Raw genomic sequence first — 42,478 nt, forward strand, 5'->3', positions numbered from 1 at the left:
TGCTGACCAATCTCGAGATCAACCGCTGACGGACGATCAAGACAGAAGACTCTCGCCCACGACCAGCACGAGCACCCCGGAGAACCGTCACGCCAGCCCCTCCGACCAGCACGTTCGAAGATGGCGAAGGCTCCATGTCCGTCGTCGCTCCGCACCACCCCTGTGCGGCACCATCGCAGCTCGCAGTCCAGGACAAGGATCTTCTGGGGGCCGAGGTCGCTCCGCACCATCCCGGTGCGGCGCCATCGCAGCAGGATGGCCTGCTTGGCGGGGACTTGCCGGGGACCACGCGTTGCTCACCATTGCCTCTGAGGTGCCTTTTGGTGAACGAACAGCGCGGGTTGTCTACCGTCTGACGTGCAGCGATGGCTATGGCCGGGCGACTGGGGGTCAAGTGGGTTCTGGGACACCAGTTGTGGGGTCTCCGGGAGTGGTCGACGGTCCTCTGGTGTTCCGGTACGGCGTCGATAACATGAGGACTCCTCACATAGTTGTCAGGAGGCTGCCATGCCAAACCGCTTCGACCTGCCGGCGGGATTCCGCTGGGGTGCCGCCACCGCCGCCTACCAGATCGAGGGGGCGGCCGATCAGGACGGCCGCGGCCCGTCCGTCTGGGACACCTTCGCCGCCCGTCCCGGCGCCGTCCGCGACGGCCACACGGGCGCCGTCGCCTGCGACCACTACCACCGGTACCCCGAGGACATCGCCCTGATGAAGGGCCTCGGGCTGGACGGCTACCGCTTCTCCATCTCCTGGCCCCGCGTGGTGCCCACCGGGGCGGGCGCCGTAAACGCCGCCGGCCTCGCCTTCTACGACCGGCTCGTGGACGCCCTGCTGGAGGCCGGCATCACCCCGCTGCCCACCCTCTTCCACTGGGACCTCCCGCAGGCCCTCGAAGACCACGGCGGCTGGCTGAACCGCGACACCGCGTACCGCTTCGCCGAGTACGCCACCGTCATGGCCGACCGCCTCGGCGACCGCGTCCCCGCCTGGATCAGCCTCAACGAGCCCTTCGTCCACACCGTCTTCGGCTACGCCCTCGGCACCCACGCCCCCGGCCGCACCCTGATGTTCGAAGCCCTCCCGGCCGCCCACCACCAGCTCCTCGCCCACGGCCTGGCCGCCACCGTCCTCCATGACCGCGGCCTGGAGGCGATGCTCTCCAACAACCTCACCCCCGTCGAGCCGGCCACCGACTCCGCCGCCGACGCGGCCGCTGCCCAGGCCTACGACGCCCTCCACAACCGTCTGTTCACCGACCCCGTCCTCCTCGGCCGATACCCCGACCTCACCGCCCTCGGCGTCCCCGACGACATCTACGGCGCCGTCCACCCCGGCGACCTCGACCTCATCCACACACCCGGCCTCGACGGCCTCGGCCTCAACTTCTACAACCCCACCCGCGTCGCCGCCCCCACCGAACCCGGCCTCCCCTTCGACCTCGTCGACATCCCCGACGTCCCCCACACCGCCTTCGGCTGGCCCGTCGTCCCCGACGCCCTCACCCGCCTCCTCCTCAACCTCCGCGACACCTACGGCAAGGCCCTCCCGCCCCTCACCATCACCGAGAACGGCTGCTCCGTCGAGGAGTCCGTCGAACCCGACCAGCCCCGCATCGACTTCATGGCCGCCCACCTCGACGCCCTCGCCCGGGCCGCCGCCGAGGGCATCGACATCCGCGGCTACTACACCTGGTCCCTCCTCGACAACTTCGAATGGGCTGAGGGGCTGTTCCGTCAGAGGTTTGGCCTCGTTCACGTCGACTTCGCCACGCAGCGGCGCACCCCGAAGGCCTCGTACGCCTGGTATCGAGACCTCATTGCTGCCCACCGGGTGCGGAAAGCGAAGTAGGCGTCGGTAACTTCAGTGCAAGAGTGCAGAGTTGAGAAAGGTCGTGAAAGGTAGTTGTGGTCTCCCTATAATGACAGCCTGTCCGACGGGCTGAGGGCTACCACCAGCGCTTCGGCCTCGTCCATGTGGACTTCGCGACGCAGCGGCGCACCCCGAAGGCCTCGTACGCGTGGTACCGCGATCTGATTGCCACTCATCGTGCCCTCCGCTTAGTGTAATTGGCAGCCGGTCGCTGCGGACGGAATGGCCGTTCGGCAACAGTCGAGAGACCGTCCGGACGGCTCGGTTCGCACCAGCTGGGCCTCGGACTCAGGTAGAAGACAGGGTGTTCGATAGGTCCGTTGCCAATCCCCAGTGGTTCAGCTGCGGGCCGGTTGCGCAGGGTAGGGCGGCCTTGCGACTTCAGGACTTTCACCTCGCGCGTCCAAAGCGGAAGGACCTCGGCGCAAGGAGGCTTTTTGTCGTAGCCCGACGCGGCCACCCGGGTCCGTTCTGCCTTGAGGAGGCGAGATCCACCTGTGCACTCCCAGAAGCCCGGCGCGGAGGGGCGCCTGGCGGTGGTGCCGCGCGGTACGGCAAGGTGGGGTTCATGGCAAGTGTGGCGAATCCTGCGGCCTGGCGCTCTATCCGCGAGGCGGCCTTCTCGCAGGTGTCCCAGGAGAGCGAAGGGATCACGCTCTCGGTCCTGGGTGTCCGCGCCCTCCTGCTTTACCGGATTGATGAACGTGAACATCGCAGGCGGGAAGCGGTTGGTGCTGAGCAGTTGGACCGCATCGCTGTGTTGGAGTGCCTGCTCGGCCTTCCGGTCGACCTTCCCGTTCCGGTGGGCTCGCTCCCGCAGCAGGTAGAGGTTCGTCATCTGCCTCATGGAGCGGTCGAGTCGGACACGGAGCTGGTGACACGTCGAGCGGTCCGGCCGCTTGCGGTTGACCTCGCGGTTGTGTCGGCTACCGACTGGCGGCAGGGTCTTGAGCGTGCAGGCCGATTCGCGCCGTTCTGCCGCCGAGCCGTCCTGCTCCGCCGGCCCCCGTGCGCAGGGCTGGACGAGATCTTGACGGAGGCCGCCTTCTACGGCATCGGCGTCTTCGTCCATGAGCAGGACGGTATCCGGATGGCCCTGCAACCCGAGGCGTACAGGCCGCTGCGGCACACCGCAGCGGCCTGGCACTTCGTCGAGGAGTTGTATGGACGGCTTGGTTGAACCGCCGGCCTCTCAGTCCGCTCCTGCGCCTGTCGATGTCGAAGGTGCAGCGGCATTGAGGAGGGACCACCGCAGCAGTTGCGGTTGGACCCTGAAACCGGTCGGCTGCTGGATGGCGGCGTTGACGAGCGGATAGCGGTTCACGGCGGCACGGCAGTGTCCCTGCCACCACTGTTGGCGGTCGGGCCCGGGCGGCAGAGTCCGCAACGTCTGTTGCCAGGAGAGCAACACGGATGTGTTGTGTTGGGCTGCTGCTTTGGCGTCACGATTGCTCGGGAAGCTGTCCAGCGGCCGTTGTCCGCAGGCCTTGCACTCACAAACGGGTGCGTGCGTTGCGGCGAAGCGGCGTGCGAGGGTCTTTCCGAGGAACAGGGCCATCAACTCGGGGAACAGAACGGACGGGGAATCGGCGAACCCCGAGCTCTTCGTCGGCTCGCCGGGCGGTACCACGTGTCGGAGGCGCCCCGAAAGTCCGTAGCCGGCGAATGCCGCGCCCCCGGCGAGCGCACCGAACGCCGCGAGATCGGCCCGCAACAGGGCGGTGCCCGGTACCTGAGCCAGAACCCGGACCAGTCCGGTGAGAGCGCCGGGGAAGCTCGCCAGCGGATCCAACTGGCCGCCGAGCATGATGGCCTTGGATCCCGGTGCTGTGCTCAGTTCATCGATGAGACTGTCGACCAGATCGATCTGCAGCCAGCCGACGTCGATCGGTAGCGCGAGCACGATTCGAGGATCCTGGCGCACGACCACCTCGCGCACAGCAGCTCGCACAGCGGCCGTGTCCCCGGCTCGGAGGTACCCGGTTGGCGTGAGCGCTGCCGTCGCGCCGACGGCGAGCTGCTCCTGGACTGCCTGGCCGAGCGGGTCGGTAGCGGGGAACTCACCGGTCCGCTGCAGGTAGGGCAGTTCGGCCGTCGCGATGCCGGCCTCGTAGAACGCCGGGTCGGCGAGGAGCACGTCCTTATAGCCCTCCTCTCGCAGGTCCAGTGCCTTCCTGAGGGCCTTCGGCCCACCGATCACGAGCCCGCTCCGGCCAGTGTTGAGCTGGTCTCGCACCCACCCCACTCGTGTGGCGTCCACATGGATGAGCAGCCGTTCGGCAAGCAACTCCGGTTGGGTGAAACGAGCTTGATCGAGAGAGCGGGACCTCCGGTGTCGGGAGGATCCGTGGGGACGGGAGCGCGGGATGGAGGAGTCGGACATTGCCTCGCCTTCGAATCGGCGGAACACTCGACGACGTACTCGTGGCTCTATTGTACGGAGCGGAGCGAAACTCCGCGGTTCGCAGCGATACCAGCCGCAGGAGAGAACACAAGAGTTGGTTGAAGGTCAGGTGACTGCGGCCAGGGCGACGTCATGTGTTGAGGAGCAGGGGGCGTCGTGCGGCCGAAACGGCGACCCGGTTGAGATATGCCGGGTAGTAGTCATTGCAGGCTCAGCTCGAGATCGTTGAGAACGGCTAGGACCGGGCCCCAACACATCATGACGGTGTCGTGGTCGGGGTCGATCCCGCGTTCCCGCTGCTGACGAAGGTGGACGAAGTTGCGGTACTCGCGGACGATTTTCATGAAGTCGTGAGCGTCGACCTGAATCCAGCCGCGGGACCGTGCAGTGTCGAGCAGCAGCGCCAGGCTGGCCTTTGCCGCAGGCACCGGCCTTCCTCCGTTGGGATTCGGGAATCCCTGTGCAAGGCTCGGTTCGCGTTTGATCAGCACGTCGAGCAATAGACCTTCGGTGAAGCTGCCGATGCCGATGAGGGCGAAGACGTGCGCACCATTGTCCGCGCAGATACGGGTTTCGATTACCCGCTGCATGAGTTGACGAGTGATCACATCGCTGCTGGCCAGTCGTCGGACACGCGCCTCCAGGTCGTCGGGTGGACTGAAGGTGGTCGATCGGCCGTCCTCGCCGAGCGCGCCCAGCATCGGGCGGCCGCCCACGTAAGTGATCGACAGTTGCTCTGCGGCGAGGATCTGGTTGAGTCCTTGCCGGAGGAGGTCGGCGGACGCCATGCCGTCCTCGTACTCCAGCGGATCGCAGATGCGGCAGAGGAGGCGGCTGACGGCGGCTTCGTCATGGGCCGACTCCGTGATCGCCTCGCTGAGCCAGGGGACCCTCGCCGTGCCGTCGTACTCAACTGGTACGGGCCAGGCCGCTCGTTTCAGAAGCTCAGTCAGCTGGTAGCCGGGGCGTTCGAAAGGGCCGTCCGTGTCCACGACGAGTCGCGCGATGCGCTGGATGGTCATGGGATCGAGCTGGGGCATCAGATGTGCTCCTTGTCCGCGAACTGCTGTGAGTGATCGAATGCCTGGTTGAGACGTTCGACGATGACCCGTCCTCGCTTCCGGAAGCCGAGTTCGGTCATGGCCTGACTGATCCGGGTATCACGGTCGAGCTGGTAGCCGTCGCTGAGAATCCAGCCGGCGAGCGCGCGGAGGTCCATATCGGAGTAGGTGCCGATGCTGCCACCGAGCCTCAACGACGGTTTAGGTCCTCGCCGATTCGACGGCTCTTCTGCCCGACGTGGAGCGGGGACCGGGTCCTGAATCACCCTGCCGCTCGGCGGTTCATCGGCCGCCCGGACGACGTCTTGCCAGACGTCGACGAGTCGGTCCGTCTCGGCCTGGGGGTCAGCGAACCAGTCCGCGGCCCAGATTCGATGGAATCGCCATCCGAGTCGTTCCAGGTGTGCCTGGCGGAGCCGGTCACGATCTCGTGCGCTCACTGTGCGGTGGTAGCGGTCGCCATCCGTCTCCACAGCGAGCAGCATCTGACCGGGTCGCTCCGGATGGGCCAGTGCGAAGTCGATACGGTAGCCGGAAACGCCCCATTGCGGGACGGCGGGTACGCCTGCGGACCGCATGGCGTCCAGGACCTCCCGCTCGAACGGGTTCAGCTCGTACGTCTCCTGGCGGCCGCCAGACCGGGAGAGGTCACCCTGGACAGCGCAGTATTCGAGGAACAGGCGCAGCAGTTCAGGGCCGCGGTTCTTCGTCTCGGCACGAGGGCCGTAGTCGTGATGGGAGAACGAACTGACGACCGTCATGCGCTTGCGGGCGCGCGTGATGGCGACGTTGAGCCGACGCTCTCCCCCTTCGTTGTTGAGAGGCCCGAAACGTTGGGCAAGCCGGCCGTTGGCGGCCTTGGCATATCCGATGCTGAGGATGATCGCGTCGCGTTCGTCGCCCTGCACGCGTTCGAGGTTCTTGATGAAGAAGCGTCGGCCGGGGCCGGCCTCGGGGCTGAAGAATTCCTGTAGGTCCGGCTGCTCCTCGAGGGCTCTGCGCAAGGCGAGATCGATGCGATCGGCGTGCCGTTGGCCCATGGTGATGATGCCGAGACTCAGGTCGGCGGTATGGGTGGCGTGGTCGAGCGCCAGCTCCACCACTCGTTCGACCTCCTGAGGTGCGGATCCGTCTTGGCCGGGCAGCGTATGGCCGTCGACCACCTCCAGATGGATCGGACTCTCGATGGCGGTCCCTGGAAAGGTGACGAGCCGGTCGCCGTAGATCTCCCGGTTGGAGAAGGCGATCAGTCTCTCGTCACTGCTCCGGTAGTGCCAGCGGAGGGTGTGGACGTTGGGCAGTCGACTACTGAGCAAGTCCAGGAGCGATTCGAAGACGCCGGGATCGTTCCCCTCCTCCTCATCAGCGTTCTCCTGGCTGTCGGTGCCGCTTAGCACTCGACTGAAGAATGATGTGGGCGGCAGCTGGTTCCGGTCACCCGCGACGACGACCTGGCGACCCCGCATGATCGATGTCATGGCGTCGTGCGGCAGGATCTGGCTGGCTTCATCGAAGACCACCACGTCGAACAGCCGGGTGGCCGGTAGCACTCGGCTGACCACGAGCGGCGACATGGCCCAGCAGGGTTTGGCTGCCAGCAGCACGTCCGGGGCTTTGGCGACCAGCTTACGCAGGGGGAGGTGTCGAGTCTTGCGCGCGGCCTGGTCACGGACCACGGCATTCTGGTCGCGGTGGCCATCGCGGGCCTTTCGCAGCCTGGCCGCCACGGAGTAACGCACGCGGCTGGCGTTGACGGCCATGTGGTCGCTGTCAGTGCGGCGGAACTGTGTGACGGCGTGATCGTGTTCCCGTCCGATGAAGGTGCGAACGTGCTGGGAATGCATCTTGATCTCGTCAAGAACGGATGACCACCAGGCGTACCGGAACCGGGCGACCGCTGCCTCGGGCGTGGAGAGGCTCTGGGCCAGCTCGTCGAGCAGCGGGCCAAGACCGGCGGCCTCCAAGCGGTCGGTCAGCTGATTGAGCTCGGGCATCTGGTACAGCATCGCCCGGTGGGCGTCGAGTTCCCGCACGATCTCGGCGACCTCGTCGGCGGGTTTCTTCGCCCAGTCGTCGACACCGGCAAAGAGGGCCACTGCGGCGAGCCGGTCGCGAAGTTCGGTGAAGTTCTTCAGAGCAGCGCCGAGCTCAGGGACGGCGGACGGCGGTGCGCCGTCCAGCGACACGCTCTGCCAGCGGGTTCGCTGCTCGTGGGCCTGGACCAGCCGGGTGTGGAGAATCCGGCGGTCGCGCAGTCCGTCGCGATGGACTGCCCTGGCTTCACGGACCAAGGAGCGCCGCTGCCACCAGCCGACGGGTTGCCCGTGCTGCTTGCGCCAAGCTCGGTCGGCGGTGGCAGCGACGAACTGGTCGAGCTGCGGTCCGAAGACCTCTGCAGTGAATTCCTCGAAGGTGCCGGACACGGCTTGGAGAAGGTCCAGCAGGTGCTGCCAACCGTGGATGTCCTGTGCCTGGCACAGTCCCGCTGTGGTGATGAGCGCCTCAATCTCCTGGCGGGTGTCCACGAAGGCCGTGCCCGCCAGGTGGTCGAGTCGTTCGAGGACGGGACGGAGTTCCGTGGCGTCCCGTACGCGGGTGCGCGCCCAGGGAGATTGGCCGCGCCGAATCTGCAGCCCCTTCCGGCTGACGAACTTGTGCAGATCCTGCTCTACGTGTTGCCGGGCAGTCCGGTCCAGCTGCCGCAGGACATCCCCGCGCAGGCGCCAGCGGGTCTGTTGCTCGGACGGAACTCCCGACAGTTCCGTCAGCGCCTGGTAGGCGCTGACCCCCCACGGGGACCTGGGCTGGTGGAACTCGGAGACGTGCCGTCCGATCTGACCGCGGAAGTGCTCGAGCGAGGCGTGCAATTGATCAGGGTGCGGCGGCGGCTCCTGGCCCGACCGGTCGAGGGTCTCAAGAAGCTGTTGGGCGAGCTGCCGGCGGTTCAGCTTGTTCCCGTGGAGATCGAGAACGAGTCCGTCGAGGTCGACTTGGGCGAGTCGGTTGGTGACCGCCTCGATCGCGGCGCGCTTCTCCGCGACAAAGAGGACGCGGCGTCCCTCAGCGGCCAGTGCGGCGATGAGGTTGGCGATGGTCTGGCTCTTGCCCGTTCCGGGAGGGCCCTCAATGACCACGTGTCGGCCGGCCAGTACGGCGCGGATCGCATGCTGCTGAGAGGCATCGGCGTCGTGGACGAGGAACTCCTGCTGCGGCGGGATCTCGCCTTCCATAGGAAGGCCTTCCGTGTCCTCCAGTAGCGAGCGGGCCGCAGTGCTGTCACCGGCGATTGCGGCGATGACGGGGTGCTCGGCAAGCAATGAGGTCGAGTTCTTCAGGTCGTTGACCATGGGTAGCCGGTCAAAGCTGAAGGCCCCGACTACTAAACGTTCCTCGAACGACGCGGACAGCCCGCTCCGGTGGAGGGCCTTGGCGAGGAGGTCGTATACAGCGCGTACTCGGGTGCCTGGATCCGATTGATCCTCAAGCACGGCTGATGCTTGGTCGGTCAGTTGGTCGAGGTCGGCGTCCAGGCCGTACTGGCGGCTCAACGCGTAGAACAGGACCGGATTGATCTCCGGCTCGCCGTCGACCTGGAGGACGAAGTCGTTCTCGGTGGCTGTGCGCGGCTGGATCGTCAGGGGCAGCAGCACGAGGGGAGCGCGCAGCGGGAGGACGGTGGTTGTGCCACGTGTCCTCGGCGGGTCCACGTTGAGCAGTCCGCAGGATAGGCGGCCGGCCTCGATACCCTGCTCCTCGTCCAGTTCCATGATCCGGCGCCGCAGGTAGCGTGCGCGGAGGCAAGCGGATTTGTGATCGGACGGATCGGATACGAGACTCGCGAGCCGGACCTTCCGGCCAGTCAGCAGCGCGTGCTGTGCCTCGATCGAGACGGTGGTCAGGTCGAGGCTGCCAGTCTTGGTGTCCTTGAAGTGCAGCAGTGTGTTGCGCGGTCCGAAATCAATGAGTTCGTCGGCCCATCGCTGAGCCTGGGAGGCCACGGCCTCCTCCCTCGCGCGGCTGGCGGTGCCGTCCACTTGCTGACCCTCCGGTCCGTCGTCCTGAGCTCACCTGGTCGGTAGGCGAACGCACCAGAGTACGGCTCGGGTTGAGAGGACGAGTATGAATTCGGCGCTTGGTCGGAGATTGGGGGGAGCGCATAGGAGTGCCACTGCCTGAAGTCTTGCGCCCCGAGCGCCGGGCAGGGGCCGGGCATCTCTCAAAGGCTCACTCAGTGACAGACTGAAGTGTGGGATCCGCGGCAACCATCCGTAGACAACGAGGTTTGATGGTCGACCGGTAGAATGACAGCCTGTTCGATGGGCCGAGGGTTAGCCACCAGCGCTTCGGCATTGTCCACGTCGACTTCGCGACGCAGCAGTGCACCCCGAAGGCCTCGTACGCCTGGTACCGCGACCTCATCGCCGCCCACCGGACTTCCCGGATGCGGTAGTCGGCATCCACGGCCGGGTTCATGGCACCGCCCCTGACAGCCCGCGCGGCGCGAGGGCGCCGAGACCGGGAGCCGGCCGTACCCGACACCTCGGGTGCGGCCGACCGGCGGACGAGGGGCTTACCGGCAGCAGTGTTGCGACTGGGCGCCGTGCTCCTGGTTCTGCGATGCGTTCTACTGGGTGGCCAAGTGGGTCTGCCTCGGCTGGTACTGGGTGGCCAACCTGGTCTGCCAGGCCTGGTACTGGCTGGCGAAGTGGGTCTGCCGCGCGTTCGCCTGGTTCCTCACGGTGGTGGCCTACGTCGTGTGGCTGGTCCTGTGGATCCCCTGCCGCGTCCTCGGTCCCACCCTGTCGGAGGGGCGGATCAGGCACGTCCTCGTGCTCGTGCTGGAGAACCGCTCGTTCGACCACATGCTCGGTGTCTCCACCGGCACGGTCGATGCCGAGCTCGGTTTCCGGCCGGGGATCGGGGTGGATGCGGTGAGCGGCGCGCCGACCACCGTCAAAGGGCCCTCGGCGAGTCGGACGAACACGCACAACGGCCAGGTCTTCGCGGTGCGTGCCGGCGCGCCGTTCGTCATGCCGACCGACCCGCCGCACGAGTTCCGCGACGTCCGGCTCCAGCTGGCCTCGGAGCCGATCACCGGCACTCCGAAGGACAATGCGCGCCACTACGGCGGCAGTTACCTCCCTGCTCACCATGCAAGGGTTCGTGGACAACTACGCCAACCAGGCCGTGGCCGACAACAACGCGTCGGCGCTGGCGGATCTCGGGGCGGTGATGGCGTGTTTCACCCCTGCCCAGGTACCGGTGATCAGCACGCTCGCCCGCGAGTTCGCGGTGTGCGACAACTGGTTCTGTGCCCTGCCGGGGCCGAGCTGGCCGAACCGGTTCTTCCTGCGCGCGGCGACCTCGGGCGGGTTGGACCGCAGTCCGGACCCGGTGGAACTGGCCGCCTCACAGGTCGACGGCTACCAGTTCGAGAACGGCACGATCTACGACGCGCTGGACAGCGAGGAGTACGACTGGCAGGTCTACCACGGCGACGCCCTTCCGAAGATCGGCGCGCTGGCGGGTATGGACCTGCCCACCATGCTGGAGCGTTTCCACGGCCTGGACGAGCTCGCCGGGGATCTGCAGCAGCAGGACTTCGCCGCCTCGTACGTCTTCATCGACCCCAGCTATGGTCACGTCCTCACCGACGGCGGCGATTTCCAGTGCGGCAACAGCCAGCACCCGATCGACGACGTGACCCGGGGCGAGGCCCTGATCAAGTACGTCTACGAGTCGATTCGGCAGTCGCCGCACTGGGAGTCGAGCCTGCTGGTGATCACCTACGACGAGCACGGGGGCTTCTGCGACCATGTCGTGCCGCAGGTCGCCGTCCCGCCCGGTGACGTAACCGACCCGGCCAACAACAGCCACGGCTTCCTGTTCGACCAACTCGGTGTTCGCGTCCCCGCTGTGATCGTCTCGCCGTGGGTCCCCGTCGTCCGGCCGAGCGGAGTCGAGGGCCAGAACTGCAACCTGATCGACCACACCGCCTATGACCACGGATCGCTGCTGGCATCGGTCGAACGCCTCTACCACGTGCCGATCATCACCCTGCGTGATGCCAGAGCCAATGACTTCAACCACCTGCTGTCCGCGGCCGAGCCGCGCGGCGATGCTCCATTGACCCTCCCCGCTCCGGCCGACTCCGGGTTCACCTGCGGCGACGAGGTGCCGGTCGAACTGCAGGCCGCCGCCGACCGGTCGATCAGTTTCACCTTGCAGGGCTTCGTCCAGGTCGCGGCGCTCCACGACGCCCGGCTCCACCCCGCCGAACACGAGCGCATCGTCGAACAGGTCCGCTCGATCCACACGGTCAGGGACGCCCGCACCTACGCGCCGCCCCGAAGGTCTACTCTGTCGTCGTCGCCGATGCCGGCCGGAACGGCCGGGAGGTGACCCCGTGGGCAACGGTCGGCCGGGATCCGGGGTGTCGGGACGACGGCGTGGTTCAGGCGGGCGACCGACGCGTCAGCCATGCTCCGGCGATGGCGAACAGGGCGGTCCCGCCCAGGACCAGGAACGCGGTGTGCCCCAGGGCGCGCCCGGCGAGCCAGCCGGCCGCCGCTCCCGTCGCCAGCAGCGAGGCTGCTTCCAGGACACTGCCGACCCGTCCGCCGACGCCGCCTCGCCACCGGCGCACCACCAGCAGGGGCAGGCCGAGTCCGAGCGATCCGAGCAGGGCGATCAGCGGGGCGTGCAGACGGTCGGGAACCGGCAGTTTGTACGCCAGGGTCTGAACGGCGGTGAGAGTCATCAGAAGGGCGCCGATGACGGAGGTCTGGAGCAGGGTGAGGTACTGCTGGTGGCTCTGCAGGCGCCCCGCTGCCATCTCGGAGGCGATGCGCGAGGTTTCGGCGACCTGGTCCCGGACGATGTCCAGGTAGGCCACGTGGTCGTCGAGGAGCGGGGCGAGGAGCGCGTGGCACTGCGCGTCGTCCTCCAACGTCTTCGGTGTGCCGTCCGCCGCCGTGCCCAGGACGCGCATGCCGGCGGCCGAGATCTCGAGGGTGCGCATCATCGCGCGGAGGTTGTCGGTGGCCGTGTTCGCCAGCCTTTCCTCCGCCAGGAGGGACTGCGCCCGTACGACGATGCGCTCGCAGCGCGCCAGGTCGCGGCGGCCGGCACGGGCGCCCGCCGTCTGGCTCGCGAGGACCTGCTGCCACTCCCGGGTCAGTTCCTCGCCCTGCCGCCGCAGCCTGCGCAGCCGGGCGTCGAGGTGCGCCGTGCCGTCGGCGTGGACCCGGTACTGGTCCCGGACGGCGGCAGCGTGGGCCAGGTAGCGGGTGAGGGGGACGAGACGGTCGTCGACCGCGGCCCACGTCCAGTCGTCGAGTCGGCGCTCCTGCTCGTCGGTGGCGGCGCCAGCGGTGAGCAGCGTGCGGTCGGCCGGAAAGGCCGCGCCCGCGCTGGAGAACTCCCACATGGCCAGCCCGTCGGCCAGGTCGACCGGCCGGGAGAGTAGGGACTGCGGTGCCAGTTCCGCGCGGAGTTCGTGGGCCGCCGCGGCGAGGTCCGCCGCGGCGAGGCCGCCGGGGGCGGCCCCGTCGGGAAGCACCAGGGAACGGTGGAGGCGGACCGAACCGATGAGTGTCCCGTCCTCGGGGTCGGCGGCCGTCGCGGCGGCCCGCGCGCAGGCCGTGTCCCAGTCGTCCGCGAGGGCGCGCAGCCGGGCGGCGCTCTGCGCTCCGGTCCGGCCAGGGCCGTCGTCGGCCGCCAGCATGACGGCGAGGCCGACCACGCCGCTCAGGCGGTAGAGCACGGCCTGGCGGGTCGCCGTGGCGTCCGTCCGCTGCCGCAGCAGCCGGCCGGCGAGGGCCTGGCCCGGATCGGCGGGCAGGGAGAGGTCGCCGCCCGGCGACGGGGTGCGGTCCATTCCGGCCTGGGCGCACGCCTCCCACAGGAGCGCGAGGCGGCCGGCCCCCTGCAGTGTGTCCGCCCTGAAGAAGTAGTGGACGAGCAGTGCCTCTCGTGCGTACCTCCGCTCACTGCCCATGCCCACCCGGTTCCCCGGCTCCGCCCGTCGCGCCTGCCGAGCCCTGACCCGGGGCGCTCGGGCCCGGAGCGCCGTGAGCGGGGGCCGCCTCCGGTGGGCCGAGTCTCTCCACGAGTAGGGCGGTCCGCTCCAGCACCGGCTCCGTGGCGCCGGACGCGCCGGTCAGCGCGCGGGGGGCCCGGTCCAGCGGGACCAGGTCCTCGAGGCGGTACAGCTCGCGGCGGAAGGCGGCCTGGTCGCCCCGGTCGAGGGCTTCGGCGAGCGCCGCGAGCAGCGCATCGGCCTCCTGCCAGTCGCCCGGGACGAGCCGCGCCCGCGTGACGTCCTCCAAGATCTCCCGCGCCTCGGCCATGATCCCGCTCAACTCGTCCCGCACACAAGCTCCTTGATAGTCTCTCGCCTCCGGCCACACAGTAGGGCATCCGACGTGCCGGGCACCGGGGGATGAGGGATGGACCGAGGGCGCGGGCTCAGCAGCGGGCAGCGCGTCATGGGGCTTCTGCTGGGTCTCGGAAAGGACCGGCTCGACGGGACCGACCTGGGCCGGCGTGCCCACGAGGCGCTGCGCGTGTGGGAGAGGAACCCGGAGGACGTCCAGGCGCTCCGGCGCGCGACGGCCATGTACGGGGAGGCGCTGCGGAGCATCCCGGCCGATCACCCGCAACGGGTCGGTCTGATCGAGCAGTTGGCCGCCTGCCACCGCGACCTGTGGATCGCCGGAGGCGGCCCGGACGACCTGCGGGTCGGCCTGGAGCTCGCGGCCGACTGCGCGCGCCTGACCCCCGCGCGCGACCGCGAGGAGTGGGCCGGGCGCCGCTGGGCGACGATGGTGCTCCACGCGCTGAGCTACGGCGCGACGAGGAGCTCCGAAGACCTCGGCCGACTCGAGGATTGGCGGCGGGAGATGGCACCGCTGCTGTCGGGGCGGTGCCGCCATCCCTGGGAAAGCGGCCTGCGGGCCGCCGTGTGCCTGACGGACGCCCAGCTCGCCGCCGTGCGGGGCGACGACGCGGCGTGCGCGGAGCTTGCCGGACGGGCCCGGCAGATCTTGGGCGGTCCGGTCCTGCCCGCCGGGGGATGGGCCGTCGAGACCTGGGGGATCCTCCTGCGCCGCCGCGCACTCTTCCAGCTGAGCGCCTTCGAGGAGACCTACGACGAGTCGGCCTACGCGGAGGCGCTCGCCCTGACGTGCTGCGGCATCGAGGCCTTCGGAGCGGCCCCGGGCCCGCCGGCGGTCCTGCTCAGGTTCCGCGGCCGGCTCCACGCCGCGCGCTACCGGCTGCACCGGCGCCGCGAGGACGCCCGCCTCGCGCGCCGCGACTTCGAAGCCTCCCTCGGCCTCGCCGAGCCCTCCCCGACGGAACCCCGCGCCCGAACCCAGTGGCGGCTTGCCCAACTGCTCTTGCTCCAGCTCCACCACGGGGCGCTCGGCGCTGCGGACACGGCAACGCTCCACGAGACGGCCGCCGCCGCACTCGCGGGCACCGCCCCGGGTACCGTCGCGCACGCCGACTGCCTGCGTCTCGAAGCCGAGCTGCGCTGGGTGACGGCCGCCGACGGCTCCCCGGAACACCTGAGCGAAGCCGTACGGATGTACGAGCAGGTGCTTCCCGCCCTGCGGGACACCGGCACCGGGTGGGAGGTGCACAACCGGCTCAGCCTCGTCCTGCGGGACCTCTACCGGGCGACGGGCGACCCGCGGCACCTGGACGCCGGAATCGGGCACGCGGAAAGGTCGCTGGCGTTGTGCCCGGACCCCGAGGCCCGACACACCGCCCCGCTCCTGCACACCACCCTCGGGGACCTCCACCGTCTGCGGTACGAGGGGTCCGCACACGGCGACGACCACGACCGGGCGCTCCAGCACACCGGGCGGGCGGTCGAGCTGTCCCCGCACCCCGGCGCCGCGCCCCAGTGGGCTCTGCGCGTCTCGAACCACGCGGTCGTCATCGCCCTCGCCGGCGGGGCCGCAAGCCTCCAGCGGGCGGAGGACCTGCTGCGGGACGCGCTGCGCCGCGAGGACCCGCCGCCGTCCGAGCGGATGACGCTGCACCACAACCTCGGCACGGTCCTGCGCGAGGCCGCCGAGGTCGCCCGGGACCGGGACCTGCTGCGGGAGGCGGTCCTCCACCTGCGCCTGGCCGACGCCGCGGCCGAGGAGGACGGGGCACTGCCGGAGGCCCGGCACAACCTGGGCCTCGCCCTACTCGCCCAGTGGCAGCTCGACCGGCAGGCGGGGCCGCTCGACGAGTCCCACGACCTGCTCGAGTCCGCGCTCGCGCGCAGTGCGGCGGGGTCCTGGCTGCGCCCGCTCGTCCTGTCCGACCTCGGTGCCGTCCTCATCGCCCGCGCCGCGCACCGGGTCGGCGCGGCTGCGCCGGGCGCGGCGGCAGGGGAGGGGTCCGGCGCGACGGCGGCCTCGTCCGTCCCGGACCCGAGCGCGGTGGCTCGCGCCCGGGACGACCTGGAGCGGGCCGTGGACCTGCTGGCGGAGGCGCTCGACGAGCCCGCGGCGGGCGCCGCGGCACGGGCGCTGTTCGCCACCCAGTACGGTGAGGCCCTCGCGGGCCTGGGCTGGCTCACCGGCCGTCCAGGGCTCGTCGAGGAGTCGCTCACACCGCAGCGGGAGGCCGTGCGGGCCCTCGACGAGACCGGACCGCACTGGTTCGCGCCGGCGCTCTTCCTGGCCGACTCGCTCGTGCGCCAGCGGAACCCCTCGGCCGAGGACCGGCGGGAGGCCGCGGACCTGTACCGGAGGGTCGCCGGGCACCCGGTGGCGGCGCCCACCACCCGGTGGCGGGCCGCGGTCGCCCGCGCCCGGCTGCTCACCCGGGTGCGGGACTGGACGGGAGCGCTCGACGCGTACACGACGGCCATCGGGGCCCTCCCCCAACTGGCCTGGGGCGGACTCGACTTCGACGACCGGCTCGACACGCTGAGCGACACCTCGCAGACCGTCTCCGACGCCGCCGCCGTCGCCCTCCAAGCGGGAGCGCCACAACGCGCACTGGAGCTCCTCGAACACGGCCGCGGACTGCTGCTCGCGTACGCCCTCGACCTGCGCACCGACCTGGAGGCGGTCCGCGCCCGGGCCCCGCGGCTCGCGGCCGAGCTGGCCCTCCTGCGCGACGAACGCCCCCCACTGCGCGGGCACACCTCCGACTCCGCGGGAGTCCACCGCCGCAGGCGCCAGCGCACCTGGGACCGCCTGGTGGAACAGGTGCGCCGGGTACGGGGCCTCGAAGGCTTCCTGCTGCCCCTGCCGTACCAGCGACTGCTCGAGACCGCCCAGGACGGGCCCGTCGTCGTCCTCAACTCGAGCACGCTGCGCTCCGACGCCCTCGTCCTCCACGAGGGCCGGCTCACCGTCGTCCCCCTGCCCCGGTTCCGGCACGGGAAAGCGGTCCTGCGAGCCGAGGCGCTGGCCACCCTGGTGCACACGGCCGGCACCGAGGAGGGCACGGCGGCGCAGGTCCGGGAACGCCGCGCCTACCTGACGGACCTGCTCGACTGGCTGTGGGCCACGGTGGCCGAACCCCTCCTGCCCGTACTCGCACCGGCCGCTCGGCACATCACCCAGCCGCGCCTGTGGTGGTGCCCCACCGGCGTCTTCAACCGGCTGCCCGTGCACGCCGCGACACGCCTGCCAGACCCGCACGACCCGCACGACCGAGGCTCCGCCAGCCTCGCGGACCGGTTCGTCGCCAGCCACGCACCCACACTGCGCGCCCTGGCGGCCGCGCGCGGGGAAGCCGGACGGGCCGCATCCCGCACGGCTTCCCCGGTACTGCTGATCGGCGTCGGCAAGACGCCCCCCGGCACGGACCTCCCCCCTCTGCGCCACGTCGCTCTGGAGATCGACGAACTGGGCCGGCTGCTCCCCGCCGCCCGGAAGTTGCAGGACGAGCACGCCCACCGGGACGCCGTCGTACGCCGGCTCGCGGCGGGCGGCTGGCTCCACTTCGCGGGCCACGCGGAGCAGGACGCCGTGGACCCGGACGGCGTCCTGTACCTGTGGGAGCGCGACAGGAGCCGTTTGCTGCGGATCCGGGACATCGCCGGACTCCGTCTCGAACAGGCGGACCTGGCCTACCTGTCGGCCTGCCAGACGCACCGCGCGCCACCGGCCCACTCCGACGAAGCGGTGAGCCTCGCCGGAGCGCTGCAACTCGCCGGCTACCGGCACGTGGTCGCCTCGCTGTGGCAGCTGAACAGCCGGCGCGCCCACGAGGTCTCCACGGACTTCTACACCACTCTGCTACGCACGCCCGACGGCCGCACCGCAGTACCGACACCGGAGGCGGCCGCGGGTTGCGCCCACGCCCTGCACGCCGCCGTGACACGCCTGCGGGCCAAGCGCCCCGAGGCCGTGGACATGTGGGCCGCCTACGTGCACATCGGGCCGTGACCCCGACAGCCGAGCCGCGCGCGGTGCCGCTCCACGGTCAGCCGGCCGGCTCCGGCGAACCCCAGGGGGACGGCGGATCATCCCGGCCACCGTGCCGACGGCTCCGATGGCGGAACGCCCTGTCGGGCCCGGCACCGTGCCACCGCTCGCCTCACTGTCCGAACCGAGACGAAAGCAGTAGAAGCGCATGCTCCGATTCCTGTGGGACCTCGTGATCTGGCTGGTGCAGATGGTGGGGATGTGGGTGCTCGCCGGGACCGGTGTCCTCGTGATCCTCAGCCGTACCTCCTTTCCGAAAGCCGCCCTCGTCCGTTCCCTCGTCACCGCCGTGGTGGTGCTCGGCATGGTCATGCGGTACGGGTTCACCACGGATGGTCTGTCGGTGGTCGACAGCGTGATCCGCAAGTATCTCGTCCTGGGCTGTGTGGCCGCCGCCGTCCTGGCGGTCCTGAGCACGGTCTACGTCCTGGTCGGCCGGCCGGCCGTACGAGGAACCCGCCTGAGGCGGCTCTTCCTGGTGCGGCACGACGGCTCCCGGATTCCCGGCCCCCTCTCCACGATGGCTTTCCTCGCCGTCGCCATCGGCTTCGTGGCCTGGGTCATGACCGACATCGAGGACACCGGGAACTCGCTGGTCGACATCCTGAGCCTGTGCATCGTGATCCTGCCGGCCCTCGCGCTCCTGTTGCTCGTCCCGTTCAGCGTCGCCGGCACGGTGTTCAACGCGGGCAACGCCCATCCGGCCCTGCAGCCGCTCGCCGCGCCCTTCATCGCCGCGGCCACGGTCTTCGTCGACGGTGTCATCGCCACTCCCGAGGACCTCAAGGACCCACTCGCCGTCACCGGCCTGGCCGTGGTCGTCATCCTCAGCGGCATTGAGCTCCACCTGCTGCAGCAGAAGGGGCACGGCCTCACCCACGACCCGGCCGACCACGACGGTGACGACGCGGCCGCAGCCACGTGACACCACGGCGAGCGGCGGGACGGCTTTGGCGTCCGCGCTGTGCATCGAGGCCAGCAGGATGCCGTTCCAGCAGTCGATGCGCTCTGCCGCTTCCAGTGGCCGAGCCCGAAGCAGTCCTCGAGAAGCAGGTAGAGCAGGAGCCTACAGAATGCGGTCCGGAGTCGTCGGAGACAGATGGTGCTGCAGGCGAATTCGAGCAGGCCCTTGCGGAGGTCAGCGCGTCGACGCCGCTGCGCCGAACGGTAATTCCTTGTCTCTCCAGTCCGGCGCTGGGATACTCGGTGTCCATTAAAGTTCGCTGTCGACCGATACGTGCCGGTGGCGGGCTCCGCATGAGTGGTTCGGCCGCGACGGGGTTCCGGTCGGGCATCGGGGGAGTGGGTTCGGGATGGCGAATGGTGCCGTGTGGGGGGCGTTGGAGGCGTACTGGCCGGCCGAGGAGTTGATGCGCAACCGGCTGGCGTTGGTCGAGAAGATCGAGCAGTGCTACCGGGAGGCCCACCCCGAGGGGAAGGACCCGTCGACGGGCGATGTGACGTCGTGGCGGGAGAGCCTGTACGAGGTGGCGGCCGTCCTGACCGGCCTCGGGCGAGGTCAGGTGTGGATGTTCGTCGAGTACCGCGTCGACCCCGCCATGAACCCGATCGACGTCGTGCTCGCCGGCTGCCACCCGTCGGGAGGATTGAGCTTCGCCGCCATCGAACTCAAGCAGTGGAACACCGTCGAGCGTCCCCGGGCTGACAAGCCCAAGGGTCTGTGCGCGTCGTGCAGGTCCGGCGGCGGGAACGGCCTGTGCGCCCAGTGCGCGGTCGACCGTGTCTTCGTGCCGGATTACGACAAGCACAAGAAGCACCCGGCCGTCCAGGTGCAGGACAACGTGGTCGCTCTCAGGAAGCACCACAGCATGTTCGACAGCCGCTACGTCAGCCTCACCGGCGCCTCCTACCTGCACAACCTCAAGCGCCCGGACGCGCAGTGGATCGGCAACGTCGCGCCGTGCCCCGGAATCCCGACGTTCACGGCCCGCCGGCCGGCCGACCTGCAGAAGTTCCTCGAGGCCAGCTTCGCCCCGGTGTCGGGTGCCGAGGCGGCCCAGGCGCTCCTCGACCGGCGGCGCTCGGAGACGCTCCTCACCGACGAGATCGGCGCGATCATTGACGGCCACACCCGATTCAGCCTGGTGGAGAACCAGCTGCGCGCGGTGAACGACGTGATGGAGACCGTTCGCGCCACGTCCGCCCCCGGCACCAAGAAGGTCTACGTGGTGAGCGGCCGGGCGGGCAGTGGCAAGTCGCTCGTCGCGCTGACCCTGCTGGGAGACGCGCTGTCCGAGGGCTACCAGGCTTCCTTCGTGTCCGGGGGCGTCGCTTCGCGCGACACCTTCCGGCGCGCGGCACCGGGCCGGCGCGCCGCTTTCACGACGCTGAACAAGGTCGCCGACGACCGGGCGGCGGACGAACTCGACCTCGTCCTGTGCGACGAGGCGCACCGGTTGTCGGAGCGCCCGATGAAGGGCTCCTTCCATATGAGGCCCGGCGAGTCCTCGGTCGAGGTGATCGTTTCCCGGGCACGGGTGCCCGTGTTCTTCATCGACGGTGACCAGCGGCTGTTCGCCGAGGAGGTGTGGTCTCCGGAAGCACTCGTCGAGGAGATCCAGCGCCTCGGGGCGGAGGTCGTCCCGATCACCTTGGACCGGGTGCTTCGTGCCGTCGGCAGTGCGACGTACGACGCCTGGGTCCAGCCGCTCGTGGCCGGTGCCCCGATCATGTGGAACCCCGACGACGGTCCGGACCCGGAGCCGTTCCAGCTCTACTACGCCGAGAGCGCGGGCGAGATGGAGGGGTTCCTGCGTGCCCGGCAGGAGGCGGGTGCCAGCGCTCGGATGAGTGCGGGCATGTGCTGGCCGTGGACCGATTCGAGCGGCACGGTGCCGGAGGTCGCCCCGGAGGAGGGGTGGGCTCGCCCGTGGAACGCCGGTGACGACCACAAGACCCCCGGTGTTCCGAAGCGCAAGTACTGGGCGACGGATCCCGGAGGTCTCGGGCAGATCGGCTGCGTCCACACCGCGCAGGGGCTGGAGTACGAGTGGGGCGGTGTGATCATGGGGCCGGACCTCACGTGGGAGGACGGCGCGTGGGTCGTGCACCGCGAGCACGTGCTCAGCAAAGCCGACCGGATACGGTCCGACGAGGAGCTCACCCGGGCGATCCGCAACGCCTACGGCGTCCTCATGACGCGTTCCATCCGCGGCACGGTGCTGTACTCGGTCGACCCGGCGACCAGACGGCTCTTCGCCGAGCTCGGTCTCCAGAAGATATGAGCTCGGTGACCGACGGCGGTCGCCAGGCCGCCCCCGCACGGCCCACGAGGGGAAGCGAGAGCCGGTTGCCAGTGAAAGCCCCGCCGCTGCCGCCCGGGTGGTCCCGCCGCCGGGTGGGCGAGATCGCCACGGTCCAGCGCGGCCCGGGAGCCTCCCGTTCACAGGCTCCCGGCCCGCTCACGCGGCGCCAGCTGAGGTGCTCGAACCTCGGCTGGGGAGTCCTGGACCTCACGAAGGTCGCAACCACGGAGCTGACCCGGGAACAGGCCGGCCGATACGGCCTGCTCCCGGGCGACATCCTCCTGGCCGAGGCCTCCGGGAGCGTCGAGCGCATCGGCCGCCCGGCGCTGTGGAACGGCGAGATCGAGGACTGTACCTTCCACAGCGGCCTCATCCGTGTTCGGCCGGTTCCCGGGTTGGACCCCCGCTACCTCTACCACGCCCTGTCCTTCGACGCCCTGCGCGGCGAGTTCGGCCGACGTGCCAGGGGCGTCACCGGTCTCAAGCACCTGGGGTCCGCCCCGGTCCGGGACTGGTGCGTCCCGGTGCCGCCGCCGGCCGAACAACGGCGCATCGCCGACGCCCTGGACGAGCTGCTGGGCCGTCTCGACGCCGGCGAAGCGGCCCACAACGCCGCGCGGCAGGGGCTTCCCCGGCTGTGGGACAGCGTCCTGAACGCCGTGGTCAGCGGGTGCCTCACCGACGTGGACGCCGGCGGCGGCCCGGCCGAAGCTCCCGCCACAGGGCCGTTGCTGCCGATCGCGGAGGTTGCCGAGGTCACCGCGGGGCTGCGCACGCCCACAGCCACGGACAAGGGATCCCTGCATCCGTACCTCGGCGTTGCGAACGTCGCGCGCGAGACCATGACACTCGGCGACGTCCGCCAGGTCACCATCCCCGTCCCCGCGCTCGACGCCGACTCCGTGCGCCGCCGTCTCCTCGACGTCGGCGACCTCCTGGTCGTCCGGCAGAACGGCAGCCTCGAACGCATCGGCCAGGCCGCCACCTGGCACGGCGAGCTGCCCGGAGCCCTGTACCAGAACCACCTCGTTCGCATCAGGCCGGACCGGCGGCTCCTGCACCGGTTCCTCGAACTGGTCTGGAACGCCCCCGTTACCCGCCACCGCCTCCAGGCTCAGGTCAAGGGCACGACCGGCAGCCTCTCCGTCCGCCTCGAGGACATCAGGGCAATCACCATCCCCGTTCCCGCCCTCCCCGTCCAGGACCGGCTCGTACGGGCGGCGGAGATCTGGAAGGAGCGCGTCAGCGCGACCGGCACGCACGTGGAGGAGGCCCGCCGGTCCGGCGCCGGGCTGCGACTGTCGATCCTTGCCGAGGCCTTGTCCGGCCGGCTCACCGGCTCTGTGGCAACCGACGGTGCCACCCGGCCCGGCGATCAGACCGGGTTCCCCGAGACCGGTTACCAGCAGCAGGAGTTCGACTTCCGATGAGCAACAGCCGCCCCAACGAGCCGTTCCTACCCTTCGATCGGCAGGAGCGTCCGACAACCTTGGCGGACCGGTTGTGGAGCCGGTACGAGCGGCTGCGCGAGGACGGCGTCCCGGACTGGACGTTCCTGGAGACGGTGTCCCACCTTCTGTTGTTCAAACGGGCCGACCGACGGGCCGCACGCCGTCCCGGACACCCGGCCCGTCCAGAACTCGCCACCGCATCCGAGGCCTGGCGCACGCTCCGCGCCACTTCGGACATCGACCTGCCCGAGGTGTACGAGCGGATCCTGAAGGACCTCGGCAGCCGGACCGAAACCGCACTCGGGCGCGCGCTCGCCGACGCCCGCGGGGCCGTCACCGATCCGCTCCTGCTCCGGGAACTGATCGACGACCTGGAGGAGGGGATCACCCCGGGGCCTGACGAGGGCGAGGACGAGGGCGACGTCCTGGACGCCCTGTTCGAACTCGCCGTCCAGGACACCCGGAGAAGCGGCCTGCACCATATCCCGCGCCTCCTCGTCGACACCCTCGTACGCCTCGTGGGACCGGGACCAGCCGACAGCATCGCCGACCCCGCGTGCGGAACAGGCGGCTTCCTCGTCGCCGCGCTGCGCCACATCCGCGAGCGGCACCCCGGCGCCGCGTTGTCACCGTCGATCGAACCCCGCGTCGAGGGCAACGAGCCCTCCCCCGCGTACCGCCTGGCCGGCGCCAACCTGCTCCTTCAGGACACCAGCTGGTACGGCGGCCCGGTACACGTCACCAATACCAACCCGCTCCACGCGCGTGCCTTCAACCGGGCCGACATTGTCCTCGCCAACCCGCCGTTCGGAATGCTGGACACCTCGCCGGACCGCACCGACTTCGCCGTCCGTACACGCGACAGGGCCCTCAACCACCTCCAGCACACCATGTCGGTCCTCGCCCCCGGTGGCAGGGCAGCGGTGGTACTGCCGGACGGCGTCCTGTTCGGAAAGGGGTCTACCGAGGCGGTGCGGCGGCTACTGCTGCACGACTTCGACCTCCACACGCTCGTCAGACTGCCCACGGGCATCTTCCACGGCGCGCCGGGGGTTCGCACCAACGTCCTCCACTTCGCCAAGCCGCACACGACCTCGGACACGCCCGCCACCACCCACCTGTGGGTCTACGACCTGCGCACCGGCCACTCGTTCCACCCGACACGGCACCCCCTGCGTGCGGAGGATCTGGCCGGCGTCCTCAAGGCCCTGCGCCCCGGCGACCGCGCCTCCCGAACGGAGACCCCGGACGGACGCTTCAAGCGCTTCACCTACGAAGATCTGATCAACCGGGACGACGCCAACCTCGACCTGATCTGCCCCATCGCACATCCGACCCCGCAGGACGACAACCCGCCCGAGGCCATCGCAGCCGAGATCGCACAGAACCTGCGGGCCGCGCTCGCCGAGTTCGAGGCCATCACCCAGGCGCTCGCCCAGGCACCGTCGCAGTTCCCGCTCCCGGCCTCGGCTGAACCTGCTGGTCCCGCCTCCGACGGGTGAGTTCGGGCGCGCGAGACATCGCCGTTCAAGACCGTTCTCCGCGTCCCCCCACTTGCCGGAGATCGTCCGATAGTTGCCCGGTCCTCCACTGGACCTGGGGGAACCAACGCGACCGGCAACCCGGCTGCGCGGCAGCGATCGGCGGCCGGCCACAGGGACGGATGATCGCGGAAAGGGCCGCCAAGGGCCCGGGTCCGGCTCCTCAAGGCGTACCAGCGCCGCCCCCAGGGTCAGGTCCCCGCTGGTCACGCGCCGAGCCCTGACGTCGCACTGCCGGTTGGCCGACGGGCCATCACGTCGCCTATGGCCCAGCGGAGTCGGGACTCAGCCTAGGCGGGGCGGTGCTCGTAGTCGCGTGCCAGCCGCCGGTGCAGCATCAAGATCCCGTTCGTCCGCTCCACTCGCCAGCGGATCGGCTGCGGGGCGAACCCGGTCTCGGCCGGGTTGCGCTCGACGACTTCGACGTCGATGCCCACCTGCTGACCGTGGTCCACGACGGTCTTCTTGAACCCCTGGTCCACCAGAGCCTTCGTCACGGTGCCGCCACTGCCTGCTGCGACCTTGTCGAGCAGAGCGGCGCCGAAGGCGCTGTCGTGGACGGAGGCGGTCAGCGCGACCACGGCGATCACCAGGCCAAGCACGTCCATGGCGAGTCCCCGCTTGCGGTCGGGCACCTTCTTCGCCGCGTCGCGCCCCGTTGTCTCGGCCGGCACCCGGGCCGCCGCGTGCAGGCTCTGGGTGTCGAGCACCGCCAGGCTGGGGTCGGTCAATCGGCCCCTCTTCTCGCGGACCTGCCAACGCAGCAGGTCGTGAATGAGCCTGGTCGGCGCCGTCATTGCGCCATGTGTAGAAGTAGTACTTCACCGCGTCGGCGGGTGGCAGGTCGTGCGGGAGGTAGTCCCACTGGCAGCTGGGTGCGGGACTGGTAGAGCAAGGCGTTGACGATCTCCCGCATCTCGTAGCGGCCGTCGTGGCAGCTGACCGAGGGATGCTGGATCTTCCACGAGGCGGTCACCGGCTCGATCAGCGCCCAGCGTTCGTTGGATAAGTCGCTCTCTTGTAGGGCTTGCGGTCACTCGCGCAGTCACCTCAGCACCGCGCCAGTTCCGCGACCTGCCGGAGACGGCAAGGTCATACGTTCAGGCGACGACAGAACGAATTTAATCTCTCATACCGCCCTCTGCGCTCTTCGGGCAAGGCTGTGGAGTCGCTCGCCTGCTATGGACAGCTATCCGTTGGTTCTCGGTCCTGAATGGCTACTCGCGACACGGCCTCAGAACGCCGGACCGCCTTGTGGTCTTGGGATTGGGCGGCCAGTAGGATGACAGCCTGTTCGATGGGCCGAGGGGTTTGGTCAGAGATTCGGCCTAGTTCACGTCGACTTCGAGACGCAGCGGCGCACCCCGAAGGCCTCCTACGTCTGGTACCGCGACCTGATCGCCGCCCACCGGGCGCGGCGCGGTTGACAGTTGGGCTGCGGGTCGGTCGTGGCACTCGTCAGGATCGAGCAGGTTCGGCGGGGCTTCGTGAAAGGCAAACCCGTGGCTGCGCACCGCACTCGGGGAGCGATGACAGGGTGTTCGACAGGTCGGGCGGCCCCCGCCAGTGGTTCAGCCGGCGGCCCGATCAGACACGGTTGGTTTGACCTGACCGAACTTTCCGTACGTCATTTCCCGGAGTGGGAGTTCTCCGTGAAGGAGGGTGCCCGGTTGGCGCAGGTGGGGCACTGGTGGGTCGCGCGTGGTCCGGTCCGGTGCGGACCCGTCCTGCCGTGAGGCTCAGACGGGGTGCGGGGTCCCGGACGCCGGTCGTGACGTCTCCGGCCGGGCGAGCCTGGATGACGTGACATGGCAGACCACGACCGCCACGATCACCAGCGGCATGGCGGTGACGCCGTCGGACCCCAGCAGCAGGGTCGCCAGTAGGACGGAGGTCATCGGCAGCCTGAGCATGACGACCGACATCGCGCCCATGCCCATGGCGGCGGCGGAGATGACGGGCAGCCCGGGCAGGTGGGAGAGCGCGATCCCCGCCGTGGCACCCAGGAACAGCGCTGGGAAGATCGGTCCTCCCCGGAACGCCGCCAATGACACACCGTAGGCGAGCCACTTGCACACGAGCAGCAGTGTCAGTGCTCCCACCGAGTAACTCGTAGTGTGGAGCAGCAGTTGGGGCAGCGCGGACTGACCCGAGAACAGGACGTCGGATGGCGGCTTCCCCACGCCCTCGGCGTACGCGATGGCTAGCCCTGCCACGGCGAGGCCGGCCACCGGCGTGAGCAGCAACCGTCTGTGGTTGACGCGCGGCTGGAGGAAGAGCGCGAGGCGCCGGACTCCCGTGCCGGCGAACGCCGCCGCCACCCCGATGGCGAGAGCCCAGCCGAACTGGGCGATGTTCGGGTGGCTCACTGCGGGAAGGCTGGGAATCGTCAGCGTGCCCGCCCCGACCCCGGTCCAGGCGCCGAGCCCGATGAAGACGAGATACCCGACTCCGGAGGCCAGCAGGCCGGGCAGCAGTACGATCCCCAGCATCGGGCCGCCGAGTCCTGACGCCTCCATCAGCAGGAACGCTCCGAGCAGGGGCGAGCCCAGCAGGGCGCTGATGGCCGCGAAGCTTCCCACGGCGCCGACCACGGCCTGGGTCCTGGCATCGACGCCCGGCTTGAGCAGCCGGACGATGTACACGGCCAGGCCTCCGCCGAGCGCGATCAGGGGCGCCTCGGGCCCGATCACCGCGCCGAAACCGAGCGACACCAGCGCTGCGAGAAGGATCCCGGGCAGTTCGGCGGCCGCAGCGGCGCCTGTGGTCTTGAGCCCCTCGGCCGGCTGGTGGCCGCCGTTGCCGGGCAGGTACTGGACCGTCAGTGCCACCAGAAGTCCTGCCAGCCCCATCAGGGGAAGCGGCCACCAGGGCGGTGCCCCGTGGAATCCCAGTCCGTTCGGGAGATCGGTGTAGAGCGCTTTCTGGAGCTGGTCGACCGCCTGGAGGAAGCCGTACGCGCCCGCCGACAGGAGCACGCCGAGGACGGCCGAGATGACCAGGAGCGCCAGGTAGCCCTTGGTCCGCAGGGGGCCGAATGGGTCGGCGGGCGGCGCCGCCGAGGGATCGCCCGTGGGCTCGTCCGGTGACATCAAGTCGCTTTCCCGGCACTGCCTACTGTGCCGACTCTCGGTCGATGCTGACAGCAGAAGGTCCGATTCCTCCGCGCTTTGCCGAGGTCGGGACCGTCAAGGGTCATTCGAGCCGACATCTCCGGATCGTGCGGCGCTTTCTAGCCCGATTGCGTGGCGCCCACTACCGGACGGGTGAGCACTGCGCGGCGCTTCGGGCTTGTCGTGCCTGATGGTGCTTGTCTCGCCGAGAGGTGTGGAGCCTGGAAGAGCACGGGCACCGGGGGCGGGCAGTCCGCCACCGCCCGCCGGGCCGCCCACAGATCCGAAGGAGAACTCGTGGCAGGCAGTGTCGGTGAGAATCGCGGGGTGATCCACTCGCAGCTCCTGGCTGGGCAGAAGGCCCTGGTGACCGGTGCCAACTCCGGCATCGGCAAGGCGACGGCGATTGCTCTCGGCCGGGCCGGCGCGGACGTCGTCGTCAACTACGTCGTCGGCGCGGACGAGGCCGAGAAGGTGGTCGCGGAGATCGAGGCCTTCGGGGTCCGTGCCTACGCGCACGAGGCCGACGTGTCCGACGAGGAGCAGGTCGTCCAGATGGTCTCGCGCATGGTCGACGAGTTCGGCACCATCGACATCATGGTCGCCAACGCGGGCCTGCAGCGGGACGCTCCCGTCACGGAGATGACACTGGCCCAGTGGCACAAGGTCATCGACGTCAACCTCACCGGCCAGTTCCTCTGCGCCCGGGAGGCGGCCAAGGAGTTCCTGCGGCGTGGCGTCGTTCCGGAGGTGTCCCGCGCCGCCGGAAAGATTATCTGCATGAGCTCGGTCCACCAGATCATCCCCTGGTCGGGGCACGTGAACTACGCCTCCTCCAAGGGCGGCGTCGGCATGATGATGCAGACGCTCGCCCAAGAACTGGCGCCCAGGAAGATCCGGGTGAACGCGGTCGCCCCCGGTGCCATCCGCACCCCCATCAACAGGGACGCCTGGGACACCCCCGAGGCCGAGGCCGACCTCCTTCGGCTGATCCCCTACCGCCGCGTCGGTGACCCCGACGACATCGCCAACGCCGTCGTGGCAGTGGCCTCCGACCTGCTCGACTACGTGGTGGGCACGACGCTCTACGTGGACGGCGGAATGACGCTCTTCCCCGGCTTCGCCACCGGCGGCTGACACCGCGATGGAGGACCACATCACGCCCCGTCGGGTGGTGATCCTCGGCGGGGGATTCGCCGGGTTGTTCGCCGCCCGGGCGCTGCGCCGGTCACCCGTCGCCGTGACCCTCGTCGACCGCTGCGCCCACCACCTCTTCCAGCCGCTGCTGTACCAGTGCGCCTCGGGAATCCTCTCCGAGGGGCAGATCGCCCAGCCGCTGCGCGCCGTCCTGCGCCGTCACCACAACGTCCGCTGCCTGCTGGCCGAGGCCACGGACGTCGACGTGGACGATCGTCTGGTTCACGCGCGGCGGCCGGACGGTGCGGTGATCAGCCTCCCCTACGACGACCTGATCGTGGCGGCGGGTGTGCGCCAGTCCTACTTCGGCCATGACGAGTTCGCCGAGCACGCCCCGGGGATGAAGACCCTGGACGACGCGCTGGACATCCGCCGGCGGCTCTTTCGCGCGTTCGAGATGGCCGAGTCGGCCACGGACGCCCGGGAGCGGCAGGAGTGGCTCACCTTCGCGCTCGTCGGGGCCGGGCCGACCGGAGTCGAACTCGCCGGGCAGATCCGCGAGATCGCCGGCCACACGCTCGAAAGGCAGTTCCGCACGATCGAGCCCGGGCAGGCGCGGGTGCTGCTCCTTGAGGGGGCCGACTCCGTGCTGGCCGCGTTCGGGCCGACCCTGGCCCGCCGCGCGGCCCGGACGCTGAAGGGTCTCGGTGTCGAGCTCCACATGGGAGCGATGGTCATCGGCGTGGACGAGCGCGGCCTGACGGCGCGTGACCGTGCCGGCCGGATCACCCGGATCGACGCGCGCACCGTGCTGTGGACGGCCGGCGTGGAGGCGCCACCGCTCGCCGGGGTGCTGGCCCGGGCGACCGACGCCCAGCAGGACCGGGCCGGCCGGATCCTCGTCGAGCCCGACCTCACGATCGCCGGCCATCCGGAGATCCGCGTGGTGGGCGACCTGATGAGTCTGAACAGGCTGCCGGGCCTGGCCGAGGTCGCGATGCAGTCGGGCGCCTACACGGGCCGCGCGATCCGCCACGCCGTGGAAGGCCGGACCAAACAGCCGAAACCCTTCAGATACCTGGACCTCGGCAGCGCCGCCTACATCTCCCGGGGCCGGGCGGTCGTCAAGGTCGGACGGCTGAACGTGTCAGGGGTCACGGGCTGGCTGGCCTGGTTGTTCATCCACATCGCCTTCCTCACCGGCTTCCGCAGCAGGCTCGGAGCGCTGCTCACCTGGTTGATCGTGTTCGCCTCCGGGTCCCGCCGCGAGCGCGCATTCACCTCCGCCGGAACCCGCGCTCCGACCGACCCGGCCCCGCCAGCTCACTGACCCAGCGCCACACGGATCGAGCCATCGAGGCACACATGCACAGCACCACACTTCTTCTCGCGAACACCCCACCCCAGACGTTGCCCGCGCGCGAGCTGATGGCCTTCACCCTGGGCTCCCACATCCTCCTGGTCCCGTTCGGTGTCGCGCTGCCTTTCATCACGCTCCTGATGCACTATCGCGGGCTGCGCAAGGGCGACGCCGTGGCCCTGAAGCTGGCCCGGCGCTGGTCGGCGGTGATGGCCGTGCAGTTCGCCATCGGGATCGTCACCGGCACGGTCCTCTCCTTCGAGTTCGGACTGCTGTGGCCGAGGATGATGGGCCGCTGGGGGGACGTGTTCGGCCTCGGATTCGGCGTCGAGGCCTGGGCGTTCTTCCTTGAAGCCGTCCTCATCGCGATCTACCTGTACGGCTGGCGCAGGCTCAGGCCCTGGACGCACTTCTGGCTCGGCGCGCCGCTGCCGCTGGCCGCGCTGCTGGGAGCCTTCGGCATCATCGCGGCGAACTCCTGGATGAACACCCCGCAGGGCTTCACCCTCGACGCCCAGGGCAACCCGGTCGACGTCACCGTGCGGCAGGCGATCTTCACACCGATCTTCGGCCCGGAGTACTGGCACTTCGCGGTGGCGATGTTCCTGACCGCCGGCTACGTGGTCGCCGGGGTCTACGCGGTCGGCTGGCTGCGCGGGCGCCGCGACCGGTACCACAAGCTCGGCTTCACCGTGCCGTTCACCGTCGCCGCGATCCTCACCCCGGTCCAGTTCTTCCTGGGCGACAATCTCGCCCGGCAGGTCTTCCACAAACAGCCGGTCAAGTTCGCCGCCGCCGAGATCGTCTGGAACACCGACACCCACGTGCCGGAGTACCTGTTCGGGCGCCTCAACGAGGACGGAACGATCTCCGGCGGCATCAAGATCCCCCAGCTCGACTCCATCCTGGCCGGATTCAGGCCCAGCACCCAGGTCACCGGCCTGACCTCGGTGGCCGCCGACGACCGCCCCACCGCCACCCAGGCGACCATCGTCCACTGGGCCTTCGACATCATGGCGACCATCGGCAGCCTGCTGATCCTGCTCGCCCTCTGGTACGCGTGGTGCTGGTGGCGCCGCCGTGATCTCCCCCGGTCCCGGTGGTTCTTCCGCTGCGCCGCCGTCGCCGGGGCCGCCAGTCTGCTGACCGTGGAGTGCGGCTGGATCACCACCGAGGTCGGCCGCCAACCCTGGATCGTCTACTTCAACATGCGGGTCTCCGAAGCGGTCACCGCCACCCGCGTGAGTTCACTGTGGACGATGTTCGGCATCGTGGCGGCCGTGTATGTGCTCATTTTCGGCGCCTTCCTCGCCGTGCTGCTGAAGATGCGCACCCGCTGGCGGATCGCCGACGAGAGCCCGGCCGGGCAGGCCGGCGCGCTCGGTCCGGAGGCCGGCACTCCGTACGGCCCGAGGGAAACGACCACAGCAGCCACCGGAGCCGCGCCGGATCCCGGTACGCCGCGTTCACCTGGTGGTGCGTCATGATGGCCGACGCGATTTCCTGGGTCCTGGTGCTGGCAGTCGCCGCCTACGCCTGCGCCGGGGGCACCGACTACGGCGCCGGGTTCTGGGACCTGCTGGCCGGGGGAGCCGAGCGCGGCGAGCGCCCCCGCTGGCTGATCGACCATGCCATGGCACCCGTCTGGGAGGCCAACAACGTCTGGCTGATCTTCGTCTTCATCATCATGTGGACCGGCTTCCCCACGATGTTCCAAGCCGTGTTCGGCGCCATGTGGCTGCCGCTGGCCCTGGCCGCCATCGGCCTGGTCCTGCGCGGCGCAGGCTTCGCCCTGCGCAAGCCGACCCGGCGCCTGGCCGGACGGCGGATCTACGGCGCGGTCTTCGCGGTCTCCTCACTGCTCACCCCCTTCTTCTTCGGCGTGGTCATCGGCGGCATCGCCTCCGGCCGGGTCGCGCCCGGGACCACGGCCTCCTCCGACGCCTGGGCCAATCCCACCTCCATCGTCACCGGGCTGCTCACCGTCGCGGCCACCGCGTACCTCGGCGCCGTCTTCCTCACCGCGGACGCGCGCCGCTTCGGAGCCGACGACCTGGTCCGGTACTTCCGGCTCCGAGCGCTCTGCAGCCTCGGAGCCATCGTGGTGCTGGCGGTCATCGGCATCCTCGTCACCCATCACGACGCCGAGTACGTCTGGCACGGCCTCACCCATGGAGCCGGGTTGGCGCTCGTGATCCTCGCCGCCCTGGCCGCCGCCCTCACCGCACTGCTGCTCGCTCGGCGGGAGTACCGCTGGTGCCGCTACACCTCGGTGGCCGGCGTCGCCCTGACCGTGGCCGCCTGGGGCCTCGCCCAGCGCCCGTACCTGCTGCCCACCTCGTTGACGGTGGCACAGGCCGCGGGAGCCGCCCACACGTTGCGCTGGTTGGCGATCGTCACGGTGATCGCGGTCGTGGTGGTCGGGCCGGCCCTCGTCCTGCTCTACCGTCTCGACACGCTCGGCGACCTGGAGCCCCTCACCGACTCCGATACGCGAGGGGCTCGGGCGCCGGGTGACAACCTCTAGCCCGACCGGGAACCCCTCCGGTCCGGCCGTTGTCCGGTGCGGACCGGAGGGCGTTCAGCGCAGCCGGTCGATCAGGTGGTCGCCGACCCGCAGGGCGTTGGCGATGGCGGTCAGCGACGGGTTCACCGCGCCGATGCTCGGGAAGAAGGAGGTGTCGACGACGTAGAGGTTGTCCAGGTCGTGGGCTTTGCAGTTGACGTCCAGGGCCGAGCTCTTCGGGTCGTCGCCGAACCTCACGGTGCCGGCCTGGTGGGCGGTGGCCCCGATCGGCATTCCCTTGTGCAGGTAGATGCTGTGGTCGAGCAGGCGGTGCTCGTGCATACCCAGCTGCCCTAGCATGCCCTGCAGCTTGTGCCGCAGCTTCTTCAGCCCGGTCGTGTTGTTCTTCTCGTCGATCGACAGGTGGATGTTCCCGTCGCCGTCGAGGGTGACGCGGCTGTCGGGCAGCGGCAGGTCCTCACCGCACAGCCAGAAGTCGACCGCGTGGTGCGCGAGCACCTCGAACGGCATGTCCGGCGCGAACTTGCCGGCCCACCGCGGTGCCTCACCGTGGATCTGCTCGGCGTCCGACTTGCCGAGCATCTGGATCCCGCCGAGCGGGTAGTCGAAGTCGTCCGAGCCGAGGTACCAGTCGTTGAGCGCCAGGGTCTTCTGGAACTGGGTGGGGTTGGGTTCCTTCGAGACCGCCATCAGGGCCAGGTTGTTGTGCCGCATGTAGTGGCGTCCCACCACGTCCGAGCTGTTGGCCAGCCCGTTCGGGTGCCGGTCGTTGGCCGAACGCAGGAGCAGGGCGGCGGAGTTCACTGCTCCGCAGGCGACGACCACGATGTCGGCGCTGAACCCCGCCGCCGAGCCGTCCGCGAGTTCCACGACCACGCCGGTGACGGTGCGTCCGGTCGGATCGGTCTCCAGGCGGCGCACGTCGGCGCCCGTGATCATGGAGACGTTGTCGTGCTTCAGCGCTGGATCGACGCAGATCACCTGGGCATCGGCCTTGCCGTTCACCAGGCAGGGGAAGCCGTCGACCCGGTTGCAGCGGATGCAGACGCTGTCATGGGTCGCCCGCCCGTTCTCCTTCTGCGTGAGGTTCACGCCGATGGGCAGATGGAAGGGATGCAGCCCCTGCTTCTCCAGGTCGTCGCTGAGCTGCTGGATGCGCGGCTCGTGCTCCACCGGAGGGTAGGCGTACGGCGCGCCGGCCGGACCCTCTGTGGGGTCCTCGCCGTGCTTGCCGTGCACCAGGTAGAGGTGCTCGGCCTGGGTGTAGTAGGGCTCCAGGTCCTCGTAGCGGATGGGCCAGGCGGGCGAGATGCCGTCGTGGTGGTGCAGTTCGCCGAAGTCCTGGGGGCGCAGCCGGAAGAGCGCGGCGCCGTAGAACTTGGTGTTGCCACCGACGTAGTAGTTGACCTCCGGGGTGAACTCGTGGCCGTGCCGGTCGTACCAGGTCTCCTGCGCCAGGTACTTGCCCTGCACGAACACCTTGGTGGAGTTCCAGTTGTCGATCTCGCGAGGCAGGTAGTCCCCGCGCTCCAGGATCAGCACCCGCTTGCCGGAGGGCGCCAGCCGGTGGGCGAGCGTGCCGCCACCCGCGCCGGTGCCGATGATGATGACGTCGTAGTGCTGGGTGTCGGCCACGATGGGCTCCCGTTCTCGAAGTGTTCGCACGTCACAGGATCGCGACGGGATTGACGGGTGATCCGGTGGCGCCGGGAAGCCGGAGCGGGGCGATCACGCAGAGGAACGACCAGCGGTCCTGCTCCTCGCAGATCGGTACCAGATCCTCGAACTGCAGGTAGTCCAGCAGGTGCAGTCCCATGGCGTGAATGCCGAGAACGTGCACCGGGAAGGCCACACCCTCCGTGGTGCTGGGAGCGGTGTCGTTGTTGCCGTCGCTGCCGAGCACCGCGACCTGCCGGTCCGCCAGGAACTCCATCGCGGTGGGGTGGAGCCCGGCGCGAGCCTCGGTCGCGTTCCACGGCCCGAGTTCGCGGTGCCGGCGACGATGGCCGACACGCACGAAGAGCAGGTCCCCCCGAGCGACCCGCAGATGCTGCGCGGCCTCGGCGGCGGCCAGTTCCTCTCCGGTCACGTGGTCGCCGGGTTCGAGCCACGGCACGCCGCGCAGACGGGGGATGTCGAGCAGCACGCCGCGGCCGACGATTCCGTCCCGCGCCACGTCGATGGACAGCTTCGTCGCCCCGGTCACGGTCAGGCTGCTCGCGGCCACGTCGTTGTGCAGTGTGCCGTCGTAGACGACGTGGCACAGGGCGTCGATGTGGCTGTCGGCGTCGCCGTGCACGTTCATGGCGAAGCGGTCCGTCGCGAACTGCAGACCGTCCGCCTCGATGTCTCCGTCGACGACGCCGGTCATCTGGTGCTCGCACGGCTCGGGGTTGCCGGGGCGCGCCCGGGTTTCCATGACGGCGGCGAGCGAGACGGTGCGACCTGATCGGACCTCACCGGCGGCTGCCAGCACCTGCGTCGGTGTGACGGCTTCCAGTGCGCCGCGGTCGGCGGTGCCCTGCACGGCCTCGCGTCGCACGCGCCGGTAGAGCGCGTGGAACTCGGCCGAACTCAGCGGTGGTGGGCCGGCGGATCCTGTGTGTGTCGCCATGGATGCTCAGCGGGTCTGTTCGCGGTCGAGTGCTTCGTCGAGGGTGGTGGCGGCCATGATCAGCGAGAGGTGGGTGAACGCCTGGGGGAAGTTGCCCAGTTGCTCCCCGCTCGGCCCGATCTCCTCGGCGAAGAGTCCGACGTGGTTGGCGTAGGTCTGCATCTTCTCGAAGGCGTAGCGCCCCTGCTCGGTCCGGCCGGCCCGGGCCATCGCATCGACGTAGAGGAAGGTGCAGAGGCTGAACGTGCCCTCGGAGCCTCGCAGACCGTCGGGTGAGGCGGCCGGGTCGTAGCGGTAGACGAGGCTGTCGGAGACGAGTTTGCGGTCGATGGCGTCCAGCGTGGACAGCCAGCCCTGGCCCTTGGGAGCGAGGAAGCGGACCCGGGGGATGAGCAGCAAGGACGCGTCCAGGACGTCCCCGTCGTAGTGCTGGACGAGAGCCTGCTCCTTGTCGCTCCACCCGCGGGTCATCACCTGTTCGAGGATGGTGTCGCGGGCGGTGGTCCAGCGCGCGAGGTCGGCGGGCCTGCTGAACTCGGTGGCCAGGCGCAGCCCGGCGTCGAACGCGGCCCAGCACATCACCCGGCTGTAGGTGAAGTCCTTGCGTCCGCCACGGGTCTCCCAGATGCCCTCGTCGGGGCGGTCCCAGGAGTCGGCGAGCCAGTCCAGGGCGGCGGCGAGCGCCTTCCACCCGTGATAGCCCGTCTGTTGGCCCACCGTGCCGCCCTCGGCCAGGGCGTAGAGCGCCTCGCCGTAGATGTCGAGCTGCAGCTGGTCCATGGCGGCGTTGCCGGCCCGGACCGGGGCCGAGCCGCGGTAGCCCTCGAAGTGGTCGAGGATCACTTCGGGGATGTCGGGATCGCCGTCGACCCGGTACATGATCTGCAGACGCTCGCCGTCGGAGTTCGCTCGTTCGGCCAGGCGATCGCGCAGCCAGTGGGTGAACCGGGTTGCCTCCTCGACGAATCCGAGGTCGAGCAGTGCTCGGACGGACAGTGAGCCGTCACGGACCCAGGTGTAGCGGTAGTCCCAGTTGCGCTCGCCGCCGACCTGCTCGGGAAGGCCCATGGTCGCGGCGGCGACCGGGGCGCCCGTGGGGTGGTAGGTGAGCAGTTTGAGCGTGATGGCGGAGCGGTTCACCATGTTCGGCCATCGGCCGCGGTAGGTGGAGGTGCGCAGCCAGTCCTGCCAGAAGTTGCCGATGTCGAAGAGCTGGTCGTTGAGCTGCTCCAGGGTGATCGGCGCGGGCGGGGGCCCGTCCGGGGCACAGACGGTGAAGGCGGCACCCTCCAACTGCCCGGCTTTCAGCGTGACTTCTCCGCGCACGTCGTCCCCGTTGCGTTCCACGGGGAAGGTGCTCTGCAGGTATCCGGCAAGTTCCGGGGAGCGGAACACCGCGGTCTCGCCCTGGAGATCGAGTTCGTGAGTGGCGCGGCCGTAGTCGAACCGCGGTCGGCAGTCCAGGACGAACCGCACGGTGCCCCGCACCGCGCGCACGACGCGGATCAGCGTGTGCCGGTCGGTGGGCTTGCCCGTCCGGTCGGGCGGCATGCAGTCGATGACCTCGCCGACCCCGTCGGGGGACATGAACCGGGTCACCAGGACGGCCGTGTCGGGGTAGTAGAGCTGCTTGTACGTGACCTCCGCTTCTTCCGGGGCGAAGAGGAAGTAGCCGCCCCGGTCGTGGTCGAGCAGGGCGGCGAAGATGCTGGGTGAGTCGAAGCGAGGAGCTGCGAACCAGTCGACGACCCCTTGGGACGAGACCAGTGCGGCGGTCTGCAGGTCTCCCACCAGGCCGTGGTCGGCGATAGGCGGGTAGCGGTCCATGGTGTCTCCGCAATCTCGGGAGGATCCCCTGCGTTCCACTATCCGACCAGCCGCGCGCACGCGCTCCACGTCAGGTGCCGATGACTCCCGGAGTCCGCTGTGACCAGGAAGGACGCGCCTGCCCGCCTGGTACTCCAGATGGAGCAGTCACGCGCCTGCCTGGCGTCGGCAGGCGGGACCGGGACGCGCCGCGGCCCAGACCGCCCGGAAGCGGTACCAGCCGAGCCGCTCGACTTGCCGACGATCGTCCCCCCGGCGCTACTGGCCTCGGGCGGTACGCACGCGCCGCCACTGCACGTCCCCGGCTGTGGAGGGGCTACATGGAGATGGTCCATCTCCGGCTGGTGACTCCGCCGGACGTCACCGACGAGACGGTCGCCATGCTGACCGGCGACCGCTACGTCTTCAACCTGGTCGTGCTCGCGGGTACGGCACGTCACCCGGACGGCGACGCCATCGAGTGCGACCTGCTGGCAGGTGCGGCGAACGAGGTCCTGCGCAACCTCCGTGAGCTGGAGGTCGACCGGCGTGGCTCGGTCGTGATCGAGTCGGTCGACATGGCGTTCTCCGGACTCGCGGAGGAGGCGGAGACACAGCAGCTCGGGGCGCTCGCGCATGCACCGGTGTGGGAGGCGGTCGAGGCGCGTATCCGGGCCGAGGGGACCTACCTGCCGAGCTTCTACGTCTATCTGATCATCGCTGGACTCATCGGCTCGGTGGGAATCATCACCAACTCCCAGATCCTGATCGTCGCGGCAATGGTCGTGGGACCCGAGTACGGCGCCATCACCAGCGTGGCGCTGGGCATCGACCGGAGGAACGGGCCGCGGATCCGGCAAGGGCTGTTTGCGCTGCTCGTCGGCTTCTCGCTGGCCGTGGTCTTCACGCTCCTGTTCTCGTTGCTGGTCCGGGGCCTGGGAATTCAGCCGACGGCGTTCACGCTGGGCGTCAGGCCGGTCTCCGGCCTGATCAACACGCCGAACTTCTTCTCCTTGGCCGTCGCAGTGCTCGCCGGCATGGTCGGGATCATGTCGCTGACCCAGGCCAGGACGAGTGCCCTGCTCGGCGTGTTCATCTCGGTCACCACGGTCCCGGCGGCCGCTGACATCGGCGTGTCCTGTGCCTTCGCGAGCTGGAGCGAGGCGCGGGGCTCACTGCTGCAGCTTCTGCTCAACATCGTCGTGCTGATCGCGGTGGGCGTCCTCACGCTCAGGTTCCAACGAGCGATCTGGCGGCGGATCAGCCTTCGAAACAGCCGCTGACACCCGCGGCGGCACTGCGGGAGGCGACAGCCCGCTCGTGGTCCGAGGATCGTGGCATGGCAACGAAGCGCGCGGAACCAACGCGCCGGACGACGATCCTCGTGGTTCTGGGCGTTTCCGGGTCAGGCAAGAGCACGGTGGGGGCCATGCTGGCCGAACGGCTCGGGCTGTCCTTCCTGGACGCGGACGACCTCCACAGGCCACAGGACCGGGCCAAGATGGCCGCCGGTCATCCGCTCACCGATGCGGACCGGTGGCCTTGGCTCGCCCGGATCGCACGGTGGATGGACGAACAGATCGCAAGCGGCGCGTCGGCCGTAGTGGCCGGCTCGGCGCTGAAGCGATCGTACCGGGACCATCTGCGGGACGGACGGCCGGAGGTTCGGCTGCTGTACCTGCGGGGGAGCCGGGATCTCATCGCGTCGCGGCTGGCTGCGCGGCGGGGCCACTTCTTCCCGGCCGAGCTGCTGTCGAGTCAGTTCGACGACTTCGAGGAGCCGGCGGCGGACGAGCACCCGTACGTGGTGCCGCTCGCGGGTTCCCCGGAGCAGACCGTTGCCCGGGCGCTGGAGCTGCTCGGCGCCGACGGGCTCGGAGCTTCACCGGACGGCTGACGAGGACGCCCACCGCGCCGGGAATCGTCTCAAAGAGCGAACCCACCGAGCTCTTCCGGAGGTGGGATCGTGTCTCGCTTGATTCGGACCCTGCGCGCCCGCACCCTGCCGATCGAGGGGCCTGCACTCGTCGGGCCGCCACGGCGCCCGGGTTCGTGGGTTGTGCCCACCCTCAGGCAGTGCGAGGAGGCCGCGTGCGCGAGAGCCGGACCGGACGGCAGCTGACGCTGCGTCATGGGGGCCAGTCCGTGGTCGTCGTCGAACTGGGCGGCGCCCTTCGGCACTACGCGATCGGCGGACGTCCGGTGCTCGACGGCTTCGCTGCCGACGACCGGATCACGGGAGGACGCGGCCAGCTCCTGGTGCCGTGGCCGAACCGGGTCGGGGGCGGCCGCTACCGATGGCACGGGCAGGACCTGCAACTGCCGCTGACCGAGCCGGTGAACGGCAACGCGATCCACGGTCTGCTCCGCTGGACCTCGTGGCAGGTGCTGGAGGAGGCGGACAGCCGAGCGGTGCTGGAAGTCACGCTGTGGCCGCAGCCGGGCTATCCCTTCCACCTGCGGGTCCGAGCCGAGTACGTCCTCGGCGACGAGGGCTTGGAGGTGGCCGTGACCGCGCTGAACCAGGGCGCGAGCGTCGCACCGTACGGCGTGGGCCAGCATCCCTACCTCACCGTCGGCACGGCCACGGTCGACGACGCGGTGCTGACCGTTCCGGCGCGGAGTCGGGTCCGTACCGATGACCTGGGCCTGCCCGTGGCCGCCGAACCGGTCGCGGGCACCCCGTACGACTTCCGCACGCCGAGGGCGATCGGCGCCCAGCGCCTGGACACCCCGTTCAGCGATCTCGACCGGGACGCCCGTGGTCGCGCCGTGGTACGCCTGGCCCACCCGTCGGGGGAACACGGTACGGATGTCTGGCTCGGCGAGGGGGCGGACTACCTGCAGGTGTACACCGGCGACACCCTGCCGGAGGGGGAGCGCCGTCGCGCGGTCGCCATTGAGCCGATGTCCTGTCCGCCGGACGCCTTCCGCAGCGGTGCGTCAATCGTCGCCCTCGGACCGGACGAGCGGCACACCGTCAGATGGGGCATCTCGCCATGGGAGAAGTGACCGCGGCCACGGGTCCTCGGCCTCGTCCTCATCGGCCTGGCGATCACTCTGGAACCGGTGCCGATCGCCGCGTGCATCCTGATCCTCCCGGCGCGGAACGGCGTACGCAACGGTCCTTCCGTCCTGCTCGCGTGGCTCGCACGCCTGGCCGTGGTACTCGGAGCTGTCCTCCTGTCCACCCGAGGCACGCCGCCCCGCTCGTGACGGAGCTTCGGACGGCGTTCGCGTCCGCTCCGGCGGGAGCCGGACTCGCGCTACTGCGCACCCGGTCGGCGGTACACGAGGACCAGGCGATCGTCACTCTGTCACCGCTGCCGGGCCGCTGGCCGGCCGGCAAGATCCGCTACCAGCTCGTCCGGTGAACGGAACTGCCGGAGCGGTGACATGACGACGGGCCAGATCCTCATCGGGACGGCCCTGATCCTGGTGCTCGCCGTCGGCTCGCAGATCCTGGCGAGCCGACTGCGCATCCCCGCCCTGATCGTCCTGCTGCCCGTCGGCTTCACCGCGGGTGGGCTGACCAGCGACGTCGATCCCCAGCGACTGCTCGGCGCAGCCTTCTCGCCTCTGGTGTCGCTCGCCGTGGCGGTGATCCTCTACGACGCCGGTCTCGGGCTCGACCTGGCGAAGTTGAAGGGGCACATGCGCCGCGTCGTCATCCGGCTGATCTGGATCGGCGTGCTTCTCACCTGGGCGATCGGCACGCTCGTGTCGAAACCGCTGCTCGGCCTGGACTACGGAGCGGCCGTGATGCTCGGGGCCATCCTGGTGGTCTCGGGGCCGACTGTCGTGGGACCACTGCTCAGCTTCGTCCGCCCGACGGACCGGCTGCGGCACCTCCTGGTCTGGGAGGGCTCGCTGATCGATCCGGTGGGTGCGATCCTGGGCGCGCTCGTCTTCCACGCGGTCGACGCCAGTACCAGGGGTCGGTTCGGGAGCGGGGCGGCACACTTCCTGGAGAGTGTGGGCGTCGGCCTGGCCGGCGGGGCCGTCGGAGCGGTCCTGCTGTGGGCGCTGGTGCAGGGACTGCGACTGGGCGAGGTGCTCGGGACCACCGCGCAGCTCGCCGTGGTGATCGGCGTGGCGGCGGTCTGCGACGTGCTCCGCGAAGACACCGGGCTGATCGCCGCGGTCGTGATGGGCCTGGCTGTCACCAACCTGCGACGCTTCGACTTCCCAGCGCGTCGGCCGTTCTTCGAGACACTGGTCACCCTGATCCTCGGGGTGCTCTTCGTCTCCATCTCGGCCACCGTGACACCGCAGTCGCTGCGGCACGTACTGCTCCCCGCGCTGGGACTGTCGGCCGTCCTGGTCGTCGTCGCCAGGCCGCTGGTGGCCCTGGTGTCCACGTTCGGCACCGACATTCCCCGTAGGGAGCGCGCCTTCCTCGGCTGGATGGCGCCGCGCGGCATCATCGCGGCATCGACCGCCTCGACCTTCTCGGCCGGCCTGGTCGGCAAGGGGATCGTCGGCGCCTCGAAGATCCTCCCGGCCACCTTCGTGGTCATCGTCGCCACGGTGACGCTCTACGGGCTGACCGCGACGCTCGTCGCCCGACGCCTGGGGGTCGTGCGCTCGGGCCGTTCCCGGCCGCTGCTGGTGGGCGGTGAGCCCTGGGTGGTCGACCTGGGCCTGGCCCTGAAGGCCGCTGGTCTTCAGGTGCTGCTGTGGGCCGGTCTCGAAGAACAGCGTGAGCGCATCGAACAAGCCGGACTCGAGCTGGCACCCGGAGAACTGCTGGCGGCAGCCACCGGGGAAGGCGCCGAGCTGGAGGGCATCACCGTGGTACTGCTCCTCACGGCCGAGGACGACTTCAACGCACTGGCGTCGGTGGTCCTGCGGGGGAGCGTGGACGGACCGGTCTACCGGATCGGGCCTCCGGCCGCCAGCCACGGCGTCGTCGCCCCGTTCCTGGGCGGTGACATCCTGTTCGGTGCCGGGCTCACCAGGCCTCGGCTGATGCGCCGGTACGGCGCCGGGGCCGACGTCGTGGCGCAACCGGTGAACGGCGCGACGCCGCCAGGGCACGACGCCCTGTTTGTGGTGCGCACCGACGGCCGCCTGGTTCCGGTCACCGAACACGACATCCCCTCTCCGCAGACGGGAGATACCGTCGTGGTCCTCGGCCCGGCCCCCGCCGGCCGTGCGGAACGGATCTGAGCTTCGGTCGGTCCAGCAGGCGGGTTCAGCCGGATTCCTGCCCGGTCGCCCGGCCGGGGTGAACGCGCGGGCCGGGGTGACGCGCAGGGAAGACGATGCGCCGGAGCCGACAGTCGGGTGGATGCCCGCCCCGATCCCGTCGGTGGGTCCGGCGCTCCGCGGAGCTCTGCGCAGCGGGAGTTCGGCCCGTGCGGTCTGAGGCCGGCGGGCGAACACGATGCCAGGGCGTTCGACAGCCCGAGGGGTTTGGTCAGAGATTCGGCCTAGTTCACGTCGACTTCGAGACGCAGCGCCGCACGCCAAGGGCCTCGTACGCCTGGTACCGGGATCTGATCGCCGCCCATCGGGAGCGATCTGTGAGGCGGATGGGTTGACCGAACCTTTTTAACTCCGGTGTCTGATAGGGAGTTTGAGGAGAACTGGTGACTCACGGTAGCGGCCTCGCTATAATGACAGCCTGTTCGACGGGCTGAGGGCTACCACCAGCGCTTCGGCCTCGTCCACGTCGACTTCGCGACGCAGGAGCGGACGCCGAGGGCCTCCTACGCCTGGTACCGGGACCTGATCGCCGCCCACCGGGCTTCCCGGACACGGTAGTCGGCATCCGGTGGCGGGGTTCGTGGCGCACTGCCGCTGACCGGCCGCGCGGCGCGCGGGCGGTCAGAGCGGGAGCCGGGGGCCCCCCCCCCCCCCCCGGGGGGCCGCCCC

Annotated in this window: 26 protein-coding genes and 7 pseudogenes; 23 read left to right on the forward strand and 10 right to left on the reverse strand. The window is 69.9% G+C overall.

The window, feature by feature from the left end; genetic code table 11:
• Positions 1 to 507 precede the first annotated feature (507 nt).
• The 3 genes and pseudogenes from ACWGJO_RS25715 to ACWGJO_RS25725 all read left to right on the forward strand — a co-directional run bounded on the left by ACWGJO_RS25715 (position 508) and on the right by ACWGJO_RS25725 (position 3,052).
• A complete protein-coding gene (locus ACWGJO_RS25715; RefSeq protein WP_452187225.1) occupies positions 508 to 1,851 on the forward strand; it encodes a GH1 family beta-glucosidase in 1,344 nt (447 codons plus the stop codon).
• A gap of 98 nt (positions 1,852 to 1,949) precedes the next feature.
• Positions 1,950 to 2,069: pseudogene (locus ACWGJO_RS25720) on the forward strand (family 1 glycosylhydrolase); the annotation flags it as partial.
• A 371-nt stretch (positions 2,070 to 2,440) separates the two neighbouring features.
• The gene (locus tag ACWGJO_RS25725; protein WP_452187226.1) at positions 2,441 to 3,052 is read left to right on the forward strand and encodes a hypothetical protein; all 612 of its coding nucleotides are present in this window, start codon (positions 2,441 to 2,443) and stop codon (positions 3,050 to 3,052) included.
• Positions 3,053 to 3,064: 12 nt separating this feature from the next.
• Here ACWGJO_RS25725 and ACWGJO_RS25730 read toward each other — a convergent pair whose 3' ends face one another.
• From ACWGJO_RS25730 to ACWGJO_RS25740, 3 genes are all read right to left on the reverse strand, one after another.
• A complete protein-coding gene (locus tag ACWGJO_RS25730; protein ID WP_452187228.1) occupies positions 3,065 to 4,108 on the reverse strand; it encodes a hypothetical protein in 1,044 nt (347 codons plus the stop codon).
• A 368-nt stretch (positions 4,109 to 4,476) separates the two neighbouring features.
• Positions 4,477 to 5,316, reverse strand: coding sequence for a hypothetical protein (locus ACWGJO_RS25735; protein WP_452187230.1), 840 nt, complete (start codon positions 5,314 to 5,316; stop codon positions 4,477 to 4,479).
• The gene (locus ACWGJO_RS25740; protein ID WP_452187232.1) at positions 5,316 to 9,371 is read right to left on the reverse strand and encodes an AAA domain-containing protein; all 4,056 of its coding nucleotides are present in this window, start codon (positions 9,369 to 9,371) and stop codon (positions 5,316 to 5,318) included. The genes ACWGJO_RS25735 and ACWGJO_RS25740 overlap by 1 nt, the downstream gene beginning before the upstream one ends.
• 283 nt (positions 9,372 to 9,654) lie before the next feature.
• On the opposite strand from ACWGJO_RS25740, the pseudogene ACWGJO_RS25745 reads away from it, so the two are divergent.
• The 3 genes and pseudogenes from ACWGJO_RS25745 to ACWGJO_RS25755 form a co-directional block, all read left to right on the forward strand.
• A pseudogene (locus tag ACWGJO_RS25745) lies at positions 9,655 to 9,787 on the forward strand (family 1 glycosylhydrolase); the annotation flags it as partial.
• A 304-nt stretch (positions 9,788 to 10,091) separates the two neighbouring features.
• Positions 10,092 to 10,406, forward strand: a pseudogene (locus ACWGJO_RS25750) (alkaline phosphatase family protein); the annotation flags it as partial.
• An 82-nt stretch (positions 10,407 to 10,488) separates the two neighbouring features.
• Complete coding sequence (locus tag ACWGJO_RS25755; RefSeq protein WP_452187233.1) at positions 10,489 to 11,739, forward strand: alkaline phosphatase family protein; 1,251 nt, start codon at positions 10,489 to 10,491, stop codon at positions 11,737 to 11,739.
• A gap of 52 nt (positions 11,740 to 11,791) precedes the next feature.
• Here the strand turns inward: ACWGJO_RS25755 and ACWGJO_RS25760 are convergent, their stop codons facing one another.
• Together ACWGJO_RS25760 and ACWGJO_RS25765 are read right to left on the reverse strand one after the other, a co-directional pair.
• The gene (locus tag ACWGJO_RS25760) at positions 11,792 to 13,336 is read right to left on the reverse strand and encodes a CATRA conflict system CASPASE/TPR repeat-associated protein (protein WP_452187235.1); all 1,545 of its coding nucleotides are present in this window, start codon (positions 13,334 to 13,336) and stop codon (positions 11,792 to 11,794) included.
• A complete protein-coding gene (locus ACWGJO_RS25765) occupies positions 13,326 to 13,712 on the reverse strand; it encodes a CATRA system-associated protein (RefSeq protein WP_452187237.1) in 387 nt (128 codons plus the stop codon). The genes ACWGJO_RS25760 and ACWGJO_RS25765 overlap by 11 nt, the downstream gene beginning before the upstream one ends.
• A gap of 114 nt (positions 13,713 to 13,826) precedes the next feature.
• On the opposite strand from ACWGJO_RS25765, the gene ACWGJO_RS25770 reads away from it, so the two are divergent.
• From ACWGJO_RS25770 to ACWGJO_RS25790, 5 genes are all read left to right on the forward strand, one after another.
• Complete coding sequence (locus tag ACWGJO_RS25770; RefSeq protein ID WP_452187239.1) at positions 13,827 to 17,744, forward strand: CHAT domain-containing protein; 3,918 nt, start codon at positions 13,827 to 13,829, stop codon at positions 17,742 to 17,744.
• Between the two features lie 187 nt (positions 17,745 to 17,931).
• Positions 17,932 to 18,708, forward strand: coding sequence for a hypothetical protein (locus ACWGJO_RS25775; RefSeq protein ID WP_452177802.1), 777 nt, complete (start codon positions 17,932 to 17,934; stop codon positions 18,706 to 18,708).
• A 388-nt stretch (positions 18,709 to 19,096) separates the two neighbouring features.
• Positions 19,097 to 21,028, forward strand: coding sequence for a DNA/RNA helicase domain-containing protein (locus ACWGJO_RS25780; RefSeq protein WP_452177801.1), 1,932 nt, complete (start codon positions 19,097 to 19,099; stop codon positions 21,026 to 21,028).
• A gap of 113 nt (positions 21,029 to 21,141) precedes the next feature.
• A complete protein-coding gene (locus ACWGJO_RS25785; protein WP_452187241.1) occupies positions 21,142 to 22,479 on the forward strand; it encodes a hypothetical protein in 1,338 nt (445 codons plus the stop codon).
• A 59-nt stretch (positions 22,480 to 22,538) separates the two neighbouring features.
• Positions 22,539 to 24,002, forward strand: a complete 1,464-nt coding sequence (locus ACWGJO_RS25790; RefSeq protein WP_452187243.1) for an HsdM family class I SAM-dependent methyltransferase — start codon at positions 22,539 to 22,541, stop codon at positions 24,000 to 24,002.
• A gap of 245 nt (positions 24,003 to 24,247) precedes the next feature.
• Here ACWGJO_RS25790 and ACWGJO_RS25795 read toward each other — a convergent pair.
• Positions 24,248 to 25,082, reverse strand: a pseudogene (locus ACWGJO_RS25795) (IS5 family transposase); the annotation flags it as partial.
• A 257-nt stretch (positions 25,083 to 25,339) separates the two neighbouring features.
• On the opposite strand from ACWGJO_RS25795, the pseudogene ACWGJO_RS25800 reads away from it, so the two are divergent.
• Positions 25,340 to 25,468: pseudogene (locus ACWGJO_RS25800) on the forward strand (family 1 glycosylhydrolase); the annotation flags it as partial.
• Positions 25,469 to 25,780: 312 nt separating this feature from the next.
• Here ACWGJO_RS25800 and ACWGJO_RS25805 read toward each other — a convergent pair.
• Positions 25,781 to 27,133 (reverse strand): chloride channel protein, encoded by a 1,353-nt coding sequence (locus ACWGJO_RS25805; protein WP_452187245.1) that lies wholly within the window; start codon positions 27,131 to 27,133, stop codon positions 25,781 to 25,783.
• A 318-nt stretch (positions 27,134 to 27,451) separates the two neighbouring features.
• On the opposite strand from ACWGJO_RS25805, the gene ACWGJO_RS25810 reads away from it, so the two are divergent.
• Genes ACWGJO_RS25810 through ACWGJO_RS25825 form a run of 4 tightly spaced genes read left to right on the forward strand, consistent with a single transcriptional unit; the run spans position 27,452 to position 32,178 of the window.
• Positions 27,452 to 28,291, forward strand: coding sequence for an SDR family oxidoreductase (locus tag ACWGJO_RS25810; RefSeq protein WP_452187247.1), 840 nt, complete (start codon positions 27,452 to 27,454; stop codon positions 28,289 to 28,291).
• 7 nt (positions 28,292 to 28,298) lie between these two features.
• Complete coding sequence (locus tag ACWGJO_RS25815; protein WP_452187249.1) at positions 28,299 to 29,621, forward strand: NAD(P)/FAD-dependent oxidoreductase; 1,323 nt, start codon at positions 28,299 to 28,301, stop codon at positions 29,619 to 29,621.
• A 35-nt stretch (positions 29,622 to 29,656) separates the two neighbouring features.
• Positions 29,657 to 31,138, forward strand: coding sequence for a cytochrome ubiquinol oxidase subunit I (locus ACWGJO_RS25820; protein WP_452187251.1), 1,482 nt, complete (start codon positions 29,657 to 29,659; stop codon positions 31,136 to 31,138).
• Positions 31,135 to 32,178: a cytochrome d ubiquinol oxidase subunit II gene (locus ACWGJO_RS25825; RefSeq protein WP_452187253.1), complete on the forward strand. Its 1,044-nt coding sequence runs from the start codon at positions 31,135 to 31,137 to the stop codon at positions 32,176 to 32,178. The genes ACWGJO_RS25820 and ACWGJO_RS25825 overlap by 4 nt, the downstream gene beginning before the upstream one ends.
• Before the next feature lie 54 nt (positions 32,179 to 32,232).
• Here the strand turns inward: ACWGJO_RS25825 and ACWGJO_RS25830 are convergent, their stop codons facing one another.
• The 3 genes from ACWGJO_RS25830 to ACWGJO_RS25840 are packed head-to-tail and all read right to left on the reverse strand — an operon-like array spanning position 32,233 to position 36,619.
• Entirely contained in the window at positions 32,233 to 33,813 is a 1,581-nt protein-coding gene (locus ACWGJO_RS25830) for a GMC oxidoreductase (protein ID WP_452187254.1), read from the reverse strand.
• Between the two features lie 31 nt (positions 33,814 to 33,844).
• Complete coding sequence (locus ACWGJO_RS25835; protein WP_452187256.1) at positions 33,845 to 34,792, reverse strand: cyclase family protein; 948 nt, start codon at positions 34,790 to 34,792, stop codon at positions 33,845 to 33,847.
• A 6-nt stretch (positions 34,793 to 34,798) separates the two neighbouring features.
• Positions 34,799 to 36,619, reverse strand: a complete 1,821-nt coding sequence (locus tag ACWGJO_RS25840) for a glycoside hydrolase family 15 protein (RefSeq protein WP_452187258.1) — start codon at positions 36,617 to 36,619, stop codon at positions 34,799 to 34,801.
• Positions 36,620 to 36,939: 320 nt separating this feature from the next.
• Here ACWGJO_RS25840 and ACWGJO_RS25845 point away from each other — a divergent pair, with 320 nt between their 5' ends.
• From ACWGJO_RS25845 to ACWGJO_RS25875, 7 genes and pseudogenes are all read left to right on the forward strand, one after another.
• Positions 36,940 to 37,881 (forward strand): DUF389 domain-containing protein, encoded by a 942-nt coding sequence (locus ACWGJO_RS25845; protein WP_452187260.1) that lies wholly within the window; start codon positions 36,940 to 36,942, stop codon positions 37,879 to 37,881.
• A gap of 56 nt (positions 37,882 to 37,937) precedes the next feature.
• Positions 37,938 to 38,495, forward strand: a complete 558-nt coding sequence (locus tag ACWGJO_RS25850) for a gluconokinase (RefSeq protein ID WP_452187262.1) — start codon at positions 37,938 to 37,940, stop codon at positions 38,493 to 38,495.
• Between the two features lie 194 nt (positions 38,496 to 38,689).
• Positions 38,690 to 39,610, forward strand: a complete 921-nt coding sequence (locus ACWGJO_RS25855) for an aldose 1-epimerase family protein (protein ID WP_452187264.1) — start codon at positions 38,690 to 38,692, stop codon at positions 39,608 to 39,610.
• Positions 39,611 to 39,810: 200 nt separating this feature from the next.
• Entirely contained in the window at positions 39,811 to 39,972 is a 162-nt protein-coding gene (locus tag ACWGJO_RS25860) for a hypothetical protein (RefSeq protein WP_452187266.1), read from the forward strand.
• 22 nt (positions 39,973 to 39,994) lie between these two features.
• Positions 39,995 to 41,770 (forward strand): cation:proton antiporter, encoded by a 1,776-nt coding sequence (locus tag ACWGJO_RS25865; RefSeq protein ID WP_452187268.1) that lies wholly within the window; start codon positions 39,995 to 39,997, stop codon positions 41,768 to 41,770.
• Between the two features lie 239 nt (positions 41,771 to 42,009).
• A pseudogene (locus tag ACWGJO_RS25870) lies at positions 42,010 to 42,144 on the forward strand (family 1 glycosylhydrolase); the annotation flags it as partial.
• Between the two features lie 94 nt (positions 42,145 to 42,238).
• Positions 42,239 to 42,367 (forward strand): annotated as a pseudogene (locus tag ACWGJO_RS25875) (family 1 glycosylhydrolase); the annotation flags it as partial.
• Positions 42,368 to 42,478: the final 111 nt, after the last annotated feature.

This window comes from Kitasatospora sp. NPDC054795, from assembly GCF_053611565.1.

Bases quoted from the DNA above. Each gene is read 5' to 3' on its own strand.
- ACWGJO_RS25715 (WP_452187225.1), top strand. From the start codon at position 508: ATGCCAAACCGCTTCGACCTGCCGGCGGGATTCCGCTGGGGTGCCGCC.
- ACWGJO_RS25725 (WP_452187226.1), top strand. From the start codon at position 2,441: ATGGCAAGTGTGGCGAATCCTGCGGCCTGGCGCTCTATCCGCGAGGCG.
- ACWGJO_RS25735 (WP_452187230.1), bottom strand. From the start codon at position 5,316: ATGCCCCAGCTCGATCCCATGACCATCCAGCGCATCGCGCGACTCGTC.
- ACWGJO_RS25755 (WP_452187233.1), top strand. From the start codon at position 10,489: ATGCAAGGGTTCGTGGACAACTACGCCAACCAGGCCGTGGCCGACAAC.
- ACWGJO_RS25760 (WP_452187235.1), bottom strand. From the start codon at position 13,336: ATGGGCAGTGAGCGGAGGTACGCACGAGAGGCACTGCTCGTCCACTAC.
- ACWGJO_RS25770 (WP_452187239.1), top strand. From the start codon at position 13,827: ATGGGGCTTCTGCTGGGTCTCGGAAAGGACCGGCTCGACGGGACCGAC.
- ACWGJO_RS25775 (WP_452177802.1), top strand. From the start codon at position 17,932: ATGCTCCGATTCCTGTGGGACCTCGTGATCTGGCTGGTGCAGATGGTG.
- ACWGJO_RS25780 (WP_452177801.1), top strand. From the start codon at position 19,097: ATGGCGAATGGTGCCGTGTGGGGGGCGTTGGAGGCGTACTGGCCGGCC.
- ACWGJO_RS25805 (WP_452187245.1), bottom strand. From the start codon at position 27,133: ATGTCACCGGACGAGCCCACGGGCGATCCCTCGGCGGCGCCGCCCGCC.
- ACWGJO_RS25815 (WP_452187249.1), top strand. From the start codon at position 28,299: ATGGAGGACCACATCACGCCCCGTCGGGTGGTGATCCTCGGCGGGGGA.
- ACWGJO_RS25820 (WP_452187251.1), top strand. From the start codon at position 29,657: ATGCACAGCACCACACTTCTTCTCGCGAACACCCCACCCCAGACGTTG.
- ACWGJO_RS25825 (WP_452187253.1), top strand. From the start codon at position 31,135: ATGATGGCCGACGCGATTTCCTGGGTCCTGGTGCTGGCAGTCGCCGCC.
- ACWGJO_RS25835 (WP_452187256.1), bottom strand. From the start codon at position 34,792: ATGGCGACACACACAGGATCCGCCGGCCCACCACCGCTGAGTTCGGCC.
- ACWGJO_RS25840 (WP_452187258.1), bottom strand. From the start codon at position 36,619: ATGGACCGCTACCCGCCTATCGCCGACCACGGCCTGGTGGGAGACCTG.
- ACWGJO_RS25845 (WP_452187260.1), top strand. From the start codon at position 36,940: ATGGAGATGGTCCATCTCCGGCTGGTGACTCCGCCGGACGTCACCGAC.
- ACWGJO_RS25850 (WP_452187262.1), top strand. From the start codon at position 37,938: ATGGCAACGAAGCGCGCGGAACCAACGCGCCGGACGACGATCCTCGTG.
- ACWGJO_RS25865 (WP_452187268.1), top strand. From the start codon at position 39,995: ATGACGACGGGCCAGATCCTCATCGGGACGGCCCTGATCCTGGTGCTC.